This window comes from Pseudomonas sp. S37 (genome assembly GCF_016658545.1).
Lineage (GTDB): Bacteria > Pseudomonadota > Gammaproteobacteria > Pseudomonadales > Pseudomonadaceae > Aquipseudomonas.
This window is the reverse complement of the sequence record NZ_JACVZC010000044.1, coordinates 1-43,439: the sequence shown is the minus strand read 5'-3', so window position 1 is coordinate 43,439 and position 43,439 is coordinate 1. Positions and strand designations below refer to the sequence as shown.

At 62.0% G+C, this 43,439-nt stretch carries 36 protein-coding genes and 5 pseudogenes; 16 read left to right on the top strand and 25 right to left on the bottom strand.

Annotated elements, in window-relative coordinates:
• Nucleotides 1–98: 98 nt before the first annotated feature.
• A complete protein-coding gene (locus IAE39_RS15410; RefSeq protein WP_201203824.1) occupies nucleotides 99–416 on the bottom strand; it encodes a non-heme iron oxygenase ferredoxin subunit in 318 nt (105 codons plus the stop codon).
• A 23-nt stretch (nucleotides 417–439) separates the two neighbouring features.
• Entirely contained in the window at nucleotides 440–1,654 is a 1,215-nt protein-coding gene (locus IAE39_RS15405; RefSeq protein WP_201203823.1) for an NAD(P)/FAD-dependent oxidoreductase, read from the bottom strand.
• 104 nt (nucleotides 1,655–1,758) lie between these two features.
• Here IAE39_RS15405 and IAE39_RS15400 point away from each other — a divergent pair, with 104 nt between their 5' ends.
• Entirely contained in the window at nucleotides 1,759–3,159 is a 1,401-nt protein-coding gene (locus IAE39_RS15400) for an aminotransferase-like domain-containing protein (protein WP_201203817.1), read from the top strand.
• A gap of 21 nt (nucleotides 3,160–3,180) precedes the next feature.
• Here the strand turns inward: IAE39_RS15400 and IAE39_RS15395 are convergent, their stop codons facing one another.
• The gene (locus IAE39_RS15395; RefSeq protein ID WP_201203815.1) at nucleotides 3,181–4,161 is read right to left on the bottom strand and encodes an isopenicillin N synthase family dioxygenase; all 981 of its coding nucleotides are present in this window, start codon (nucleotides 4,159–4,161) and stop codon (nucleotides 3,181–3,183) included.
• 278 nt (nucleotides 4,162–4,439) lie between these two features.
• On the opposite strand from IAE39_RS15395, the gene IAE39_RS15390 reads away from it, so the two are divergent.
• The 4 genes and pseudogenes from IAE39_RS15390 to IAE39_RS15375 all read left to right on the top strand — a co-directional run.
• Nucleotides 4,440–5,096, top strand: a complete 657-nt coding sequence (locus IAE39_RS15390; protein WP_201203813.1) for a TetR/AcrR family transcriptional regulator — start codon at nucleotides 4,440–4,442, stop codon at nucleotides 5,094–5,096.
• A 181-nt stretch (nucleotides 5,097–5,277) separates the two neighbouring features.
• Nucleotides 5,278–5,553 (top strand): annotated as a pseudogene (locus tag IAE39_RS15385) (SDR family oxidoreductase); the annotation flags it as partial.
• A 267-nt stretch (nucleotides 5,554–5,820) separates the two neighbouring features.
• A pseudogene (locus tag IAE39_RS15380) lies at nucleotides 5,821–5,904 on the top strand (protease); the annotation flags it as partial.
• 43 nt (nucleotides 5,905–5,947) lie between these two features.
• Nucleotides 5,948–6,142, top strand: a pseudogene (locus IAE39_RS15375) (SDR family oxidoreductase); the annotation flags it as partial.
• A 284-nt stretch (nucleotides 6,143–6,426) separates the two neighbouring features.
• On the opposite strand, the gene IAE39_RS15370 reads toward IAE39_RS15375, so the two are convergent.
• The 7 genes from IAE39_RS15370 to IAE39_RS15340 all read right to left on the bottom strand — a co-directional run bounded on the left by IAE39_RS15370 (nucleotide 6,427) and on the right by IAE39_RS15340 (nucleotide 15,542).
• Nucleotides 6,427–6,993: a DUF6630 family protein gene (locus tag IAE39_RS15370; RefSeq protein ID WP_201203811.1), complete on the bottom strand. Its 567-nt coding sequence runs from the start codon at nucleotides 6,991–6,993 to the stop codon at nucleotides 6,427–6,429.
• Nucleotides 6,994–7,288: 295 nt separating this feature from the next.
• Nucleotides 7,289–7,891, bottom strand: a complete 603-nt coding sequence (locus IAE39_RS15365; RefSeq protein WP_201203809.1) for a histidine phosphatase family protein — start codon at nucleotides 7,889–7,891, stop codon at nucleotides 7,289–7,291.
• Between the two features lie 351 nt (nucleotides 7,892–8,242).
• Nucleotides 8,243–9,190, bottom strand: coding sequence for a LysR family transcriptional regulator (locus tag IAE39_RS15360; RefSeq protein WP_201203834.1), 948 nt, complete (start codon nucleotides 9,188–9,190; stop codon nucleotides 8,243–8,245).
• A 9-nt stretch (nucleotides 9,191–9,199) separates the two neighbouring features.
• Entirely contained in the window at nucleotides 9,200–9,820 is a 621-nt protein-coding gene (locus IAE39_RS15355) for a TetR family transcriptional regulator (RefSeq protein WP_201203807.1), read from the bottom strand.
• A gap of 28 nt (nucleotides 9,821–9,848) precedes the next feature.
• Nucleotides 9,849–11,237, bottom strand: a complete 1,389-nt coding sequence (locus tag IAE39_RS15350; RefSeq protein WP_201203806.1) for an efflux transporter outer membrane subunit — start codon at nucleotides 11,235–11,237, stop codon at nucleotides 9,849–9,851.
• The gene (locus IAE39_RS15345) at nucleotides 11,234–14,374 is read right to left on the bottom strand and encodes an efflux RND transporter permease subunit (protein WP_201203805.1); all 3,141 of its coding nucleotides are present in this window, start codon (nucleotides 14,372–14,374) and stop codon (nucleotides 11,234–11,236) included. The genes IAE39_RS15350 and IAE39_RS15345 overlap by 4 nt, the downstream gene beginning before the upstream one ends.
• A 43-nt stretch (nucleotides 14,375–14,417) precedes the next feature.
• Entirely contained in the window at nucleotides 14,418–15,542 is a 1,125-nt protein-coding gene (locus tag IAE39_RS15340) for an efflux RND transporter periplasmic adaptor subunit (protein WP_201203804.1), read from the bottom strand.
• Between the two features lie 223 nt (nucleotides 15,543–15,765).
• On the opposite strand from IAE39_RS15340, the gene IAE39_RS15335 reads away from it, so the two are divergent.
• The gene (locus IAE39_RS15335) at nucleotides 15,766–16,533 is read left to right on the top strand and encodes an IclR family transcriptional regulator (RefSeq protein WP_201203803.1); all 768 of its coding nucleotides are present in this window, start codon (nucleotides 15,766–15,768) and stop codon (nucleotides 16,531–16,533) included.
• A 13-nt stretch (nucleotides 16,534–16,546) separates the two neighbouring features.
• On the opposite strand, the gene IAE39_RS15330 is transcribed toward IAE39_RS15335, so the two are convergent.
• The 9 genes from IAE39_RS15330 to IAE39_RS15290 form a co-directional block, all read right to left on the bottom strand.
• A complete protein-coding gene (locus IAE39_RS15330; RefSeq protein WP_201203802.1) occupies nucleotides 16,547–17,446 on the bottom strand; it encodes a SphA family protein in 900 nt (299 codons plus the stop codon).
• 276 nt (nucleotides 17,447–17,722) lie between these two features.
• Nucleotides 17,723–18,463 (bottom strand): SDR family NAD(P)-dependent oxidoreductase, encoded by a 741-nt coding sequence (locus IAE39_RS15325; protein WP_201203801.1) that lies wholly within the window; start codon nucleotides 18,461–18,463, stop codon nucleotides 17,723–17,725.
• Nucleotides 18,464–18,541: 78 nt separating this feature from the next.
• Nucleotides 18,542–19,561 carry a 4-hydroxy-2-oxovalerate aldolase gene (gene mhpE, locus IAE39_RS15320; protein ID WP_201203799.1) on the bottom strand — a complete coding sequence of 340 codons (1,020 nt, stop codon included), beginning with the start codon at nucleotides 19,559–19,561 and terminating at the stop codon, nucleotides 18,542–18,544.
• The gene (locus IAE39_RS15315; RefSeq protein ID WP_201203793.1) at nucleotides 19,558–20,490 is read right to left on the bottom strand and encodes an acetaldehyde dehydrogenase (acetylating); all 933 of its coding nucleotides are present in this window, start codon (nucleotides 20,488–20,490) and stop codon (nucleotides 19,558–19,560) included. Before IAE39_RS15315 ends, mhpE begins: the two co-directional genes overlap by 4 nt.
• 17 nt (nucleotides 20,491–20,507) lie before the next feature.
• A complete protein-coding gene (mhpD, locus tag IAE39_RS15310) occupies nucleotides 20,508–21,302 on the bottom strand; it encodes a 2-keto-4-pentenoate hydratase (protein ID WP_201203787.1) in 795 nt (264 codons plus the stop codon).
• 77 nt (nucleotides 21,303–21,379) lie between these two features.
• The gene (locus IAE39_RS15305; protein WP_201203785.1) at nucleotides 21,380–22,186 is read right to left on the bottom strand and encodes an alpha/beta fold hydrolase; all 807 of its coding nucleotides are present in this window, start codon (nucleotides 22,184–22,186) and stop codon (nucleotides 21,380–21,382) included.
• Nucleotides 22,187–22,215: 29 nt separating this feature from the next.
• A complete protein-coding gene (locus tag IAE39_RS15300; protein ID WP_201203783.1) occupies nucleotides 22,216–23,451 on the bottom strand; it encodes an LLM class flavin-dependent oxidoreductase in 1,236 nt (411 codons plus the stop codon).
• An 88-nt stretch (nucleotides 23,452–23,539) separates the two neighbouring features.
• The gene (locus IAE39_RS15295; RefSeq protein ID WP_201203782.1) at nucleotides 23,540–24,367 is read right to left on the bottom strand and encodes an alpha/beta fold hydrolase; all 828 of its coding nucleotides are present in this window, start codon (nucleotides 24,365–24,367) and stop codon (nucleotides 23,540–23,542) included.
• Nucleotides 24,368–24,444: 77 nt separating this feature from the next.
• Nucleotides 24,445–25,389, bottom strand: coding sequence for a catechol 2,3-dioxygenase (locus IAE39_RS15290; RefSeq protein ID WP_201203779.1), 945 nt, complete (start codon nucleotides 25,387–25,389; stop codon nucleotides 24,445–24,447).
• 518 nt (nucleotides 25,390–25,907) lie between these two features.
• Between IAE39_RS15290 and IAE39_RS15285 the strand changes: the two genes are divergently transcribed.
• The 3 genes from IAE39_RS15285 to IAE39_RS15275 all read left to right on the top strand — a co-directional run bounded on the left by IAE39_RS15285 (nucleotide 25,908) and on the right by IAE39_RS15275 (nucleotide 28,248).
• Entirely contained in the window at nucleotides 25,908–26,396 is a 489-nt protein-coding gene (locus IAE39_RS15285; RefSeq protein WP_201203776.1) for a flavin reductase, read from the top strand.
• 81 nt (nucleotides 26,397–26,477) lie between these two features.
• Nucleotides 26,478–27,239, top strand: coding sequence for a TetR/AcrR family transcriptional regulator (locus tag IAE39_RS15280; protein ID WP_201203770.1), 762 nt, complete (start codon nucleotides 26,478–26,480; stop codon nucleotides 27,237–27,239).
• 586 nt (nucleotides 27,240–27,825) lie between these two features.
• On the top strand, nucleotides 27,826–28,248 hold the full coding sequence (locus IAE39_RS15275) for a nitroreductase family protein (protein WP_328825617.1): 423 nt from the start codon (nucleotides 27,826–27,828) through the stop codon (nucleotides 28,246–28,248).
• 158 nt (nucleotides 28,249–28,406) lie between these two features.
• Here IAE39_RS15275 and IAE39_RS15270 read toward each other — a convergent pair whose 3' ends face one another.
• From IAE39_RS15270 to IAE39_RS15255, 4 genes and pseudogenes are all read right to left on the bottom strand, one after another.
• The gene (locus IAE39_RS15270) at nucleotides 28,407–30,851 is read right to left on the bottom strand and encodes a TonB-dependent siderophore receptor (RefSeq protein ID WP_201203767.1); all 2,445 of its coding nucleotides are present in this window, start codon (nucleotides 30,849–30,851) and stop codon (nucleotides 28,407–28,409) included.
• Between the two features lie 128 nt (nucleotides 30,852–30,979).
• On the bottom strand, nucleotides 30,980–31,948 hold the full coding sequence (locus IAE39_RS15265) for a DUF4880 domain-containing protein (protein WP_328825616.1): 969 nt from the start codon (nucleotides 31,946–31,948) through the stop codon (nucleotides 30,980–30,982).
• Nucleotides 31,945–32,448 (bottom strand): annotated as a pseudogene (locus IAE39_RS15260) (sigma-70 family RNA polymerase sigma factor). Before IAE39_RS15260 ends, IAE39_RS15265 begins: the two are co-directional and overlap by 4 nt.
• Nucleotides 32,449–32,550: 102 nt before the next feature.
• Nucleotides 32,551–33,213 carry a DUF998 domain-containing protein gene (locus IAE39_RS15255; protein ID WP_236548610.1) on the bottom strand — a complete coding sequence of 221 codons (663 nt, stop codon included), beginning with the start codon at nucleotides 33,211–33,213 and terminating at the stop codon, nucleotides 32,551–32,553.
• Nucleotides 33,214–33,347: 134 nt separating this feature from the next.
• On the opposite strand from IAE39_RS15255, the gene IAE39_RS15250 reads away from it, so the two are divergent.
• The gene (locus IAE39_RS15250; RefSeq protein ID WP_201203765.1) at nucleotides 33,348–34,217 is read left to right on the top strand and encodes a LysR substrate-binding domain-containing protein; all 870 of its coding nucleotides are present in this window, start codon (nucleotides 33,348–33,350) and stop codon (nucleotides 34,215–34,217) included.
• 197 nt (nucleotides 34,218–34,414) lie between these two features.
• Here IAE39_RS15250 and IAE39_RS15245 read toward each other — a convergent pair whose 3' ends face one another.
• Nucleotides 34,415–34,657 (bottom strand): hypothetical protein, encoded by a 243-nt coding sequence (locus IAE39_RS15245; protein WP_201203764.1) that lies wholly within the window; start codon nucleotides 34,655–34,657, stop codon nucleotides 34,415–34,417.
• Nucleotides 34,658–34,894: 237 nt separating this feature from the next.
• The gene (locus tag IAE39_RS15240) at nucleotides 34,895–36,118 is read right to left on the bottom strand and encodes a flavin monoamine oxidase family protein (RefSeq protein WP_201203762.1); all 1,224 of its coding nucleotides are present in this window, start codon (nucleotides 36,116–36,118) and stop codon (nucleotides 34,895–34,897) included.
• A gap of 232 nt (nucleotides 36,119–36,350) precedes the next feature.
• On the opposite strand from IAE39_RS15240, the gene IAE39_RS15235 reads away from it, so the two are divergent.
• From IAE39_RS15235 to IAE39_RS15210, 6 genes and pseudogenes are all read left to right on the top strand, one after another.
• Nucleotides 36,351–36,656: a hypothetical protein gene (locus IAE39_RS15235; protein WP_201203760.1), complete on the top strand. Its 306-nt coding sequence runs from the start codon at nucleotides 36,351–36,353 to the stop codon at nucleotides 36,654–36,656.
• A gap of 275 nt (nucleotides 36,657–36,931) precedes the next feature.
• A complete protein-coding gene (locus IAE39_RS15230) occupies nucleotides 36,932–40,927 on the top strand; it encodes a DEAD/DEAH box helicase (RefSeq protein ID WP_236548608.1) in 3,996 nt (1,331 codons plus the stop codon).
• A 488-nt stretch (nucleotides 40,928–41,415) separates the two neighbouring features.
• On the top strand, nucleotides 41,416–42,738 hold the full coding sequence (locus tag IAE39_RS15225; protein WP_201203825.1) for an NAD(P)/FAD-dependent oxidoreductase: 1,323 nt from the start codon (nucleotides 41,416–41,418) through the stop codon (nucleotides 42,736–42,738).
• A gap of 67 nt (nucleotides 42,739–42,805) precedes the next feature.
• Nucleotides 42,806–43,024, top strand: a complete 219-nt coding sequence (locus tag IAE39_RS15220) for a twin-arginine translocase TatA/TatE family subunit (RefSeq protein ID WP_201203755.1) — start codon at nucleotides 42,806–42,808, stop codon at nucleotides 43,022–43,024.
• A gap of 3 nt (nucleotides 43,025–43,027) precedes the next feature.
• Nucleotides 43,028–43,306 carry a Sec-independent protein translocase protein TatB gene (tatB, locus tag IAE39_RS15215; protein WP_201203754.1) on the top strand — a complete coding sequence of 93 codons (279 nt, stop codon included), beginning with the start codon at nucleotides 43,028–43,030 and terminating at the stop codon, nucleotides 43,304–43,306.
• Nucleotides 43,303–43,439: pseudogene (locus tag IAE39_RS15210) on the top strand (Sec-independent protein translocase subunit TatC); the annotation flags it as partial. The gene tatB and the pseudogene IAE39_RS15210, both read left to right, overlap by 4 nt.

Below are 43,439 nucleotides of genomic sequence, written 5' to 3'. Positions count from 1 at the left end.
CCCCCCCCCCCCCCCCCCCCCCCCCCCCCCCCCCCGCTCCTACAGGTTCTGCGCCTGCCTTGAAGGAGATGCAGACCATGTCGGAGCGGCCGAGTATGTCAGGCCGGGATGGCGCACTGCACTTCGCCTGCGTCCAGGCGCACGGCGTAGGTCTTCACACCGCACTCGGCAGGCCCTTCCAGCACCTCGCCGCTCTGGATGTCGAAGCGCGCACCGTGCAGCGGGCATTCGATCTCGGTGCCTTCCAGCCAGCCGTCCGACAGCAACGCATAGGCGTGGGGGCAGACGTTTTCGGTGGCAAAGTAGCGACCGTCGACCAGGTAAATGGCAATCATCTTGCCGCCGACCTCACAGGCGAAAGGCGTGTCAGGCTGCACCTGCTGCGCATCGCAGACCTTGGTCCAAACAGCTTCCATCAGAAAACCCTCGGTGCTCGGGATCATTTCCCTGTTGTTGTTTTCGCTGACGCCAAAGTCGCGGTGTACTGCTCGGCAAGGGCGTCGTTGCGTTTCAAGCTGCGGCGGATCGCCGATATGTCTCGGTTGCGGTTCGCGCCGATGGCGCAGACCAGCTGGTCTTCCTGGCTCCAGCCCAACGCCAGCCACTGATCGGCGTCGACATCACCGATAAAGGAATAAGTGTGCGCCAGTGCCGGGAGCCCCAGGCACTGGATGGCACTGCTGTACTGGTCGGACCACAACCACGGCACCTCGGCGTAGCTGGCCAAGCTGTCGCCTGCAGCAGCACGGCCTGCTGCACGGCCCTGCTCGCCGGCCGCCGTCCATGACTCCGAACGGGTACGCACGCCCAGGTGTGCCACGGTATAACGGGTCACTTCACCCGCAGCGAAGATACTGGCATCCGTGGTTGCGCAGGTGCTGTCGACGACGATGCCGTCCTCAACGGCCAGCCCGCAGGCACTGGCGAGTTCCACGTTCGGCTGCACGCCGATGCCAACCACCACGAGGTCGGCGAGCACAGGTCCGGCAGAGGTCTGTACTACGGTTTTCCCGGATGGGCCTCGCTCGATTGCCGAAACACTCACCTGCAACTGGATATCCACGCCCTGAGCGACATGCAGCGCTTGCACCCAGCGGCTCAGCGGCTCGCAGCCGCTGCGAGCGAGCAGCTGCCCCAGCGCCTCGACGACCGTCACCCGGCACCCGCGCTGCCGGGCAGCTGCGGCAACTTCCAGGCCAATGAAACCGCCACCGATGACCACCACGTGCGCATCGGCGATCAGTCGACTGCGCAGTGCCAGGGCATCTTCGAAGGTTCGCAGGTAATGGACCGGGGTCTGCGCTATTGCAGCAGGCAGTGTTCTGACCCTGGAACCGGTGGCGAGCACAAGCTTGTCGTAGGCAAGCGAATCGCCACTGTCCAACTGCACGCGAGCAGCCTGGCGGTCGATTTCAGCCACCCAGGCGCCGCCGATACGCTCTACACCCGGCTCGGCATACAGTTCATGGCCGGCAAGCAAGGCTGGCTCCTGGCTCTGGGAAGCGAGAAAACCTTTGGACAGGTGCGGCCTGTCATAGGGCAGCTGAGGCTCGCGGCTGACCAGTGAAACCCGCGCCTGCGGCTGCACGTCAAGGATGCCTCTGGCCGCCTGGTGGCCAGCCGCCCCGCCACCGACGATTACGAAATGCTCCATGTGTCCCTCCCAGCGTTTCAGGTTGAAATGAATCTAGCGGCGAGGCTTCTGTACTACAATGCACACATTTTTACGATTATAAGTAGTACAGATTCGGAGATGGCATGCAGCGATTCAGACAAGTCGCCGAGTTGGTCCGCAAGCGTATCGACGGCGGCCTGATCGCCCCCGGCGACAAGCTGCCCTCGCTGCGCCGCCTGGCGTGCGAAACAGGCGTCAGCGTGGTCACCGTGTACCGCGCCTACGAACTGCTTGAATCCCAGGGCCTGTGCCATTCCCGCGACCGTTCCGGGTTCTACCTGTCCAGCCCGGGCAAACCCAGCCTTCATCGCCTCGCCAGCGACATGCCGGTGATGCCACCGGACACCGTCCGGGCACTGGACGGGTCGTTGGCGGGCTTGCACTTTCACGCACGGGCTTGTGCGGCGACCCTGCCAGCAGCGGGCCTGATCGCCGTGGACGGGCTGAACAAGCACTTGCGCCGTGCGCTGCTGCACAACCACCCGCTCCCGGAGCAGGCCCCGGATGGCCACCCGGAACTGATCTCGGCGATCCTGCAACGGGCTGGCCGGCGCGAGCTTTTCATCGCCCCTGATCAAGTGCTGGTTACCCGCTCGGCGATGGAGGCTTTCAATCTATGCCTGGACAGCCTTGCGCAAAGCGGCTGCCCGGTTCTGGTCGAGAGCCCGTCGTTTTATCCGGTGCTGGAAAGCTTGCGCCATCGCGGCATCAAGGCGCTGGAGATCTATTCACACCCGCAACAGGGCATCGATCCCGAACAGTTCGAACACATCCTCAGAACCACCGGCGTGAAGCTGTGCGTACTGATGGCCTGCAACCGCTTTCCGACTGGCGTGAGCTATAGCCGGGGCACCCTGCAGCGGTTAGTGCGCGCCGCCCGCGAACACGACGTAACCATTATCGAAAACGACATGACTGCCGAGCTTGGCTACGGCGAATTGCGCAGCCCGTCACTCAAAGAGTTCGACAGCGACGACCGGGTCGTGCAGTTCGGCGGCACTGCGGCTTATCTATCATCGGCTTACGAAGTGGGTTGGGTACTGGCTGGAAAACACACTCCGCAATTAAGCGCTAATCGACACCTGGGTGCGACCCACCTGCCCCACCCGGCATTGCAGGCAACCTTGGGGCACTACCTGAGAAGCCGCCAGGCCGAGCGTGACGTGCGCAACAGCTGCGCGGCGCTGGCCCAGCGGATGCAACAGGGCATCGAACATATCAAGGCGGCATCCGCCGGCAAGCTTTCAGTCTCGACACCCAGCGGGAGCTACCAGTGCTGGGTCAGGGGGCCGCGGCAGTTCGACTCGATGAAGCTGGCAATGAGCGCAGGTGTGGACACCTTCGACTTCATCCCCGGGCCGTTCTTCTCGCCAGTGGGCTCGTTTTCGAACTTCATGGCGCTCAACTTCTCGGCCCCATGGACGCCAACGCTCATCGAAAAACTGCAGCGGCTTGCCGAGACGGCAATCGAGGCCCGAAGCTGAAAACACTCCGGGCCTCGGCCCTCAGCCTTTCTGCAAGTGGGTATAGGTTTCCAGGAACTTGCCGTACTTGTAAGCACCGCACGTATAGGGCTGGTACTTCGCCGGGTTGCTGGGCGACACACACGTCGGCACAGGCTCGACGACGGCGTCGTAGTCCATGTCGATGAAGAACGGAATCGAATAACGAGATTTGCCACTGGTATTGATGACGCGGTGGTAGGTCGCGGGATAGCGGTCGTTGGTCAGGGTCTGCACCAGATCACCGATATTCACCACGAAGGTATCTTCTATCGGCGGCGCGCTGATCCAGTCGCCCTCCTGGTTCTGCACTTGCAGCCCGCCTACGTCATCCTGGTGAAGAATCGTCAGGAAACCGTAATCGGTATGTGCACCGGTTCCCAGCTCTTTCATGGAAATCGGCCCATGTTGCGGCGGGTAGTAGTTCAGGCGGTGGATGGTGATCGGCTTGCGTTGCAACTTCTCAAAGTAGTCTGCAGGCAGGTCAAGGCTGATGGCGATCGCGCTGATCAGCTCACGGGCAAGGCGCATCATGTGCTCGTGATAGAGATCGAATACTTCGCGAAAACCCTGGATGGTTTCCGGGATCGGGTTTGGCCCGAAGAAACGTGACACCTCATCGTAATGTTTGCCCAGGTCGTAGCACTCTTTGTGATCGCGCGTATTCATCGGATCAGGGCTTTCCGTATACATGGGAATGTAGCCACGAAAGATTTCGCCCTGGTGAACGATGCTGAGCTTTTCCTTTTCCGGGTAGGGCAATGCGAACAGCTCTGCCGTCAGCCGGTAAGCCTGCGCAATGAGTTCTCGCGGGACACCATGGTTCTTGATGTAGAGAAAACCGACGTGTTCACAGATGTGCCCGATCTCCTCGGCCACGGCTTGGCGGTCAGAGCCATCCAGTAACGGGGCCAGATCAACGACCGGAATCTCATGAAACGATGTGGTTTTACTGTCCAGGCTTCGATTCACATTACTACGCATAACGGCATCCTCGTTTTTGTTGGAGATGTATGAGCAACGGCCAGGCGCTCGAAGCGTCAATCCGGTCAGTGCGTGGCTGGGCAAACGACGCTTCGATGGGTGCAGATTGCGACCTCTAGACACACGTGTCAAGTAACAAGTACATGGATGTCTATTTTTTGTGCGCCGCTGCCTGGGGTCATCGGTGTATTCTGCAAGTGAGTTTGCTGCACGGATCGAGGCCGCAGCGTCCGCAGCAGAGCGGCCAATGCGTGATGAGTGTTCGAATTGAGGTAGGAATGACACAACCAGACAAATCCCACGAGAGTGAAAACGCGGGCCGAGGTAACGCAGACCTGTGGCTCACGGGTGCTTTTGAAATGTTGCTGGAAGGGGGTATCGATTCGGTTCGAATTCTTCCACTGGCCAAGAAGCTGGGGCAGTCGCGCACTAGCTTCTACTGGTTCTTCGAAGACCGGGATGCACTGCTCGAAGCCCTCATCGCCCGCTGGCGAGAAAAGAACACCGGCAACCTGGTCAGACAGGCGCACGCGTATGCCGAGAGCCTGCAGGAAGCCGTACTTAATGTGACGGACTGCTGGTTCGATGCGGCGGTATTCGACGCCCGCCTGGAGTTCGCCATGCGCAGCTGGGCGCTGCAATCGCCAGCGATCGCATTGGAGATCGAGTCTGCTGATAGCCAGCGTATCGAAGCACTCGGGGAGATGTTCCGGCATTTCGGCATTGAGCACGGTGCGGCTGATGTGAGCTCACGTGCGCTTTATCTCATCCAGATCGGCTACATATCCATGCAGACTCAGGAAGATCTGCACATAAGGATGAGCCGCCTGCCCCATTACGTGAAACTCCTCACACACCGATCGCCTCAACCAAACGAAATGGACCGGTTTTATGCCCGTCATGGATATTCACCGCTGCAGGGTGTCGAACACTAGCGTGCCGGCATGGCCTTCCATTCATGCGGGAGGTCAAGCCGACAAAGTCCTGCTGGTGCGCAAATGCAGCCGCCTCCAGCCGGAGTGAAGCCGTCCTCTGTCCCGCCCGTTGGTCAGCCTTGCGGAACAGGCATGGCTTATCCAGCCTCCATCGCCATACAAGCAGACGGAGGTCGTGGTCATGATTGATCCCACAACAGGCATGAAGGCGGGTGAGCGTTACTGCGTAGAGAACGTCGAACGCGCTCACCAGTTTCCAGGCTTCTTTCTGGATGGAAAATACTACCTCGGCCCCGAGTTGCTCACAGCCGTTGGCTGGCTGGAGGGCAAGCGCTTCATCTACGACAACATGGATGCTGCAGGCGAGCCGGTTTTTCCGGGTCGCGCAGCGGGAGACATCGAAGACCTGACGCTGACCTTGGTGGATGGCACAGCCTTGAAACTGTCCAGACTGGAAGTGATTGCCAGGGCCGAAGACACCGATGCCGAAGATCTTTCGTCTGTGAACGGAGCGTTCAGCCGTGATCCCGCCACGCCGAAATCTTCCGAAAGCCTGCTCGCACCACCGCGTGTTCGGCGAAGCATGGATGGCCTGGCAATAACCCGCAAAGACAGGACACCGCTTTTACTGAGCGCGGCAGTCATCGGGTTCCTCGCCGGGTTTGTGATCACCCTGGCGCAACGCAGGCGCCACTGAGGCGTAGTCTTTTGAACTTCGCGGAGGGTTGATGGCAACTTGATCACCAGCCGCAAGCCGGACGATATCCCCGCCTTCAATGTGCAATTGATCAGGGCTCTGGCTGGCTGATGTGTTTTCCGGACATTGGCCCCTCTCCAAGGGGCCGTTGGCTGGCCCCATGTGGACGCCTTTGATCCCGGCGACCATGCCCGATGAAGCCGTCAAGAACTTTGGCTCCAGCTACCCGATGGGGCGTCCGGGCCAGCCTGTGGAGGTCGCACCAATTTACGTGCTAGTGGGCTCCGATGAGGCCAGCTATATCAGTGGGTCACGTTACGCTGTCACTGGCGGAAAACCGATCCTTTGATGAAAACTGGCTCACGCGTCCCTTTGTAGGAGCGGCTTTAGCCGCGAATACCGGCTCAGCCGGTGCCATCCACCGGGGCGCCTGATTCGCGGCGGTTCGCCGCCTCGATAAACCCACACAGGGTGCACGTAGCGCTCACGATACCGTTTCATGTTCAATGACCGCTATGGGTCGTAAGCAGCCATCTACGACTGGCAGCTATCGACCCGAAGCGGGCCTTGCTTGGTGTTGAGGAGCCAGGCGAACTGAGTAAGGTCAGCTCGAAAACGGCCTGAGAATAAGCATCAAAAGGGCCTGAACCGAGCATCGATACCTGCCTGTTTGGCCTGCGCGATCAGGCTTTCGACGGAATCTTGCTCAACTATGCAACCCACATAATCCGCACCGCCCGTGTCTACATGCACAAAGCGCTTTCCGAATTCGGTCAGCCATTGATCGAAGTCAACCAGCACCTGCGCCATTGTGGGCATCCCCTCCAGTGGGTAGGCATAGACCTGTTCAATACCGCTAGCTGAAACTAGTTTCGGTGCCAGGTACTCGAAATCATCGAAGCCCCGCACGTCTACAGCCATGAGTACCAGTTGATCGAGTGACTGACCTTTCTCCGCATCCAAAAGGCCACTGGCCAGCGCGGCGGCTGGCTCCTCACCCAGGTTGTAATAGCGCGATACCCTTCTGACGAGACGCGCGCGTTCTTTTTCAGGCAGGCGTGCCAATAGGGCATGAGTGAACACTTTAAGCTGCGCACCTAATGGATGAAGCTCACGCATTATCGCGGCGTCGCTCAATCGTGGTTCATCGGGTGGCGGTTGTGTGAAGCGGCCACCAAACAATCGATCGAATAGGCCCATCGCCGTTTATTCTCCTTTGAGGGTGAGGTAGCTGTAGTGAAGATTAACCCAGCGGTTCGACGACTTAAGCCATGCCAAAGTGCCGCAGCGATCGCCCCATGGCTATCACTAATAACGGCGTGGCGAGGGCGTAACTTCATTTCCTCGACTCGATCCCCATCCTGTTCGCCTCGCAGCGTGACGATCGATGAACACCTGAGCACTGTAAGGCCGGGAAATCAGACACGGTGGGCCGTTTTCGACCCATAGCGGACCTTCAGATATTCCCCTAAGGCCAAGGATGCCAGGAATTACCTTAATCGCTCGGTGGTAGCGAAGCCTGTAGCGTCTTTAGGTCAGATGGCGCGAGTACAAAGCTTTCCAAGGCCAGCATGCTGCCGTTGGAGAGTTGCCAGTTGTAGAAGTCTGAAAAGTCATTCTTGGCCAGCGCCCGGATAGTCTTCGCAACAAAGCCATGCGCTACAAGAAGTACGCGCTTCGACGGGTATCTCGACTCCAGATCTACCAATCCGTCTCTGACCCGCTTCACAACATCAGCAATCGATTCTCCTCCAGTGGGCCCGAGCCCCCATTGACGCGTGATGTTTTGCGACCAAAGATGCGGATATCGCTCCCTTGCATCTGCCTGAGTCAAACCCTCGAAAACCCCTACATCACGCTCTCGAAAGCAGTCCATTGTCTGGGTCGGGAGCTTGAGCTTTTCATTAAGAATATTGGCGGTTTCCATTGCTCGCAGACGAGGAGAAACGACAAGCGTGTCCAGTTCATGGGGCAAACTCGCCCTTAACTCTTGAGCTTGCTCACGCCCCCGTTCTGTAAGCGATGGGTCGAGCGATCCCAGGTAACGATGTTCGGCATTCGCCCAGGTTTCACCATGCCGCACGACATACAGATCCATGAAATCCATCTCATTAGTGTAAAGGCGGGGAATTGTATCAAACGTGGAGTATCTGGCAGGATGATCTCGAGCGTCCGCATTGGGTCGTAAGCGGACTTTCTCGAAGGACTGCTAGCGACCCACAGCCGGTGCTCATTACGCCCAATGATTGAGCGCCCATGGGCCAACTCCGTGAGATGGATCTACCGTTTCGACTGCGTGCCATCGAGGCAAGTGCATTCATGACCGACAGTGAGCTCGCGGTCGATGGTGAACATCTGGTCAGCACCCATTCCACACTCAGGGAGGGGCGTCGGAACCGGTGTCAGTTCGGTGGTAGTTCTGTATGCATCGATCCCGCCACGTCTTGGTTCATGTGGCGTTCGGACGCTGAGCCGCCCAGTGGTGCGGATTCTCCAGCGTGAGCCGGTCGCGTTCGAACGCCTTCGGCAGGTGTGCCTTGAGGTGCTCGACCCAGGTTCGGATCTTGGCATCGAGAAAGCGCCGTGACGAGTAAAGCGCGTACACCTCGCGCGGATGTAACTGGCAATCCGGCATCAGGCGTACCAGGCGCCCTTCGCTGAACGCCTTGGCCGCGACGAAACTCGGCAGCAGGCAAACGCCCAGGCCGCTGGCTGCGGCTTGGCAGGCCGCCTCCGGTTGGTTGACGCGCAACACGTTCTGGAATCTGAAGGTCGCCTCCGGACCGAAGTACCAACCCTGCGGATACAGCGGGTCGGCCAGCAGGATGCAGCGGTGCTCGTGCAATTGCGCTGGCCGAGTCGGCACCCCATACCGCTCCAGGTAGGCCGGCGCAGCACACAGCACGCTGTGTATCTGCCCCAACCGCTGGGCGACGAAGTCCGAGTCCGGAAGGCCCAGCGCCAAAGTCACCAGCACATCCAAGCCCTCATCCAGCAGCGCCGGCGTCTGCTCTGTCAGCGACAGATCGATGGACACCTGCGGATGCAGCTCAAGGTAACGCCCCACCAATGGCATGAGGTATTCCAGACCGAACTCGGTGATCGTGTGCAGACGCAGGCATCCAATGGCCCGGGACTGGGCACTGGATGCCTCGACGGCGGCGCTTTCAATCTCGGCGAAAATAGTCTTGCAGCGTTTCAGATAACGCTGCCCGGCCTCAGTCAGCGCCAGCGAGCGGGTGGTTCGCTGCAGCAGCCGCGCTCGCAGTTGTTCCTCCAGCGCGGCGACCTGTCGCGAGACAGTCGGCGAGGAGATCCCCAACTGCTGCGCCGCCCGGCAAAAACTGCCGCTCTCGGCCACACGCACGAATGCCTGCATGCAATGCAACAGGTCCATCGCCATACGCTAGCCTCCTGCCACGCAGGGAAACAGCAAGGCCAGGATGAAGCGCTCGACCTCCCGCCCGACTGGAAACTGCTCGCCCGGCAACCCCAGCAACAGGGCCTCGCTGATCGCGCCGAACATGAACACGCCCACTGCCCGGGCCAGGGCATCGCGTTCGACGCCAGCCAGGCGCCCCACGCACGCCTGCTCGAGCACCAGCGACACGTAGTGGCGAATCCGCTGCTGCATGCCCTGCAGGCGCGCCTGCACCCGCTCGCTGATGTGTCGTAGCTCATGCCCTTGCAGCAGGATCGCGGCACAGCGCCGCAGATGCGGCACGCTCAAGGTACGCTGGACCCCGTTGCCGAGCACCGCCGCCATCTCCTCAATGCCTGGCAGGGGCTGCGCCCCGGCCCGTTCGAGCGGCAACTGGTCCCAGGGGAACCAGGACCGCTCGATCACCGCCTCGAGCAGCTCCGGCTTGCCCTCGTAGTGCCAGTAGATGGAGCCGCGGGTCAGGCCGGCGACATCGGCGATGTCCTCCAGCCTGGCGATCGCGTAGCCGCGATCGCTGAACACCCGCTCCGCAGCGTCAAGCAGGCGCTGGCGCGTCTGCTCGACCTCGGCCTTGCAGCGCCTCATCGCCCTGCTCCCGCCCAGTGCCGCGGCCTCACTGGCTACCTCCACCCAAGGCCTTGTACAACGCGATCAGGTTCTGGCTGCGCGCCAGCTGGGTGCTCACCAGTTCCTGCTGCGAGGCGAACAGGTTGCGTTGCGCATCCAGGCTGTTCAGATAGGTGTCGACACCGGTTTCATAGCGCTGTTCGGCCAAGGCATGGCTACGGCTGTTGGCCTTGACCAGCAGGGCCTGGGCGGTGACCTGACGCTCCAGCTCACGGCGTGCGGCCAGTCCGTCGGAGACCTCCTGGAAGGCCACCTGGATCGCCTTCTGGTAGTTGGCCACCTCGATCGAGGTCTGCACCTTGGCCACGTCGAGGTTGGCTTGGTTGCGCCCCCAGTTGAAGATCGGCACGTTAATCGACGGCACGAAGCTCCAGGCCCCCTGCCCGCCCGCGAACAAGTCGCCGAGCTGGCGGCTGGCCGAGCCCGCCGAAGCGGTCAGGCTGATGCTCGGGAAGAACGCCGCGCGCGCGGCGCCGACATTCGCGTTGGCCGCCTTGAGCGCATGTTCCGCCGCGAGGATGTCCGGGCGCTGGGTCAAGACCTGCGAGGGCAGCCCGGCCGGCAACGCGGCGTCCAGGGCCATCGTCGCCAGCGCGGCAGCAGCCAACTGCTCCGCCGACAGCGGCTTGCCCACCAGCAGCACCAAGGCATTGCGGTCCTGCTCCACCAGGCGCTGGTACTTGGCCTCGCTGGCCTGCGCCGAGCGTACGGTGCTCTCGGCCTGGCTCAGGTCCAGCTCGGTGGCCACATCCTCCTGGTAGCTGCTGCGGGTGGTCAGGTAGCTCTGCTGCTGGCTGTCCAAGGTCTGCTTGCTCAGCACCAACAACTGCATGTCGGCCTGCAACTGGTAGTAGGCGTTGGCCACTTCCGCCACTAGGGCGATCTGCGTGCTGCGCTGCGCCTCGACGGTCTGCAGGTAAGCTTCCAGCGCCTGTTCGTTGAGGCTGCGCACGCGGCCGAAGAAGTCCAGTTCATAGGAGGCGAAGCCGACGCCGGCATCATAGCGATGGCCGGTGCCACTGCGCCCGTCCGCGGACAGGTCCGCCGGCGTGCGCTGGCTGCTGCCGGAGACCGTGGCATCGATCGACGGCAGCAGGTCGGCGCGGCTGATGCGGTACTGCGCCCGCGCCTTCTCGATGTTGAGCAGGGACACCCGCAGGTCGCGGTTGTTGTGCAAGGCGTCGCCGATCAGGGCCTTGAGTTGCGGGTCATGGAAGAAGGTGCCCCAGGGTAGGACGCCGCCCGCCTCGGCGGGCGGGGTCTTCCACTCGGAAGCCACCGGCGCCGCCGGGCGTTCGTACGCGGGGATCAGCGAGCAACCGCCGACCAGGCCCATGGCCAGTGCCAGGGCCGCTTTCAGATTGCCGTGGCTCATGCGTGCTCTCCTTGTGCCTCGGTAGTGGCCTGCTGCGCCTTGCGGCTGAACAGGCGGGTGACGACCACGAAGAACAGCGGCACGAAGAACACTGCCAGGAAGGTCGCAGTGAGCATGCCGCCGACCACGCCGGTACCGATCGAGTGCTGGCTGCCCGATCCCGGCCCGCTGGAGATCGCCAGGGGCAGAACGCCGAGGACGAAGGCCAGGGAGGTCATGATGATCGGTCGCAGACGCTGGCGCGCCGCTTCCGCCGCTGCCTGCAGCAGGGGCATGCCCTCCTCGTGCAGCGCCTTGGCGAACTCGACGATGAGGATGGCGTTCTTCGCCGACAGGCCCACCGTGGTCAGCAGGCCGACCTGGAAGAACACGTCGTTGGCCAGACCGCGACCGAGGGTCGCCAGCACCGCGCCGATCACGCCCAGTGGCACTACCATGATCACTGCCAGCGGTACCGACCAGCTCTCGTAGAGGGCCGCCAGGCAGAGGAACACGATCAGCACCGAGACGGCATACAGCGCCGGCGCCTGGGAGCCGGACAGACGCTCCTCGTAGGACATGCCGGTGTATTGCAGGCCCACGCCGTCCGGCAGTTGGGCGACGATGCGCGCCACCGCCTGCATGGCGTCACCCGAGCTGTAGCCCGGTGCCGGCTCACCCTGGATCTCTACCGCCGGCACGCCGTTGAAGCGCTCGAGTTTGGGCGAACCATAGGTCCAGAAACCGTGGGCGAAGGACGAGAACTTGACCATCTCGCCATTGGCGTTGCGCACGTACCACTTGTCGAAGTCTTCCGGCGCGATACGCGAGCCGATTTCACCCTGTACGTACACCTTCTTCACGCGACCGCGGTCGATGAAGTCGTTGACATAAGAAGAGCCCCACGCGGTGCTCATGGTGTCGTTGATGTCGCTGATGCTCACCTGCAGCGCCCGGGCCTTTTCCTTGTCGATCACGATCTGGTACTGCGGCTCATCGCTCATGCCGTTGGGGCGCACGTTGGCCAGCACCGGGTCGCTCGCGGCCAGTTGCAGGAACTGGTTGCGCGCCGCGATCAGCTTCTCGTGGCCCATGCCGGCGCGGTCTTGCAGGTAGAAGTCGAAGCCCATGGCGTTGCCCAGCTCGAGGATCGCCGGCGGCACGAAGGCGATCACCGTACCGTCCTTGATCTGCGAGGCGCGCGCCTGGATACGCTGGGACAATGCGAAGATGTCGGTGCCGTGCTCGCCGCTGCGGGCCTCCCACGGCTTGAGCCCGACGAACAGCATGCCCGAGCTCTGCCCGCGACCGGCGAAGTTGAAGCCGTTCACCGTATACGCCGACTCGATCAACCCGCCCTCGTCCTCCAGCAGGTAATCGCGAATCTCGTTGAGCACTACCTGGGTGCGCGCGGCACTGGTGTTGGTCGGCATCTGCACCTGGACGAACATCGTGCCCTGGTCCTCACCCGGCAGGAACGCCGTGGGGATCTTCGGGAACAACCAGCACAGCGCCACCACGATCAGGCCATAGATGCCCAGGAACAGCGCCTTGCGTTTGGCGATACCTAGTACCCCGAGCTTGTAGCGATCGGCGTTGCGGTCGAAGGTGCGGTTGAACCAGCCGAAGAAGCCCTTCTTGTCGTGGTGGTCATGACCGATCGGCTTGAGCAGGGTCGCGCACAAGGCCGGGGTGAGGATCATTGCCACCAGCACCGACAGGGCCATGGCCGAGACGATGGTGATGGAGAACTGACGGTAGATGATACCGGTGGCCCCGCCGAAGAAGGCCATCGGCACGAACACCGCCGACAGCACCATGGCGATGCCTACCAGGGCGCCCTGGATCTGCCCCATCGACTTGCGCGTGGCTTCGCTGGGTGACAGCCTGTCCTCGATCATGACCCGTTCGACGTTTTCCACGACCACGATGGCGTCGTCCACCAGCAAGCCGATGGCGAGGACCATGCCGAACATGGTCAGGATGTTGATCGTGAAGCCGAACGCCGCCAGCACGCCGAAAGTGCCCAGCAGAACTACCGGTACCGCCAGGGTCGGAATCAAGGTGGCCCGCAGGTTCTGCATGAACAAATACATCACCAGGAACACCAGGACGATACCTTCGCACAGGGTCTTGACCACCTCGTGGATCGACGCACCGACCGCCGGCGAGGTGTCGTATGGGTAGACCACCTTCAGCCCAGCCGGCAGGTAGGGCTCCAGTTCACCGACGGTGTCACGCACCCGTTGCACGGTGTCCAGCAGGTTGGCACCGGTGGCCAAGCGCAGGGCGATGGCCGCCGCCGGCTTGCCGTTGTAGGTGCCGGAGATGGAGAAGTCCTCGGCCCCAAGGCCCACGGTAGCGACGTCCTTCAGGCGTACCTGGGAACCGTCCGGGTTGACCTTGAGCAGGATCTCGAGGAACTGCTCGGCGCTCTGCATCCGCGACATGCCCAGCACGGTGGCATTGAGCTGCACGCCTTCATGGGTCGGCAGGCCGCCAAGCGAACCGGAGGACACCTGGACGTTCTCGGAGCGCACCGCATTGATCACGTCCTGCGGTGTCAGCTGGTAGCTGAGCAGTTTCTTCGGGTCGGTCCAGATACGCATGGCGTACTGCGCACCGAGCATCTGGAAGTCGCCGACACCCTTGACCCGGGTGATCGGGTCCTTGAGGTTGGAGGCGATGTAGTTGCCGATGTCGAAGTCATCCATGCTGCCGTCTTCGGAGTACAGGCCTACGATGAGCATGAAGTTGATCTGGTACTTGGCCACGCGCAGGCCCTGGCGCTGCACTTCCTCGGGCAGCAGCGGGGTTGCCAGTTGCAGCTTGTTCTGCACCTGGACCTGGGCGATGTCCGGGTCGGTACCCTGGTCGAAGGTCACGATGATCGTCATGCTGCCATCGCTGTTGCCCTCCGACGAGATGTAACGCAGGCCGTCGAGGTTGTTCAGCTGCTGCTCGATGACCTGCACCACGGTGTCTTGCACGGTCTGTGCCGAGGCGCCTGGGTAAGTAACAGTGATGCTCACCGCGGGCGCGGCGATGTTGGGGTATTGGTTGACCGGGAGCTTCATGATGCTAAAGCACCCGGCGAGCATGATCACGATAGCGATCACCCAGGCGAAGATCGGCCTGTTGATGAAGAACGATGCCATTTGAATTTACCGAAAAGTGGCGGCGATGCCGGGACAGCCTGGGTTACTTCGAGCTGACGATGGATTGCAGCGGTGCGACGTTGCTGGCGGCCACCGGCGTGAGGGTGATGCCTGGGCGCACACGCTGCACGCCCTCGGTGACCACCCGCTCGCCGGCGCTCAGGCCGGACTCCACCAGCCACTGGTTTCCCACGGTGCGCGCCGTGCGGATATGGCGCAGCTCGGCCTTGTCGCCCTCGCCCATCACCCAGGCCGTAGCCCCTCCCTTGAGGTCGCGGGTCACGCCTTGTTGCGGGACCAGCACTGCGTTGCGGCGCACGCCTTCGGCCAAGGCGCCGTGGACGAACATGCCTGGCATCAGGATGCCGTCGGGGTTGGGGAACTGCGCACGCAGGGTGACCGCACCGGTGGTTGGATCGACCGTCACTTCGGAGAATTTCAGCGCGCCAGGCTGGGCGTAGGGCGTGCCGTCTTCGAGGGTCAGATCGACCTTGACCTGGCCGGGCCCAACCATCGCCAGGTGCCCGGCATCCATCTCGCGACGTAGCCGGAGCATTTCGGTGGAGGCCTGGGTGACATCCACGTAAATCGGGTCCAGCTGGTTGATCGAGGCCAGCTCCTGGCTCTGCTCGGCACTGACCAACGCGCCCTCGGTGACGTTCGAGCGGCTGATACGGCCATCGATCGGCGACAGCACGCGGGTGTATTCAAGGTTGATGCGCGCGGTCTTCAACTCGGCCTCGGCCTGTTTCCAGCTGGCCTGGGCATCGTCGAACTGCTGGCGGCTGATGGCTTTGGTTTCCAGCAGGCGCTGGTAACGCTGGGCCAGGTTGCGCGCGGTGTCGCGGTTGGCTGCGGCCTTGTCCACGGCTGCTTGGTACAGCGCTGGGTCGATCTGGTACAGCTGCTGCCCCTTGCGCACCACGGTGCCTTCGGTAAACAGGCGCTTTTGCACGATCCCGCTCACCTGCGGACGCACTTCGGCCACCCGGTACGCGGTGGTACGGCCCGGTAAGTCGCTGCTGAGCAGCAGGTCCTGCGCCTTGAGCTCGACTACCCCCACTTCGGGAGCCTGGGCCGTCACCTTCGGCTCGGTTTTTTCGCACGCGGAAAGCGCGAGGGTCATCGACAGCAAGGCACCGAGGCCCCGTGAGGTTCTGCTGATCATGGTTTCTCCTTGGACATGACGCCGGCCCGGACACTGCAGGGGGAACTTGCAATCATCACGAGCATTGAGCGATTCTCTGTGTACCACAATACGGTACCGTGTACCGCATTATGATACAAGCAGTGCGGTAAAAGAAAAACCTTCACTGCCGAGCGGCGAAATGAACCTGTACACTCGCCCAGCCGCCAAGGTGTCGGCGGCGGCGCCGTTTACGAGGAAAGTGATGAGCAGTGACAAAGACAACGCAGCGGATGAGCAACGCAGTGGCGGCATCCAGGTCATCGCGCGCTCAAGCGCCATCATGCGGGCTCTGGGGGCCCAGCCCCAGGGCCTGAGCCTGGCCGCCATCGCCCAGGCCACCGACCTACCCCGCTCCACCGTGCAGCGCATCATCGGCGCGCTGGAAACCGAAGGCCTGGTCGAAAGCCTCCCTGGCAGCGGCTATCGCCTGGGCCCGGCCCTAGGCCAGTTGATCCACCACGCCCATGGCGACATCATCTCCGTGGCCCGCGAGTCACTGGAGCAGCTCGGTGAAGCACTGGGGGAAACCGTGGTGCTGTCGTGCATCCGTGGCAAGCGGAGCAATGTCATCATCCGCGCGATCAGCGAGCAGGAACTACGCGTGGTAATTCCGCTGGGCCATTCGCTGCCCATGTATTCCACCAGTGATGGCAAGGTGCTTCTCTCGACCCTGAGTGACGAGGGCATTCGGGAATGGCTGCCGGACACGCTGGAAAAGCTCACGGCCAATACTCTCGGCTTGCCGGAACTGCTGGCGCAGATGCCGGAGATTCGTCGTAGCGGCATGGCCGTGGACATCGAGGAACACACCTTGGGCGTGAGCGCGATGAGCCTGTTGATCCCCACGTTCATGGGGCCGCACGCGGTATCGGTGGTCGCGCCCACCGCGCGCTTCAAACCGAGGCTGGCGGAGTTTCGCGCAGCCCTGACACGCTTCAAGGCTGCGCTGGACAAACAGTTCGAGGGTTAGTGGGCGGTGTGATTCAGAAGGCCTTCACGAGCGTAAAGCGCAACACCGAGCCCTTCGCCGCGGCGGCACTGCCAGCCGACACGCTGACCTCCTTGTAAGCCGCACCTTTGAGCAGAACGCCTGTGCCGGGGACCGGATAATCGAGTTCCAGGCCGATCGCGTGGCGTGATGAGCGGTTGTTACTCGCGCCATAGCCCTTGTCGTCCGATGCCTGCCATTGGCTGTAACCCACCACCCCTGTCTGAAAGGTGCCCAGGTTCTTGCCCACTCCCCATTCGAGCGTCACTTCATTGCCCGGCCGGAATCCCGAATCGTCCTCGCCATTGCGCTCGAAACGCATCAGCGCCGAAGCGGTGATCGTCTTGGCGCTATCGAAGTAGTAGGTCGCGCCACCTGAAAGCATGGTGGTCTTGAAGCCCTTGCCAGGCGACGCGGGGTCGCTGGTGCTGCCGTTGTCGAACCACAAGCCGCCGACCGCCGCCGCATCCCACTGCTGCCCATGCCAGATCAGCGCCACGCCGGCGTAAATATCACCGATGCCGGTGCGCGAGTCGGATACTCCCGCAGCGTTCAGATTGAGTGAGGTGTGCGCGACAGGAACCATCGTCTCCACGGCGAAGTCGGCGCCGAGCACTTTCTTGTCGGTGACCCAGATAAGCCGGTTCGCCACTGCGGTGACATTGCCCCGATTGTGGCCTGGCAAGTCGTCGTTGCTGCCAGGGGCACGGAAGCTGTCGATGTCGTAGTTCACCACATAGGCAAGGTAGTAGAGCCCGGGGGGCGGCGCACTGGCCGCTTGCAGGCCTTCGACACCCGGCGTGTAGTGGCCACCGGCAGTCGCACACAAAGGCAACATCGCGGCGGCCAGGGTGCTGGCGATGGCGATGGTCCGGACTTGTTTCTTGTTATTCATTATCAAATCCTGTCTTTCAATAGGCAGGCCGAAACCGTGGCGGGCCGTGCAGCCCACCAGGTCGGTTACCGAAAAGAGGTTGGTGTTCTTGATTCGACGCTTACGGTCGCATGACGACTTTCCCCGCCTGTCCCGAGGTCACCAGTCCAAGGGCATGCCGAGCCTTGTGCAGGCCACAGCGACGGGCGGAGAGCGCCTCGAAGGGGTTGGCCTGGTGGTGCAGCGAAACATGGAGCACGTCCTCGTCCCTGGTCATGTGCCCAGCTCTGATCGTGCTCATAGCTTCCACATCCCCCCATCCACCACCAGCGTCTGCCCCGTAACGAAGCTCGCATCCTCCGAGGTCAGGAACAGGATCGGCCCGACAATGTCCTGCGGCTCGGCAAAGCGTCGAATTGCCTGCTGGTTCCAGACCGCGCGGGTCACCTCTTCCGGCACGGAGCTGGTCCCAGGGGTACGGGTGATTGCCGGGGCGACGGCATTGACCGTGATGCCCTTCTCACCGAGCTCATTGGCCAGGCCGCGGGTCAGCCCGATGACACCCATCTTGCTCGCCATGTAGTGGCTCAGGCCAGGCAAGTTGGTGCCGATCGAGTCGGAGGAGATGTTGACGATACGCCCCCATCCGGCCTTTTCCATCAACGGCACGAAGGTGCGCGCGCCCAGGAATGGTCCTACCAGGTTCACGGAAAGCACACGGTTGTAGGTCTCGACGCTCAGCTCCTCGAGCAGCGCGAATGGATAGATGCCGGCATTGTTGACCAGGATATCGGCCCGCCCGAACGCCTGCTCCACGGCATCGCGCGCCTTCTCCCAGTCTGCCTCGTCCGCCACGTTGCAGGCGATCCGGATGGCCTTGACGCCCAAAGCCTCGACCTCGGTGTGGGTCTGCGCGCAGTCGTCCAGGTCCAGCAGTGCCAGGTCGGCACCGCGTTGCGCGAAGCTGACGGCAAGAGTGCGACCAATGCCCTTTGCGGCACCGGTGATGATCGCCACACGGCCAGTATGAGTGTTCATGTTGAATGCTCCAGCAACCATGGGTTGGACCTGCCAGGCCAGCAGCCCGGCAGGCCATTGGGTTCGAACCGCAGCGGGTCAGCCCGCCTGCCGCGCCCGCAACAGATCGAGCGCCACATCCACGATCATGTCCTCCTGGCCGCCGACCATGCGCCGGCGCCCCAGCTCCACCAGGATGTCGAGGGTCTTGAGGCCATACTTGGCCGCGGCGATTTCGGTATGGCGCAGGAAGCTGGAATAGACCCCGGCGTAGCCCAGGCCCAGGGTCTCGCGATCGACTCGCACGGGCCGGTCCTGCAGCGGCCGTACCAGGTCGTCGGCGGCATCGAGCAGTGCATAGAGATCGGTGCCGTGGTTCCAACCGAGCTTGTCGGCGGCGGCGATGAACACCTCCAGCGGCGCATTGCCGGCACCGGCGCCCATGCCGGCCAGGGAAGCATCGATACGGTCGCAGCCTTCCTCAACTGCGGCGATGGAGTTGGCCACGCCGAGGCTGAGGTTGTGATGGGCGTGGATGCCGGTTTCGGTATCGGGCTTGAGCACGGCTTTCACCGCCCTGAACCGCGCGCGGATATCTGCCATGTTCATCGCGCCACCAGAGTCCACCACATAGATGCAGGTGGCGCCGTAGCTCTCCATGAGCTTGGCCTGGCCAGCCAGGCCCTCAGGGGTCTGCATGTGGCTCATCATCAGGAAGCCGACGGTGTCCATGCCGAGGCTGCGGGCGTACTCGATATGCTGCTTGGACACATCGGCCTCTGTGCAGTGGGTCGCCACCCGGACCACTCGTGCGCCGGCGTCATAGGCGGCCTTGAGGTCATGCAAGGTGCCGATGCCTGGAAGCAGCAGCGTGGCGATCTTGGCGTGGCGCACCACATCGGCCGCCGCCTCGATCCACTCAAGGTCGGTGTGGGCGCCGAAGCCGTAGTTGAACGACGAGCCTTGCAGGCCGTCGCCATGGGCCACTTCGATGGAGTCGACCTTGGCATGGTCCAACGCCGTGGCGATGGCGCGCACGTCGTCGAGGGAGTACTGGTGGCGAATGGCATGCATGCCGTCGCGCAGCGTCACGTCGGAGATATACAGTTTCTTGCTCATGCCAAAACTCCCATCGCCTGCGCCATGCGCTCGGCGGTGGCCAGCGCGGCGGAGGTCATGATGTCGAGATTGCCGGCGTAGGCCGGCAGGTAATGGGCGGCGCCTTCGACTTCGAGGAACACCGAGGTCTTCAGGCCGGTGAAGGTCCCCTGCCCCGGCAGCTTCAAGTCGCGCACCTCCTCGAACTGCACCTGCTGCTTGAGGCGATAGCCCGGCACATAGGCCTGCACGGCGGCGGCCATTTCCTCGATGCTCGCCGCGACTTGGGCCTGGTCAGCCGGCTCGCTCAGCACGTACACCGTGTCGCGCATCATCAGCGGCGGTTCGGCGGGGTTCATGACGATGATCGCCTTGCCCTTGCTCGCACCGCCGATCACTTCGATGGCCTTGGCAGTGGTCTCGGTGAATTCGTCGATGTTGGCGCGGGTACCGGGGCCCGCCGACTTGCTGGCGATCGAGGCTACGATCTCGGCGTAGTGCACCTTGATCACGCGCGATACCGCGGCGACCATGGGGATGGTGGCCTGGCCGCCGCAGGTGACCATGTTGACGTTGAGCTGGCCCAGGTGCTGCTCCAGGTTGACCACTGGCACACAGTACGGGCCGATGGCCGCCGGGGTCAGGTCGATCAGGCGCAGGCCTGGCTTGTGCCGGCGCAGGAAGGCGTCGTTCTTGACGTGGGCGCCGGCGCTGGTGGCGTCGAAGACGAAATCGATATCCTGGAACACCGGCAGGCGGGTCAGGCCTTCTACCCCCTCGTGGGTGGTGGCCACGCCCAGGCGTGCGGCGCGGGCCAGGCCGTCGGAGTTGGGGTCGATGCCGACCAGGGCCGCCATTTCCAGGTGCCGGCCGTGGCGCATGATCTTGATCATCAGGTCGGTGCCGATGTTGCCGGAACCGATGATGGCAACTTTGCGTTTAGTGCTCATGAAAAGTCTCTCTGCGATTAGTCGCTGCTGAAGGTCACGCCAACCCGGCCCAGGCCGTCGATCTCGGCCTCGAAACGGTCACCGGCCGCCACCGCCACCATCGGCCCGAGGGCACCGGTGAGGATGATGTCGCCGGCCTTCAGCGGGTCGCCCAGGCGGGCCATGGTGCGTGCCAGCCATACCGCGGCATTGAGCGGATGGCCCAGGCATTCGGCACCGCTGCCGCTGGACACCAGCTCATCGTCGCGGGTCATGCGCATGGCCGCGCCGCGCAGGTCGAGGCCATCAAGGCGACGAGCCGGCCCGCCGAGCACGAAGCAACCGCTGGACGCGTTGTCGGCCACGGTGTCGGCGAAGCGAATGCGCCAGTCGGCGATGCGGCTGCCGACGATTTCTAGGGCCGGTACGACCCAACCGGTGGCATCGAGCACATCGGCGAAGGTGGTGTCGGCGTTGGGCAGGTCGCGTTCGAGTATCAGGGCGATCTCGGCCTCGATCTTCGGCTGCAGTACGCGGCTGAATGGCACGGTCTCGTTGTCGCCGTAGGCCATGTCGGCGAACAGGCAGCCGAAGTCTGGCTGGTCGACCCCTAGCTGGGCCTGCACCTTGGGGTTGGTCAAGCCGATCTTGCGACCGACTAGGCGGCGCCCCTTGGCCAGGGCATGGGCCACGTTCAAGCGTTGGATGGCATAAGCGGCTTCGGCGTTGTTTTCGCCAATCTGCTCGCGCAGCGGGGCGATGGCTTCGCCCTGCCGCTCGGCTTCGCGCAGGGCGTGCGCGAGGCGTTCTACGGTGTGGTCTGTTGGCGTCATGATGAACTCTCGTCAAAACAGGCGGTTGAAAGGGCTATTGGCGGATCGGGGGCTCATAGCCCCCTACCGACGTTGCGCTACTGCGCCTGCTCGCCCAGGAAGTCCAAGGTTGCGCCGAGGGTGGCTTCGAGGTTTTCCATCTGCGGGATGTGCCCTGCTTTGGCGATCATCCGCACGTGGCTGCCAGTGATGCGCGTGGCGAATTCATCGGCGTACACTGCCGGTACCAGGCGGTCGTGCTCACCCCAGACGATCAGGGTCGGCACCGCGATGCGATGCAGGCGCTTGTTCAGGCCTCGGTCGGCAATCGGCCAGACGAACTTGCCGGTACAGCCCAGCGCCCAGACACCCGCCGCCATGGCCTTGACCCGTTCCTCGGGGTCCTGTGGCAGCTCGAACATCTTGCGCGCCACCTCAATGGCCGGGTCATGGAACAGCAGCGCCGGCATGTCGGGCGCGGGCACCTCATTCCAATTGGCGATTGGCGCGTCGTCACGCCACAGGCCGATGGCATTGAGGATGACCAGTCGCGACGGCAATTGCGGGAAAACACTTGCGAGTTCCGCCGCCAGCATGCCGCCAAAGCTCTGCCCCACCAGCACCGGGCGCTCCAACTGCAGTTTGCTGATTACCTCCTGGTACAGCAGCACCACGTCCTGCAGGTCGTCGAGCTGCTTCACGGCATAAGGATCGTCCGGCGTGGTGCCGGGAAACTCCGGCGCATAGACGGTATATTGCTCGGCCAGGTGATCGAGGAAATCGTCCCAGAACGGGCCGGCTGCCGAGTGCAGGTAGACCAATGCGGGGCCGTGGCCGGCCACCCGCACACGCACCGTGACCTTACCGTCCCAGGCCTTTACTTGAAGGTATTGAGTTGAGTTCATTGCAGTGACTCCAAAGACTGGGGGGATGTTCAGGCCGGCTTGCCACCGAGACGCTCAGGCCACCAGTGATGCTGGTAACCTTGGTCGCTCCAGAGTTGGGACAGGTGCGGTTTGACCTCCCTGGCGAACAGTTCGATGTTGTACTGGGCCAATTCGGTGGGCATCGAGCCGAACTGCAACATCGCGTGCAGGTTGCCGATCTTGAAATCGGTGGCGAACTCCTTGATGCGCTCGCGCACGGTGCTCGGGCTGCCGCAGATGATCGCGCCGCACTCGACCAACTCCTTGAAGGTGATGGTGCGCATTTTTTCGTAGATGCCGAAGTCTTTGGGGTCGCGGTATATGAACTCTAGGCCGCGGATATCGATGCCCCCCGGCAGCGCCAGGCGGTTCATGCCGATGCCGCCCAGGGACTTGCGGAAGAAGTATTCGGCATGGCGGGCATACAGACGTTCGGCCTCGGCGTCGGTCTCGGCGACGGCGACCATCTGCATGAAGCCGACCTGGTAAGGGTTGACTTCCTTGCCAAGCTCCTCGGCGATCTGCTGGAAGCGGTCGAAGATCCGCCGCCCCGTGACCTTCGGGCCAAACCAGCCGAAGTAGTTGAAGCCGTAGTTGTTTTCCAGGATGAATTTCATGGTGTTCGGGTTACCGATGGCGGTGATCCACACCGGCGGATGCGGGGCCGTCTGCAGCGGGCGGGGCCAGATGTTCACGTTGCTAAGCTTGGTAAACTTGCCGTTGAAGGCAAACGGCTCGCGCTCACGCCAGGCCCGCAAAATCAGTTCCAGGTTCTCGTCGAAACGCTCGCGAGTTTCCATCGGCGCCACGCCATTGTTGGAGTTGGCGTCATAGGCCAAGCCAATCGGGAAGCCACAGATCAGACGCCCGCCCGACATGCAGTCGAGCATCGCTTGCTCCTCGGCCACGCGCAGCGGCTCGCGGGTCTTGCCCAGCGATCGACCCAACGGGTAGATCGCCGTCTCCAGGCCTTCCTGCTCGGTCATATAGGCCACCACGGACTGGAAGAGGTCCGGGTTAGGCATCATGTCGTAGCTGCTCTGGCCATGCTCGGTGATAGCGATGCCATCGAAGCCGCAACGGGCGGCGAACATCATCTCGTCCAGCGCGTCCTTGAAGGCGCTGCGGATCCCCTCAGGAGTCACAAGGTCGTGGTAAGGGGTGGTCACGACAGACTCGTACCTGGACTCGAAGTCATCCGGCAATGACCGGTAGGGTACCTGCTGGAAATAACTGATTTTCATGGTTAACTCCGCACTTCTTGGCGCCGATGGCGTACATCGCCATTCGCGTATTGATAGAGAATCGGAAAGATTTCAGGCCGGCCCTGCTTCAGCTGCGCAAGAATTCTTTCAACAATGAAGCGAAACGCTCTGCGTGTTCGATCTGTACCCAGTGGCCGCACTTTCTGAACACATGCAGTTCGGCGTTTTCCAGCAACTCGAACAAGCGATGACTGTTCGCTACCGGAATAACCTGGTCTTCATGACCGTGCACAATCAACGTCCGGTTCTTAAGCGTGGAAAGTTGTTCGACCGGCACCGTCAACTTGTCGATGCCGGCCTGGCGCGGCGCCGGGAACATCGAGGCGAACGCCTCCTGGAAGCCGGGGCGAATGCTCGCCTCGTAGCGCATGCGCGCCAGGTCATCATTGACCAGGTCATGGTTGAAGGCAAAGACTTCCAGCAATGCCTTCATGCTTGCAATCGAGGGTTCATACCCCCATACCGCGTCCAGCCCGGGAGTCAGTTCAAACGCGACGCCCACGCTGCCCATGAGCACCAGCTTGTTCACCCGCTCCGGGTGATCGACCGCCATGGCCAGTGCAAGGGCGCCGCCAAAGGAGTTGCCAACCAGGTTGACCTTGTCTAGGCCCAGCGCGTCGATGAAGTCCAGCAAATGCTTGACCCAGACCTGGCGCCCATAGCGAATGCCCTCTGGACGCTGGGTGTAGCCGAAGCCAACGATATCCGGGGCGATCACCCGCATCTGTGTGGCCAGCACCGGCAATACCAGGCGCCAATTCGCCCAAGCGGTCACACCCGGGCCGGAGCCGTGGATGAATAACGTCGGATAACCTTCGCCCTGATCGTGATAATTGGTCGCAATGCCACCGGCATCGATGACCAAACCGTGTTCGGGAGAGTTCTCATGTTTCATAAAACACCCAACTTTCAGATAAAGCCTGCCCACCGCGACCACGTATGGCTGCGGAACCTCTAAAGATAAAGTTCGACTCAGGTATAGTTTTCGAGGAAGTCCGGACGTGGCGTTCCATCATGGAAGAAGATGCCACGCCATATATCTTTGGCCAGCCAGGTTATTGTCGGCATATCCGGCTGGGCGAAATAACCCATGCCGGCAAACATTTCATTACGATTGCCACTGGGGTCGAAGAAGTACGTGGTCTGGCCACGGGTGATGGCATGCCGTTGCGGCGTCACATCCATCGGCACCTTGTGCTTGCCGAGGATGTCAGCTCCGCGCAACACCGCGTTCCAGTCCTCCAGATAGAAGGCAATGTGGTGCAACCCCGTGCCCCCTCCCGCCCCCAGCGCCAGGTCATGGGCCTTGGTGCCGCGGAACAGCCAGGTGGCGAACTGGTTCTTGCCTTCGTCATCGGTGACCACCTGTTCAGCGAGGTTGAAACCCAGCACTTGCATGAGGAAGTCGGTCGTCGACACGACGGTATTGATCCCGCGGCTTTCGTCCACCGGACAGGTGAGCATGACGTGATCGAGCCAGTGCACGCCCGCGCCAAGCAGACCATCGGGCCAAGGCTCGGGGTTCAAGGTGCCGACCGCCTTGCCGATGAACGCCTTCTCCGCGTACAGGTACATGCGATGGCCGCTGGGCAGGTCGAACCCGATCGAGCGACCGCAATGATGCAGGTAGCCTTCGGCGTTCCAGGTCACCTCCACGCCATGGCTGCCGATCTTCTCGGCGAGCACGTTCAGATCATTGTCGTGTTCGACCTTATAGGCGATGTGGTTCAAGCCCGGCCCACCGGCTGGCGACAACACCAGCGAATAGGCATCCCACTCGTCCCAGGCTTTGAGGTAAACGCGCCCATGGGCGTCACGCGAGGTCTCGCTCAAGCCGATGATGTTGACATAGTGGTGCAGTGCCTGGTCCAGGTCGCCCACCTTCAGGTCGACGTGGCCCACTCTGAGAATTCCCATTGTTCAGCCTCTTGTTCTCGATGGTTGTTTGCCCGCGCGCGGCGCAATCGCGCGGCAGGCTGTGCGCATGACCGCGATCAGGTGGGAAAACGTGACGGTCGCAGCCGAGTCGACGCTAAGGCGTCGTTCGGGCGCAAGAACAATGAGCGAGGGGCTTTCGAGCATGCGCAACGGCAACGCGCAAGCAAGGAGGATGGAGACAGGCAAATTGGCATGCTCATTGTTTTTATTCTCCGACAGTCCGCTGGATTGCGGTCAATATCGTGACGAATTAATCATAACTGATATCGTCATCAGTTACGATTAAGCGATCACTTCTGCCGTTTGTCAATACCCTTTCCCACACCTTGAGACCACCGCCGGTCGTCATCGACGACGCGCGCTGGACGGCACTGGTCAACAGGAAAATCTTTTGATAGCGTAATAACTGATGGAATCATCAGTTCTGATTTTGTCATCAAACAAACAAAAACAATCAAGTGCTCCACGGCCAATGCCTGGAGTCAACGGAGGTAACGATGGACGCCATCAGCTTTCGCGAAGCCATGACCCATCTCGGCGCGGCTGTAAACGTGATCACCACTGACGGTGCTGCCGGTCTTGGAGGGTTCACAGCCTCCGCCGTCTGTAGCGTGAGCGACTCACCGCCAACGCTGCTGTTCTGCATGAACAAGGGCGGCTTCCAGTACGAACGCTTCGTCAACAATGGCGTGGCCTGCGTCAACGTGTTGCAAGGGAGCCAGGAGGACATTTCGCGCACATTCAGCGGCGCTCTGAAGATCAGCCTCGAAGAGCGTTTCCAGGCCGTCGCCTGGAGCGCTTTGCGCACTGGCGCGCCGTCACTGGACGACAGCCTGGTGTCCTTCGACTGCCGGGTCGTCCAGGTCAACGAGGTCGGCACCCATGGTGTGTTCATCTGCGAGGTGCAGGACGTGCGCTTCGGTCCACACAATGAAAGCCTCATGTACTTCCGGCGCCAGTACCACCGCCTGGCACAAGCCTGTTAGAACCGCGCTGCCATGCCGCTGAAGCGCGTCGCCAGACGACGCTTCAGCGTCGATACCCCAGACCCCGTCATCTGAGGCATCATGTGCCCAACACGTGCCCACCATCGCTTGCGACCAGGCGGGCGGCGCAACAACGAGCACAGCGGGGATTTCATGAAGAACAACGAGCATCGCCCAGCCGAAGACATCAAACCGGTAGCCATGCCGCGGGGGCTCAAGTCTAAAATGCGCACGCGCAAAAAGCTGATCGACTCCGTGCAACGGCTGATCGCAGTGAAAGGCTTCGAGCAGATGACCATCGAGGACATCACCAACGGCGCCGATGTCGGGTTTGGCACCTTCTACAACCATTTCCATTCCAAGGAAGACATCGCCACGGCCCTGTTTCTCGAGAAGAACCAGGAGCTCGAACGGATCATCGGCACCATCAACCAAGCCGAGCATGACCGCGCCCTGTCGATCACCTACGTTCAGAAACTGTTTCTCACGCAGGCCATCCAGAACGAGATCTGGGGGTGGTTCATCGTGCGCTCGCATGCCAGCCACAAGGCCATGAGCGACTCGTTCAACGAACAGGCCAAGTCGGATATCGCCGAAGGCGTGGCAATTGGACGCTTCGACGTCGCCTGCGTGGAGGCCGCCGCCCAAATCACCATCGCCGGGCTCATCGCCGCCATGCGCAGCCTGCTCGAAGGCCAGGCGCCGCCCAATATCGTGAACAACACCATCGAGTGCTTCATGCGCCTTTATGGGCTGACGCCAGCAGAAGCGAGGGATATCGCCAGCAGCGAACTGCCCGCATACGTAACCACATTGTTTCATGTCAACGAAGGCACTTCATAATCGAAAGAGGCTACCGATGACGATGCAGTTGAAGGTTCGACGGTGCGATACATACCGCCGCGACCGGCTGGTATCGACCCTTTGCGGCCGCTGCGTCTGACAGCGGACTTGTGGGAGCGGGTTTACCCGCGAACACCGGCAAAGCCGGCGCTTCCACCGCGTCGTCTGCTTCGCGGGTAAACCCGCTCCCACGTGCGCGTGGCACTTGCGGAACCCGTTATCGCTCAGCGGCCGCAAAGGGTCGAAAACGGTCATTCGCGCCCGGGTCGACCCATTGTGGACGCTCATTCCCGGTCGCTAGCTGGCGGCGCGCGCCTTCAGCAATCGCGCCGGTTATTCGGCTAGCCGCTCGACAATCCAGTCCACGAATACACGGACACGATGCCCAGGTGAGCAGCCGCTTTGGTAAACGACCGGGTCTCAACTATCCGTTGAAAGGTGCGAATTGCTGTCAAATGATCCATCCAGCGATTTTAACCAGACGTCATCCATTGTCCACAGCTGTGGATTGTGTAGTCTTTTTTTGATGGCTTATCTTTGTCCCTGGCAACGTTAGTCTTTGGTCAACTTTTCCAGGAGACCTCAGGTGAATGACATTACGAGTGCAAAAGCCCACCTCCTTCAACAGCGATATGGCAGCCAGGTAAAGCCTGGGAAAGTCATCATGACTCCAGTGGTCGAAGCGATGCTTCGCCACAAGTCTGTCCGGCCATTTCTGCCGGATGCGCTTCCTGAAGGGGCTATTGAGACGATGGTCGCTGCTGCACAATCGGCTTCAACTTCTTCGGCTCTAAATCAATGGAGCATGATCGCTGTCACGGATGTGGCCTTGAAGAAAGAGATTCACGACACCGTCGCACGTGAAGTAAAAGTTTTCCGCAGCCAACAAAAAATGTCGCCCAAAACCTGGAAAGCTGCCCTTCACAATTCCATGACAAGCATGGAGTACATGGGCGGGCGTAAAGACTTGCGTGAGACGGTAACGCAGAGGGGGTTCAAGCTGCTTTAAGGAATGCGCCCGCGACCGCCTCTAGCCGATTGCGGCCCTTCGTGAGGGGCCGCGATGGGTCGAGGTAACTGGACCAGCCTGTTACCCCTCCCACATCACCGAAGTGCGGTTTTCCGTATCCGGCGGTTGGACAGTCAGGGGCAGCGCCCACCTCAGGCTCAGAAGTCGTACCGCACGTCCATCATCACATGACGCGGCGCGTCATACTGGCCCCAGCTGCCGGCAATGCCGGAATAGTATTTCTCGTCGAACAGGTTGTTCAGGTTGACCGTGCTCGACAGGTGTTCGTTGAAGCGATAACGCGCCATCAGGTTGACCACGCTGTAGTCCTTCTGGGTAACGCGCGCACCGTACCGACTGAAGTACACCGAATGGCTCGAATTCCAGTTGACCCCGCCACCCACGGTCAGGTGCTGCAGGTCGCCGGGGAGCTGGTAAGTGCTCCACAGGCGCAAGGTGTCCATCGGCAACTGCGTGGTCAGGCGTGCGCCGTCGGCATCCTCGGTTCGTGAATGGCTGTAGCCAGCCTGAACGTTCCAGCCTTGGCTCAGTTCACCGCCCAGTTCCAGGTCGACACCCTTGGTCTCGGCGCCGCTCACACCGCGGTAATAGTCCTCGGTTTGATTGGCAGTGCCCGGTATCACGCGAGAGCCTGCGAGCTCCGCCACGTTGTCACGCTTGATCAGATAGGCCGCGACGCTGGCGTTGAGGCGCCCCTCATAAAACTCACCCTTCCAGCCGCCCTCGTAGTTCTTGCCTACTACCGGATCGAGAACCTGGCCGTTCGCATCGCGGGCATCCTGCGGTTTGAAGATGTCGGTATAACTGACATACAGCGACTGCTCCGGCGTCAGGTCGTAGACCAGGCCCGCATACGGGGTGACCACGCCGCGCTCTTTCATGCTGTACGCGGACGGGGTGCCGTCGGGCAATACCTGCAGGAAGTAGTTGTAGCGGTAGTTGCTGGCACGGGCGCCGAGGATCAGGTGCAGGCTGTCGCTCAGGTTGAAGCGGCTGGCAACGAAATAGCCGCTCTGGCGGGTGCTGACATCGTAGTCCATCACTGGGCTGTAACCGGCCTTGTCAGGCTTGGGCAGTTCATGGTCCCAGTTGTGGAAATCGAGCGAGGTATCGCCGAATTCATCGGAGTGGTGATGGTTGACGTAATCGAGGTAGTTGGCGCCGAAAATCAGCTCGTGGCTGCGCCCGAACAGCTCGAACGGGCCCTGCAGGGTGGCGTCGACGGCGCGCTGACGTTGTGTGACATCGGCCGTGCTCTGGTCGATCAGCGCTGTGCCGTCGGGGCTGATGTTGGAGAAGTTCGACCGGCTGTAGTAAGCCGCGGCGTCCACATTTCGGTCCACGTCCATGTAGGTGGTGCCAACCTTCAACTGCCAGTCACCGGCCAATTGCTGCTCGATGCCGATGTTGTAGTTGGTGGTTTCGATACGGTCGACGCTCCAGCGTGAGCCGGAACTGGTGGAGCGCGAGAAGTTGGTCGGGGTGCCGTCGTTGTAGATCAGCGGCACGCCCTGGGCACCCGTGGGGCGGTAGCGTTGGTGCTCGATGCTGAGCCGCAACACAGTGCTGTCGCTGAGGTCGGTTTCCAGGGCGCCGTAGGTGATGTCCTTGTCCTGCTGGTACCAGTCCATGAAGGTGTGGTTGAGCTGCTTGGCTGCCACGAGCCGGCCGCGCACATTGCCGGTAGGGGTCAGCGGGCCGGCAACGTCGGCCTCCAGGCGCCGGTAGTCCCACGAGCCCACGCCCCCTTGCACATAGGCCTTGAAGTCACGGGTCGGGCGCTTGCGCACCACATTGACCACGCCGCTAGGGTCGCCAGCACCGGTCATCAGGCCAGTGGCGCCACGCACCACCTCGACCCGGTCGTAGATCGCCATGTCCAGCAAGGTGCTGGGCATGGTCCGGGTCTGGTTTTCCTGGTAGGTAGTCACGCCATCGAACTGGTAGGTGTTCAGGGCGCTGCCGCGCGAGTAGATGTTGAAGCGCTCGCCGCCGTCCTGGGACATGGTGATGCCGGGCGTTTCCTTGAGCACGTCGGCCATGGTGGTGAGGTGCTGGTCATCCATGCGCTGGCGCGTGATCACGCTGATCGACTGTGGGGTTTCACGCATCGACAGGTTCATCTTGGTGGCAGTGCTGGTCACCGCAGTGGTGTACGAGCCGGTGCCTTCGGTGGTCTCACCCAGGCCGTCGGCGTTGATACTGGTGGCGCCCAGCTCCAGCGCACCACTGGCGGTACCCTGTGCAATCAGCCGGTAGCGGTCGCGCGCCACCTGCACAGGCTGCAGGCCAGTGCCGGCCAACAGCAACGACAGGCCCTGGACGACGCCATGGTCACCGCGCAGGCCCGGGCTGCGCAGGCCGCTGGACAGCTTGGCGTCCACCGCCACCATGACCCCGGCTTGCTGGCCAAACTGCGCCAGGGCGCTGTCGAGGCTGCCAGGGGCAATGTCGAAACGGCGGCTGCCGGCTTGCTCGGTAGCCGCCGAGACGGCCTGAACAGGTAGCTGGAATGTGGCCACGGCAAGGCCGATGACAAGCGGGCGCAGGCGGGTAGCAAGCGGGGTGAGACGAGACTGCATTGAGGCGATCCTTGGCAGACAGTGGGCGAATCAGAGGGGTTTGCCTGTCTTGATGCGCGAGAATCGGAAATCTGCCGGCCGGTGGAGATTTTTTTTCGATAACGCTTCCGGGCCTTTCATGCACCGGCTCAAGCCGGCACCACATTCACCCAGTATCCCAGCACCCGCTGCACCCGCACAGGCAGTACCTGGCTCAGCAAGTCCAGGCTGGCATCGGGGTCATCGAGCGAGAATGTGCCGCTCAATTGCAGCCTGGCAACGCGCGGGTCCCAGCGCAGCATGCCCTTGCGGTAGCGGTCCAGTTCCGTCAACAGTTGCTCCAGCGGCATGCGCTCGGCGACCAGTTGGCCGTGGGTCCAGGCATCGGCACCCAGCGGCAGTGGCACCGGCGCATCAGCACGGGAGGCACCGAAGGCCTGCTGCCAACCCGCAACCAGTTCGCTACGTGCGCCCTGGCCATATTCCACCAACGCCCCGCCCTTGAGTAACTGCACGAGGGTCGAACGTGGCTGCTGATGCACGATCAGCCGCGTGCCGCCGCCTGGCAGCACCCGAGCCTGGGCGGTGCGCAGGCTGACCTGAGCCCCCTGCTCCACCTCCAGCAGCACCCGCCCGCGGTTGAGCGTGAGCACGCGCATGCCTGCCACCCGGTCGCTGTCCAGCGCGCTGCCAGCGTCGAGCTGTAGGGAAAGGCCGGCGTCCAGCTGCCAGCGTTGGCGTTCCCCGGTGGCCGTGGTGAGGTCGCTGAACAGCCCCGGCAACAGGCTGCGCTGGTGCACGCTGTAACCGCCGGCCAGCATCACACCAGCGCCCGCAAGGCCGGTTAGCACTGCCCTGCGCGTAACCTGCGCACGGGCGTGCAACAGCGTGCGCGCATTCGCCGCGCCAAGCCCGGTGGTCCCTTCCCGCAGGCCCTGGCCCAACCCTGCCAAGCGCTGCCAGGCCAGTTCGTGCTCAGGGGCGTGCTGGCGCCACTGCGCACAGGCCTTTTGTTCGCCCGCGCTGCACGCGCCAGACTGCAAGCGGACCATCCACAGCATCGCCTGCTCCAGCACGTGCGGGTCGAGGCGCGGAGGCACCGCCTGGCCGCCGCTCACTGGCCGTACACCGCGGCGTAGCAATGGCGGTACGCCTTGAGCATGTCCTTTTGCACCATGTTCACCGTCAACCCCAACTGTTCGGCGATCTCGGCATAGGCCAGGCCATCGAGCTGGGACAGCAGGAACACCTCACGTACCCGCCTGCCCAGCCCATCGAGAATCTGCCCCACGGCGTCCAATGCCTCCAGCACCAACAGCCGGGTTTCCTCCGACGGCTGCAGCAGCGGATCGAGCCGGGCCAGGCTGTCGAGGTAGGCCCGCTCGAGCGCCTAGCGGCGGAAATGCTGCAGGCACAGGCGCCCCGCCACCGTTGCCAGGTACGCGCGTGGCTCGCGCAGATGCGCCGGCAGTTCGCTGCGCAACAGCCTCACGAACGTGTCCTGGGCGAGGTCGAGCGCCTGCTCGCGGTCGCCCAACTTGTTGCGCAACAGGTTGACCACCCAGCTGTGGTGCCGCAGGTACAGGTCGCCAATGGCCTGGCGGTCGACGGGGGGCATGGCACGAGCCTCCGGAAGTCAAATGAAGAAAAGTCGCGCATGATAATACTTATCATTAATGCGATTCCAGACGTCATCTGCCTAATCGCCCTGCCACGCCTATCAACGGGCGCTGGGGACCACGGGCTCAACAAAACGTACAGACCACGCCAGGGCAGCGACCCAGACCACTGAAATGCCGTAGTTCAGTCGCTGATAAAGGCCGAACCCATGGCCGTCCCCGAATGCCTTGGCCATCAACCCGACAGTTGCCAGGGCCAAGAACAAGCAGAGTAGCGAGAACCACCCAAACATCGCTGAGCACAGCAAGCGCTTACCCAGAAGAACCCACAGCGCGCTGGCCGTCGTCAGTGAAAGAAACATCACCAGCCCTGCAAGGTTATGTATCTGCTGAGCAGTGGACGGCTGGGGCGGCGCGCATCCCTCATCACAGGAGAAAATGCCGGTCGTGAAGCTCGCCAGCCCGTGCAGCGCTATCAGGGCGGCGCTGATCAATGCCATTGGTGACTCGCGAAAGCGTCGCGCCAAACCCAGTGCGAACAGCACGAACAATATGCCAAGGGGAAAGTTGTTCACCCATGCAGAGTACGGGTGTGTGGGCGCCCCTGCTGCGCCCAGCTGGCTCATTGCCTGGTCGACGTGGCTGTAACCCGGATAGCCAAGTGACGTGAGCCACACGCCAACGAAGAGCCAGAGGGGAATCAATAGCCCCATGTTCAACAGGTTTCGGTCAGTGGAATTCACGCTACAGCACTCCCTTGTCATGGCAATCAACGTCTCCGTTCGTGACGAAGAAGCACCATGCTAGAGAGCCTTTGCGCCCGCGCGTTACCGATTTTTTTGCAAGGCAGATTGCCCATGCGTCATCCTGTCGCCCCCTCGTACCAAGGATGGTCCCGATGAGTAGACGTCTGCCCAGTATCTCAGCGCTATTGGCCCTCGAAACGGCTGCGCGCCACCAGAGCTTCGCCAAAGCGGCGCAAGAACTGTCGCTCAGCGAAGGGGCGATTAGCCGGCAGATCGCCAAACTGGAAGGCATGCTCGGGATTCGCCTGTTCAACCGCGTCGGCAATCGCGTCGAGTTATCTGAACTGGGCGCAGGCTACGCCTCACGGATTCGTGCTTCACTGGCCGACATCGAGCGCCACACCCACCAGTTGGTCGCCGACGCGCGTGGCACTACTTCGCTGGAAATCGGTATCATCCCGACCTTGGCCAGCCGCTGGCTGATCCCCAGGCTTACCCGCTTTCAAGCACGCTACCCAGAGATCGAAGTCAACCTGAAAGAGCGGACACAGCCCTTTTCGCTGGAAGAAAGTGGCTTGCAAGCCGCAATCAATTATGACCACCCTGCCTGGCGTACGATGAAGGTCCAGCCGCTGTTCGAAGACCAGATGGTCGCGGTCTGCCACCCCCGCCTGGCAAGCGAATTGCCCGGGAACATGCCACTGCTGCACAAACTGGCGAGCCCCTTCAACTGGGCGCGTTACGCGGCACTGGCCGGGTTGCCGCTCAGCACGCGTACGGCAGGCCCCACCTACGATCGCTACGCCTTGTTGATCGAGGCCGCCAAGGCCGGCATCGGCATGGCACTGGTACCCCGCCGCTACGTGGAAAGAGAACTGCAGGAAGGTGGGCTCTGCACCCCTTGGCCGGAAATGGCCGAGCTGTGCGAGCGCTACGTGCTGGTGACCCGCCCAGGCACCGAAACAGCTCCAGCCTTGGCCAAATTTGAACATTGGCTGATCGAGGAAGCCAGTGTGGGCTGAACACGAAATCTCCGGCCCCAACGCCCGTTGAGAACAGAGCCCGCAAGCGTATCGCGGACCTTGTAGGAGCGGGTTCACCCGCGAAAGGGCCGGACCTGCTGGCCAATACCCTCCAGCCGTTCACCGCTGCCACCCCAGCAGAGCTGGCAGGCGGCTGCGGATGCTATTGATGTTGAACATGGCGATCTTCAGCGTTTTCATGCGTCCGGATCGCTGACATGCGCCTCGACTGCATCCTCCAGCGCCCGGACATGCGCCTGGTCGGCCAACGCCTTGAGCGCCAGCCAGTCGTCCCACTCGATCGCACCATCGTCGCGCAGGGCTTCGGCCGTGCGGACCAGTTCATGGTGGTAGGCATCTGGCGATTCGCGCCGGTAGCTGATGTCGTCGTACTGCGCGTACCAGGCCTCAAGCTCAGGAATGCTGCGTTCGATACTCATGTCGTCGCCCTCACTATCCCATTGCTGGTGTTCTACTGAGGGCAGAGGCACGCTGAAAATTCAATTGGATCGCCCGTCAGGCGCTGCGCTGGATGGCACCGGCAATGCCGGTGTTCGCGGCTAAAGCCGCTCCTACAGGGGCCGCTCGCATCACCTGTGGGAGCGGGCAAGCCTGCAGGTATCAATGCGAGATCAGCGCAGCCCTGCGGGAATAATCGGCATGCGGTACGTCGAAAGCTAGCGTGATGATTGCACTGCCTCGGCCCAGGCGCGCAATGCTTCACAAGCCGCCAGCGCAATTTGCTCGTCGGTACGCCCGGCATACTGCCGCTCGACAGCATCGGCCGCGATCAACCCAACGATCGTTGGAGTCCCCAGTGCATCGGTCAGGTCCAGCCACTCGCCCCAGCTTGCTGGCGTGTCATACCAGCGCAGGTAGCCGGACGGGGAACGTGGCCACCAGCGATGCTCAAACTGAAGAACCACCTTCTCCAGGCGCCCCATTGCCAGATGCGCCATCGCCTGTTGCTGCACTTCGGGCAGTGGCGGGTTGAACGCCAGTGTCTTCAGCACCGGCAATGGCACCGTGCAAATACAGAAATCGCCCTGTTCATCGTCCACCCGGACCTTGTCGCCCGCCCAGTCGATACGGCTGACCGGGCTGTTCAGGCGAATGTCCAACCCTTGCGCCAGCCGCTGGGTCAATTGGCCAAACCCGTTGGGCAGCATGCGGTCGCCGTGGCCGACCCCTTCTTCGTCCAGGGCACAGACGGAAAGCTCCGGCAAAGGCAACCCGGCCTCCAGCAGCAGATGGCCCTCAATGGCATAGCGCGTAGCGCGAGCCTGCCCTGCGTCGAGTCCGGTCATGTAATGCTCGACCGCCGATGCCAACGACAAGCGCCTGTCCAAACCCGCGAGCAAGGCCGCCCAGGCGCCGTCCACATCCGGCACCGATCCGTCTCGCGCAGCAGCCAGCGGCTGGCTGAAATCGGTTTCGATCGTTACCAGGACGTAATCCTGAGCTTTTTCCGCCAATGCGTTTTCATCAAAAAACTGCAGCCAGGCGGCCCCCTCGTCAACCTTGGCACCGTTGAGGTCAACGCTGTGGGTGCGACCACCGATCCGGCCCCTGGCTTCCAGAACAATGCAGTCGACACCCTGCGCCTTCAGGCGCCCCGCCGCTGCCAACCCGGCACAACCTGCGCCAATCACGATCACCCGCTGCGCACCCGCGTCCAGCGCCAGGTCCGCAGCGCGCAAACCATCGTCCCATGCACCGTGTGCCATCGCCGGGGCGGCGGTGTTACACGCCTCGCCAGCCAGCACAAAGCGCCCTCCCAGGCACTCACCCAGCATGGCCCGGTGCAGCGGCGTGCCTGCTGGCGCAAGGGTGCTGTAGGCACCCAGGCTGTAGGGATCCTCGGACCAGTGGGTGACATGCCAAGCGGTGGGTGTATGCACTGCAGTCGCCTCGATCACGGGTTACGTCCAGGCTAATTTATCGCCATTGTTAACGACAAAAAAAGACGATTGTCTTCAGCCATTCTGAAAAATGCTTTCGCCCACTAAAGGTTTGCCCAGCGTTACTTAAAGCGTCTCGTCTGAAAAACCGCAATGCTTTGCAGTGCAGCGGATCTTTACCCTGTCACAACTGAACACAGACCTTCCTGTGTTTGACTTGAGGTAAGCGATCATGGCGAACAATCAAGACAAAGGCGCCAGTCAAGGCGGCGCCGGCAAACCTGACATGGGCAAAGCCGGCCAGCAAGGAGGCCATGGATCTGGCGGTGACATGGCTGGCAAACACCAAGGTGGTCAGCAAACAGGGCAAATGCGTGACGACAAGATGAACAAGGACTGGGATGCGACCAAGGACACCGGCCGCCAGGGTGGCCAGTCTGGAGACAATGCCCGCGGTACGCAAACGGCTGACAAGACTGGCTCAATGGGCGGCAAGCAAGCCCGCGATGATCAGCAGCACAAGGACAAGGACCGCTGATTTGAATGTCCGCGAGCCAAGGCGGCGCAGGCTGCCTTCGCCGAGATAAGAGCACGGCGTTGCCCAGGTAGCTGATGGGCAACGCGCCTTGGTGAACTACCGACAATGAGAAATCCGTTGGCCTTAACTGGATCGGCGTATCGTACAATCGCCTACCCATTTCGTTGAGGCCCAGGATGTCCTTGCAAACGCTTAGCCCGGACTCTCTCCCCGATAACTGTAGGGCCCTCCTCTATGCCCTGGCAACCTCGTTCCCTGGCAAAGGGAAAACCTCATTGCTCAAGTTGCTGCGCATCATGGGTATCTGTGACCCGGGCGGCAAGCTGCTTGATGTCTCCACCTTGCCCGGCTTGCTGCAATTGCTCCAGGACCAAGGCTGGGTTGAAGTGGAACAGCGTAACGAAGGGCAATACTTCGTCGTGCCTGCACAGCGGCGCAACTGTGTACTGCTCAGCCTGCTGAATGCCGCTGACGGTGCAGCGCGATTGCAGCAGATCGACGACAGCCTGCCAGCACTTGGGCAGAGTCAAGCCCCTGGCAAGCCCCGCGCACTGCAAGAGGTCTGGCTGGACCTGCTGAGTGGTAGCGGCCAGCGATTGCAGCACTCGATGTATTGGGCGGGAAGGCTATTCAACGCGAAGGATTGGACCAGTCAGCACCCTATGCATCTTCTGCAGGCCGATGCGGCCGGCCTGCAAGTGTTCGCCCACCTGGACGACACAGTGCGCGGGCTGCTGCTGGAGGACTACCTGTGCCTGAACAACAGCCTGTTCGGGCCAGCATCGCGTAGCTATGCCTTGGCTCAACTTGAAATGGCGCACTACCCATCCCCTGCGCTGGGGGTGCAGTTGCTGCACCAGGCCCTGTGGCGAGGCGACTGGAAAGCGCTGCAACTTTACGGTGAGCCATGCGCCCCGATAACCTTCGCAAGCCTGCAGTTCTTGCTGCGCGGCCAGGTTAGCGACACGCTGAAAGTGATACGGGCCTGGCTTACCGATCAGCGCAGGCAGACCAAAAAGCGCAAGATCGACCTGCCACCGCTGCTCAACGGCTTGTACTGCCTGGCACTCATCGCTGAAAACGACAGCCAGCACCACACGGCGCTCAAGCAGGCCTTGGCTCAGGGCGACAAGCAGTATTACAGTTATACCTACAAGGCGCTCTCCCTGCTGTTCGAGCAGTTACAGGGCAATAAACCAGACTTCTCGTACCTGCGCCTTGGATCGCTCAAAGGTTTTGACGGCCTGCTGCTCGCCCTCGCCCTGTACTGGCTGGATGCGCCGATCGCGCGGGGGCAGGATTGGCGCACCACGCTGCAAGATTACCGAGCTGAACTCGATCAACAGGGTTACGCCTGGCTGGCGACAGAGTTCGATGCCTTGATTGCAGCACAATTTGGCGTGCCCAGGCAGCTTCTCGATCTGCATCAAGATGCCGGGTTGAAACCACTGGCCGCGTTGCTTCAGCGTCAGGAAGCCTGGCAGCACGCTCTCAGTGCGCTGTGCCAGCTGAAGCCGTCCAGCGCGCCGTCCAGCCCCGCCAGCAAGAAGACGACTCGCCTGGCCTGGTTGTTGACTAACAGTCGTTACTCCAGTCATCTGGAGCCGCGCGAGCAAAAGCTCGGGGCAAAGGGACAATGGAGCAAAGGCCGCCCAGTAGCCCTCAAACGCCTGGTAGACGAAGTTGACCGGCTGGACTTTCTTTGCGAGCAAGACCGGCAAGCCATCAGCACGATCCAGGCTGGCAAGACGTATTATTCCAATGTCGAATTCGAGCTCCTTCCCGGTCTGGCCCTGCCCAGGCTGATCGGCCACCCGGCGCTGTTCTGGCAAGATGCCCCGGACGTACGCGTCGAGCTCCAGACAGGCCACGCCAGCCTGCACCTTGAGGCTGTCGATGGGCAGACTCATCTGCGCCTTGAGCCGCAGGGCATCGTCACCGATGATACCTACTACCTGCACACGCAAACGCCGACCCGCCTGCTGATCTATTCGATCAACAGCGACCTGCGCCAGATTGGCAAGATCATCGACAAAGGCTTGCGCGTACCGCAGTCAGGCAAGGCGGAACTGATCGAAGCGATCAGCGCCATCGCGCCGCTGCTACCGATTCATTCAGACCTCCCTGAATTCGCGGCGCAGCTCGACCACGAACCGGCAGATACACGTCTGTTTGCCCATTTACTGCCACTTGCCGACGGTTTGCGCCTGCAATTGCTGGTGCGGCCGTTGGCCGAAAGCAGCTGGTTCCGCCCGGGCCAAGGCGCGCAAAACGTGCTTGGCGAGCGCGATGGCAAGCCCCTGCAGGTGTGTCGCGACCTCGTAGGCGAGCGCCAGGCATTGCAACAGGTGCTACTGGCGTGCCCCGGTCTGGCCAACGCCGATAGCGATGGTCAGGAATGGCAGCTTGACCAGCCGCAGGATGCCTTGCAGGTACTCGCCGAATTGCATGCGCTGGATGGCAACCAGTTGCACTGCGTCTGGCCGGAAGGCGAGCGCATGCGCCTGAAAGGCCGCCTGAAGCTGAACGAACTTCAGCTGGGCCTGCGCAAACAAGGCGATTGGTTCGTGCTGCAGGGCGAAATTGCGTTCGATGACGGCAAGGTACTGCGTCTGCGCCAGCTTCTGGAGCTACTCAAGGCCAGCCCCGGGCGCTTCCTCAAGCTTGGCGAGCGCGACTGGCTGGCACTTGACGACACATTGCGCAAGCGCCTGGACGAGCTGGCGCACCTGGCCGACCGGGTCACCGACCAAGGCCTGCGTCTCAGCCCGTTGACCGCACCGTTGCTGGCCGGGTTGGCAGCCGAAGTTGGCGAGTTCACTGCTGACAAAAGCTGGCAGGCACATTTGCAAAAACTGCAGTCGCTGCGCGACTACCAACCTCAGCTGCCCCGCACCCTGCAAGCCGACTTGCGTGGCTACCAGCATGAGGGCTTCACCTGGTTGGCACGCCTGGCTGAATGGGGCGTCGGTGCCTGCCTGGCCGACGACATGGGCTTGGGCAAGACGGTACAGATACTGGCCCTGCTGCTGCAGCGAGCGGCCAACGGCCCACAACTGGTTGTGGCCCCGACATCGGTAACGCTCAATTGGCAAGCGGAATGCAGGCGGTTCGCCCCTCAGCTGAAACTGCACGCGTATCATCAGGAGCGTAACCTGGATGAGCTGGGCCCCGGCGACCTGGTTATCACCAGCTACGGCCTGCTGCAACAAGACAGTGCCGCATTCGCCGCCTGTTCCTGGAACAGCGTGGTGCTGGACGAAGCCCAGGCAATCAAGAACGCCCAGACCAAACGCGCCCAGGCTGTCATGACGTTGCAGGCGGATTTCCGCGTGGTAGCCACTGGCACCCCATTGGAAAACCACTTGGGCGAACTGTGGAGCCTGTTCCGCTTTATCAACCCGGGCCTGCTCGGCAGCCAGGAAAGCTTTAACAGCCGCTTCGCTACGCCAATTGAACAAGGCGATGCGGCAGCCCGACGAAGCCTTAAAACCCTTATCCAACCCTTTATCTTGCGCCGCCTCAAGAGCCAGGTACTCGACGAATTGCCCGCGCGCACAGAAATCACCTACAAAGTACCGCTCTCCGATGAGGAGGCTCACCTCTACGAAGCCCTTCGCCAGCAAGCGATGGACAACGTCGCGGACGCGGCTCCCGGAGCCGGCAGGTCCTTCAAGATACTGACTGAAATTACCCGACTGCGCCGTTTTTGCTGCCATCCAAGCCTGGTGATTGCGGACTCTGTACTGCCAGGCAGCAAGCTTCAGGCCTTTGCGGCCCTCGTCGAAGAGCTTCTGGACAATGGCCATAAAGCCCTGGTGTTCAGCCAGTACGTCGACCACTTGAGCATCGTGCGCACGCTACTCGATGAAAAACGCATCGCTTACCAGTACCTCGACGGCAGCGTACCCGCCAAAGAGCGGGAACGCCGCGTGAACGCTTTCCAGGCTGGCGTGGGTGAAATCTTCCTTATCAGCCTGAAGGCCGGGGGCAGTGGCCTTAACCTGACCGCCGCCGACTATGTGATCCATCTCGACCCGTGGTGGAACCCTGCGGTGGAGGACCAGGCCAGCGACCGCGCCTATCGCATTGGCCAGCAGCGCCCGGTGACCATTTACCGGCTGGTCGCCGAAAACAGCATCGAAGAGCAGATCGTCGGCTTGCACGCGCGCAAAAGAGACCTGGCCGACAGCTTGCTGGAGGGCGGAGAAACGAGCGCCAAGCTGGATGCCGACGCCCTGCTGGCACTGCTCGCTGGTACGACCCAATAGCGCATACCTGCGATCCCTGTAGGAGCGGCCTCGTGTCGCGATAGGGCCGCAAAGCGGCCCCAGGTTTCAGCTTCGCCGCCGATATTGCCGGGGCCGCTCTGCGGCCCGATCCGACCGGTCCGACGCCTCGGCGAGGCCGCTCCTACAGGAATCGCGTGCGCCTTCATAAGTTGTGCGCCAGGCACAAAACTTCCTCTCCCATCACAAACGCTGATCACCTCTCGACAAGCTTGCACTCCCACAAGGGTGAGGCAGAGCAAAGGAGAGGCAGATTGACGCACCCCTTTTTTCGATCATACAATCTGTATACACATTGTATTTCTTCATGAAACTCAGTGCGCTCTCACCCAACACTTTGATCGAGATGGATGTAAATGGCAGTTACACGCAGGAATGTGCTTATTGGGGCTGGCATCGGTGCCGGTGTTGTCGCAGCAGGTGGCTCCGCTGCATTGCTCAACGATGGAATCCCCGCCGACCCGGCATCGTTGCACCGGGTGACCTCGCTGCCACGTGACGATTCGTCCCCAGGCTGGTTCCACACCAGCCGCGTGCGTCAGCCAAAAGCGCCGCTGGTAGGGGATGACAAGGCCCCTTGGGTGGTGATCGGCGGTGGCTTCACAGGTTTGGCAGCCGCCCGCCAACTGGCACTTAACTTCCCTCAGGACCGGGTGATCCTGGTTGAAGCACAGCAGGTCGGTTTCGGTACCTCGGGCCGCAATGCCGGCTTCCTGATCGACGTGCCCCACGATATCGGCGCGCCGGACTACATCGGCGACAAGACCAACGCCAAGAACATCCTGCACCTGAACCAGCGTGGCCAGGGCATCCTTCGCGACCTGGTCGAGCAGCACAACATCGTTGATGCCCACCTGCGCCACTCCGGCAAATACCAGGCAGCTATCGAGGACAAGGGCATTGCTGTGCTCAATGCCTACCGTGGCGGCCTGGAAGCCCTGGGCGAAAAGGTCGAGCTGATCGAAGGCAACGAGCTGAAAGACCACATCGGTACCTCGTTCTACCGCAAGGCCCTCTACACCCCGGGCACCATGCTGGTCCAGCCGTCGGCACTGGTAAAAGGCCTGGCCGACAGCCTGCCCGAGAACGTCACGCTGTACGAAGACACGGTGATCACTGCGGTCGACTACGGCCAGAAGATCGTCCTGCATCACCCGACCGGTCGCATCACCGCAGACAAGCTGATCCTCGGCAACAACCACTTCGGCCAGCATTTCGGCTTCCTGGAAAACCGCATGCTGCCGATCTTCACCTACGGCAGCCTGACCCGTCCGCTGACCCCGGCCGAACAGGCCAGCATCGGTGGCCAGGAGTTCTGGGGCGTGATCCCGGCCGACCCGTTCGGCAGCACCCTGCGTCGTACCCACGACAACCGCATCCTGGTGCGCAACAGCTTCAGCTTCAACCCGGATGGCCGCTCCAAGGATGGCTACACCGACAAAGTCCGCGTCGCCCATCGCCAGTCGTTCGAGCGCCGTTTCCCAACCCTCACCGACGTACCGTTCGAGCACACCTGGGGCGGTGGCCTGGGCATGACGCGCAACGGCGCCGGCTTCTTCGGTGAACTGCGCGAAAACGTGTACGGCGCGCTGGCCTGCAATGGCCTGGGCACCGTGCGCGGCACCGCCACCGGCACCCTGCTGGCCAACATGCTGGCGGGCAAGATGGAGCCGCTGACCGAGTTCCTGCTGGCCGCCCCCAAGCCAAACTGGAACCCGCCACAACCGGCGCTGTCGATCGGCGTCAACTTCACCCTGCGCACCGGCCAGGCCGCTGCCGGCCTCGAAGCCTGACCCGCCAGGCTGGCGCCGAGCGCGCCAGCCTCCCCGTTTCCCTATCGACACAACAACAGAGAGCACCATGGGTATTTTTGACTGGAAACACTGGATCGTCCTGCTGGCCGTCGTGGTCCTGGTCTTCGGCACCAAGAAGCTGAAGAACCTCGGCAGCGACCTGGGTGAATCGATCAAGGGCTTCCGTAAGGCCATGAACGATGAGCAGAACACAACAGACACGGTGACGGCTCAGCCGCAAGCGCCTCAGCAGCACAGCGCCGTGCAACCGCAGCAGAACGCCTGAACCATGTTCGGTATCAGCTTCAGCGAGCTGCTGCTGGTCGGCTTGGTTGCCCTGCTGGTGCTGGGACCCGAGCGCCTGCCCGGTGCCGCGCGCACTGCCGGGCTGTGGATCGGGCGGCTGAAACGCAGCTTCAACGCCATCAAGAGCGAGGTTGAACGCGAGATCGGTGCCGCTGACATCCACGGCAGCGTGCACAACCCGCTCCCCCTGCAACGGCCGTCGGCCCAACCGCCCTCCCCAACTGAACCACCCGAACAGCCTCAACCACCGCGAGCCCCATGAGCGATAACCCGCAACACGACCAGCCGCTACCGCTGGTTTCACACCTGACCGAACTGCGTACGCGCTTGCTGCGCTGCGTTGCGGTCATTTTCCTGATCTTTGCCGGGCTGTTCAGCTTCGCCCAGCAGATCTA

Bases quoted from the DNA above. Each gene is read 5' to 3' on its own strand.
- IAE39_RS15410 (WP_201203824.1), bottom strand. From the start codon at position 416: ATGGAAGCTGTTTGGACCAAGGTCTGCGATGCGCAGCAGGTGCAGCCT.
- IAE39_RS15405 (WP_201203823.1), bottom strand. From the start codon at position 1,654: ATGGAGCATTTCGTAATCGTCGGTGGCGGGGCGGCTGGCCACCAGGCG.
- IAE39_RS15400 (WP_201203817.1), top strand. From the start codon at position 1,759: ATGCAGCGATTCAGACAAGTCGCCGAGTTGGTCCGCAAGCGTATCGAC.
- IAE39_RS15395 (WP_201203815.1), bottom strand. From the start codon at position 4,161: ATGCGTAGTAATGTGAATCGAAGCCTGGACAGTAAAACCACATCGTTT.
- IAE39_RS15390 (WP_201203813.1), top strand. From the start codon at position 4,440: ATGACACAACCAGACAAATCCCACGAGAGTGAAAACGCGGGCCGAGGT.
- IAE39_RS15370 (WP_201203811.1), bottom strand. From the start codon at position 6,993: ATGGGCCTATTCGATCGATTGTTTGGTGGCCGCTTCACACAACCGCCA.
- IAE39_RS15365 (WP_201203809.1), bottom strand. From the start codon at position 7,891: ATGGATCTGTATGTCGTGCGGCATGGTGAAACCTGGGCGAATGCCGAA.
- IAE39_RS15360 (WP_201203834.1), bottom strand. From the start codon at position 9,190: ATGGACCTGTTGCATTGCATGCAGGCATTCGTGCGTGTGGCCGAGAGC.
- IAE39_RS15355 (WP_201203807.1), bottom strand. From the start codon at position 9,820: ATGAGGCGCTGCAAGGCCGAGGTCGAGCAGACGCGCCAGCGCCTGCTT.
- IAE39_RS15350 (WP_201203806.1), bottom strand. From the start codon at position 11,237: ATGAGCCACGGCAATCTGAAAGCGGCCCTGGCACTGGCCATGGGCCTG.
- IAE39_RS15345 (WP_201203805.1), bottom strand. From the start codon at position 14,374: ATGGCATCGTTCTTCATCAACAGGCCGATCTTCGCCTGGGTGATCGCT.
- IAE39_RS15340 (WP_201203804.1), bottom strand. From the start codon at position 15,542: ATGATCAGCAGAACCTCACGGGGCCTCGGTGCCTTGCTGTCGATGACC.
- IAE39_RS15335 (WP_201203803.1), top strand. From the start codon at position 15,766: ATGAGCAGTGACAAAGACAACGCAGCGGATGAGCAACGCAGTGGCGGC.
- IAE39_RS15330 (WP_201203802.1), bottom strand. From the start codon at position 17,446: ATGAATAACAAGAAACAAGTCCGGACCATCGCCATCGCCAGCACCCTG.
- IAE39_RS15325 (WP_201203801.1), bottom strand. From the start codon at position 18,463: ATGAACACTCATACTGGCCGTGTGGCGATCATCACCGGTGCCGCAAAG.
- mhpE (WP_201203799.1), bottom strand. From the start codon at position 19,561: ATGAGCAAGAAACTGTATATCTCCGACGTGACGCTGCGCGACGGCATG.
- IAE39_RS15315 (WP_201203793.1), bottom strand. From the start codon at position 20,490: ATGAGCACTAAACGCAAAGTTGCCATCATCGGTTCCGGCAACATCGGC.
- mhpD (WP_201203787.1), bottom strand. From the start codon at position 21,302: ATGACGCCAACAGACCACACCGTAGAACGCCTCGCGCACGCCCTGCGC.
- IAE39_RS15305 (WP_201203785.1), bottom strand. From the start codon at position 22,186: ATGAACTCAACTCAATACCTTCAAGTAAAGGCCTGGGACGGTAAGGTC.
- IAE39_RS15300 (WP_201203783.1), bottom strand. From the start codon at position 23,451: ATGAAAATCAGTTATTTCCAGCAGGTACCCTACCGGTCATTGCCGGAT.
- IAE39_RS15295 (WP_201203782.1), bottom strand. From the start codon at position 24,367: ATGAAACATGAGAACTCTCCCGAACACGGTTTGGTCATCGATGCCGGT.
- IAE39_RS15290 (WP_201203779.1), bottom strand. From the start codon at position 25,389: ATGGGAATTCTCAGAGTGGGCCACGTCGACCTGAAGGTGGGCGACCTG.
- IAE39_RS15285 (WP_201203776.1), top strand. From the start codon at position 25,908: ATGGACGCCATCAGCTTTCGCGAAGCCATGACCCATCTCGGCGCGGCT.
- IAE39_RS15280 (WP_201203770.1), top strand. From the start codon at position 26,478: ATGTGCCCAACACGTGCCCACCATCGCTTGCGACCAGGCGGGCGGCGC.
- IAE39_RS15270 (WP_201203767.1), bottom strand. From the start codon at position 30,851: ATGCAGTCTCGTCTCACCCCGCTTGCTACCCGCCTGCGCCCGCTTGTC.
- IAE39_RS15255 (WP_236548610.1), bottom strand. From the start codon at position 33,213: ATGACAAGGGAGTGCTGTAGCGTGAATTCCACTGACCGAAACCTGTTG.
- IAE39_RS15250 (WP_201203765.1), top strand. From the start codon at position 33,348: ATGAGTAGACGTCTGCCCAGTATCTCAGCGCTATTGGCCCTCGAAACG.
- IAE39_RS15245 (WP_201203764.1), bottom strand. From the start codon at position 34,657: ATGAGTATCGAACGCAGCATTCCTGAGCTTGAGGCCTGGTACGCGCAG.
- IAE39_RS15235 (WP_201203760.1), top strand. From the start codon at position 36,351: ATGGCGAACAATCAAGACAAAGGCGCCAGTCAAGGCGGCGCCGGCAAA.
- IAE39_RS15220 (WP_201203755.1), top strand. From the start codon at position 42,806: ATGGGTATTTTTGACTGGAAACACTGGATCGTCCTGCTGGCCGTCGTG.
- tatB (WP_201203754.1), top strand. From the start codon at position 43,028: ATGTTCGGTATCAGCTTCAGCGAGCTGCTGCTGGTCGGCTTGGTTGCC.